This window comes from Bacillus sp. FSL M7-1020 (assembly GCF_038050415.1).
In the GTDB taxonomy this organism is placed as follows: domain Bacteria; phylum Bacillota; class Bacilli; order Bacillales; family Bacillaceae_G; genus Bacillus_A; species Bacillus_A toyonensis.
On sequence record NZ_JBBOTW010000001.1, the window covers coordinates 590001 to 646216 of the forward strand.

At 36.6% G+C, this 56216-nt stretch carries 61 protein-coding genes, 20 tRNA genes, 2 rRNA genes and 5 riboswitches (1 of these 88 only partly in view); of the genes, 62 read left to right on the forward strand and 21 right to left on the reverse strand.

The genetic code is table 11. The annotated features are described in order from the left end of the window. The 24 genes from MHB70_RS02815 to MHB70_RS02930 form a co-directional block, all read left to right on the forward strand. Positions 1-276, forward strand: a 23S ribosomal RNA gene (locus tag MHB70_RS02815) (it extends 2646 nt beyond the left edge of the window). A 101-nt stretch (positions 277-377) separates the two neighbouring features. Beyond that, a 5S ribosomal RNA gene (gene rrf / locus MHB70_RS02820) occupies positions 378-493 on the forward strand. A gap of 4 nt (positions 494-497) precedes the next feature. After that, positions 498-573, forward strand: a tRNA-Val gene (locus MHB70_RS02825). Between the two features lie 8 nt (positions 574-581). Next, a tRNA-Tyr gene (locus tag MHB70_RS02830) sits at positions 582-665 on the forward strand. 12 nt (positions 666-677) lie between these two features. Then, positions 678-752: transfer RNA gene (locus tag MHB70_RS02835), tRNA-Gln, on the forward strand. A 4-nt stretch (positions 753-756) separates the two neighbouring features. Continuing rightward, positions 757-832: transfer RNA gene (locus MHB70_RS02840), tRNA-Lys, on the forward strand. 15 nt (positions 833-847) lie between these two features. Beyond that, a tRNA-Leu gene (locus MHB70_RS02845) sits at positions 848-928 on the forward strand. Positions 929-958: 30 nt separating this feature from the next. Continuing rightward, positions 959-1033 (forward strand) — tRNA-Gly (locus MHB70_RS02850). A 16-nt stretch (positions 1034-1049) separates the two neighbouring features. Further along, positions 1050-1138 (forward strand) — tRNA-Leu (locus MHB70_RS02855). Between the two features lie 3 nt (positions 1139-1141). After that, positions 1142-1215, forward strand: a tRNA-Arg gene (locus tag MHB70_RS02860). Between the two features lie 10 nt (positions 1216-1225). Next, a tRNA-Pro gene (locus MHB70_RS02865) sits at positions 1226-1299 on the forward strand. 15 nt (positions 1300-1314) lie between these two features. Next, a tRNA-Ala gene (locus MHB70_RS02870) sits at positions 1315-1387 on the forward strand. Positions 1388-1407: 20 nt separating this feature from the next. Further along, positions 1408-1500: transfer RNA gene (locus MHB70_RS02875), tRNA-Ser, on the forward strand. Between the two features lie 56 nt (positions 1501-1556). After that, a tRNA-Ser gene (locus tag MHB70_RS02880) sits at positions 1557-1649 on the forward strand. A gap of 20 nt (positions 1650-1669) precedes the next feature. Continuing rightward, positions 1670-1746, forward strand: a tRNA-Met gene (locus MHB70_RS02885). Between the two features lie 3 nt (positions 1747-1749). After that, a tRNA-Asp gene (locus MHB70_RS02890) sits at positions 1750-1825 on the forward strand. A gap of 8 nt (positions 1826-1833) precedes the next feature. Continuing rightward, a tRNA-Phe gene (locus MHB70_RS02895) sits at positions 1834-1909 on the forward strand. 10 nt (positions 1910-1919) lie between these two features. Further along, a tRNA-Thr gene (locus tag MHB70_RS02900) sits at positions 1920-1992 on the forward strand. Between the two features lie 6 nt (positions 1993-1998). Further along, positions 1999-2069: transfer RNA gene (locus tag MHB70_RS02905), tRNA-Trp, on the forward strand. Between the two features lie 10 nt (positions 2070-2079). After that, positions 2080-2156 (forward strand) — tRNA-Ile (locus tag MHB70_RS02910). 9 nt (positions 2157-2165) lie between these two features. Continuing rightward, positions 2166-2240: transfer RNA gene (locus tag MHB70_RS02915), tRNA-Asn, on the forward strand. Position 2241: 1 nt separating this feature from the next. Beyond that, positions 2242-2313, forward strand: a tRNA-Glu gene (locus MHB70_RS02920). A gap of 132 nt (positions 2314-2445) precedes the next feature. Next, positions 2446-2865, forward strand: a complete 420-nt coding sequence (locus tag MHB70_RS02925) for a CBS domain-containing protein (protein WP_000195540.1) — start codon at positions 2446-2448, stop codon at positions 2863-2865. Between the two features lie 476 nt (positions 2866-3341). Beyond that, positions 3342-4493, forward strand: coding sequence for a DUF3965 domain-containing protein (locus tag MHB70_RS02930; RefSeq protein ID WP_061529757.1), 1152 nt, complete (start codon positions 3342-3344; stop codon positions 4491-4493). A gap of 240 nt (positions 4494-4733) precedes the next feature. Here MHB70_RS02930 and MHB70_RS02935 read toward each other — a convergent pair whose 3' ends face one another. Together MHB70_RS02935 and MHB70_RS02940 are read right to left on the reverse strand one after the other, a co-directional pair. Then, entirely contained in the window at positions 4734-5066 is a 333-nt protein-coding gene (locus MHB70_RS02935) for a hypothetical protein (RefSeq protein WP_001137815.1), read from the reverse strand. 5 nt (positions 5067-5071) lie between these two features. Next, positions 5072-6232, reverse strand: a complete 1161-nt coding sequence (locus MHB70_RS02940) for an SH3 domain-containing protein (RefSeq protein WP_001056043.1) — start codon at positions 6230-6232, stop codon at positions 5072-5074. 274 nt (positions 6233-6506) lie between these two features. Beyond that, a riboswitch (TPP riboswitch) is annotated at positions 6507-6619 on the forward strand. 60 nt (positions 6620-6679) lie between these two features. Continuing rightward, positions 6680-6783: riboswitch (TPP riboswitch) on the forward strand. Positions 6784-6866: 83 nt separating this feature from the next. On the opposite strand from MHB70_RS02940, the gene tenA reads away from it, so the two are divergent. From tenA to kdpDN, 18 genes are all read left to right on the forward strand, one after another. Continuing rightward, positions 6867-7562, forward strand: coding sequence for a thiaminase II (tenA, locus tag MHB70_RS02945; RefSeq protein WP_000666918.1), 696 nt, complete (start codon positions 6867-6869; stop codon positions 7560-7562). Continuing rightward, positions 7531-8280: an ABC transporter ATP-binding protein gene (locus MHB70_RS02950; RefSeq protein WP_001256787.1), complete on the forward strand. Its 750-nt coding sequence runs from the start codon at positions 7531-7533 to the stop codon at positions 8278-8280. Before tenA ends, MHB70_RS02950 begins: the two co-directional genes overlap by 32 nt. Next, positions 8280-9032 (forward strand): ABC transporter permease, encoded by a 753-nt coding sequence (locus MHB70_RS02955; protein WP_002038041.1) that lies wholly within the window; start codon positions 8280-8282, stop codon positions 9030-9032. The genes MHB70_RS02950 and MHB70_RS02955 overlap by 1 nt, the downstream gene beginning before the upstream one ends. Continuing rightward, the gene (locus MHB70_RS02960; RefSeq protein ID WP_000670425.1) at positions 9029-10030 is read left to right on the forward strand and encodes an ABC transporter substrate-binding protein; all 1002 of its coding nucleotides are present in this window, start codon (positions 9029-9031) and stop codon (positions 10028-10030) included. Before MHB70_RS02955 ends, MHB70_RS02960 begins: the two co-directional genes overlap by 4 nt. A gap of 10 nt (positions 10031-10040) precedes the next feature. Beyond that, on the forward strand, positions 10041-10661 hold the full coding sequence (gene tenI / locus MHB70_RS02965; RefSeq protein WP_000787173.1) for a thiazole tautomerase TenI: 621 nt from the start codon (positions 10041-10043) through the stop codon (positions 10659-10661). Continuing rightward, entirely contained in the window at positions 10654-11763 is a 1110-nt protein-coding gene (gene thiO, locus MHB70_RS02970; RefSeq protein WP_000333290.1) for a glycine oxidase ThiO, read from the forward strand. The genes tenI and thiO overlap by 8 nt, the downstream gene beginning before the upstream one ends. A 15-nt stretch (positions 11764-11778) precedes the next feature. Then, positions 11779-11982: a sulfur carrier protein ThiS gene (gene thiS, locus MHB70_RS02975; RefSeq protein ID WP_001049505.1), complete on the forward strand. Its 204-nt coding sequence runs from the start codon at positions 11779-11781 to the stop codon at positions 11980-11982. A 2-nt stretch (positions 11983-11984) separates the two neighbouring features. Next, positions 11985-12755: a thiazole synthase gene (gene thiG, locus MHB70_RS02980; RefSeq protein WP_000932007.1), complete on the forward strand. Its 771-nt coding sequence runs from the start codon at positions 11985-11987 to the stop codon at positions 12753-12755. Continuing rightward, entirely contained in the window at positions 12748-13767 is a 1020-nt protein-coding gene (gene thiF, locus MHB70_RS02985; protein WP_001065430.1) for a thiazole biosynthesis adenylyltransferase ThiF, read from the forward strand. The genes thiG and thiF overlap by 8 nt, the downstream gene beginning before the upstream one ends. 15 nt (positions 13768-13782) lie before the next feature. After that, positions 13783-14589: a bifunctional hydroxymethylpyrimidine kinase/phosphomethylpyrimidine kinase gene (gene thiD, locus MHB70_RS02990; RefSeq protein ID WP_061529758.1), complete on the forward strand. Its 807-nt coding sequence runs from the start codon at positions 13783-13785 to the stop codon at positions 14587-14589. Between the two features lie 89 nt (positions 14590-14678). After that, positions 14679-14827, forward strand: a riboswitch (cyclic di-AMP (ydaO/yuaA leader). 93 nt (positions 14828-14920) lie between these two features. Continuing rightward, entirely contained in the window at positions 14921-15307 is a 387-nt protein-coding gene (locus MHB70_RS02995; protein ID WP_000424094.1) for a hypothetical protein, read from the forward strand. Between the two features lie 13 nt (positions 15308-15320). Then, positions 15321-15554 (forward strand): hypothetical protein, encoded by a 234-nt coding sequence (locus tag MHB70_RS03000; RefSeq protein WP_015000156.1) that lies wholly within the window; start codon positions 15321-15323, stop codon positions 15552-15554. Positions 15555-15815: 261 nt separating this feature from the next. Then, a riboswitch (cyclic di-AMP (ydaO/yuaA leader) is annotated at positions 15816-15961 on the forward strand. 98 nt (positions 15962-16059) lie between these two features. Then, entirely contained in the window at positions 16060-16164 is a 105-nt protein-coding gene (locus tag MHB70_RS03005) for a SipW-dependent-type signal peptide-containing protein (RefSeq protein WP_000887889.1), read from the forward strand. Further along, entirely contained in the window at positions 16161-16241 is an 81-nt protein-coding gene (kdpF, locus tag MHB70_RS03010; protein WP_000972378.1) for a K(+)-transporting ATPase subunit F, read from the forward strand. The genes MHB70_RS03005 and kdpF overlap by 4 nt, the downstream gene beginning before the upstream one ends. A gap of 19 nt (positions 16242-16260) precedes the next feature. Beyond that, positions 16261-17928 (forward strand): potassium-transporting ATPase subunit KdpA, encoded by a 1668-nt coding sequence (kdpA, locus tag MHB70_RS03015; protein ID WP_000638325.1) that lies wholly within the window; start codon positions 16261-16263, stop codon positions 17926-17928. Between the two features lie 13 nt (positions 17929-17941). Continuing rightward, the gene (gene kdpB / locus MHB70_RS03020) at positions 17942-20032 is read left to right on the forward strand and encodes a potassium-transporting ATPase subunit KdpB (RefSeq protein ID WP_061529759.1); all 2091 of its coding nucleotides are present in this window, start codon (positions 17942-17944) and stop codon (positions 20030-20032) included. Positions 20033-20048: 16 nt separating this feature from the next. Then, positions 20049-20630 (forward strand): K(+)-transporting ATPase subunit C, encoded by a 582-nt coding sequence (gene kdpC / locus MHB70_RS03025; protein ID WP_001085547.1) that lies wholly within the window; start codon positions 20049-20051, stop codon positions 20628-20630. 56 nt (positions 20631-20686) lie between these two features. After that, positions 20687-21841, forward strand: coding sequence for a KdpD-like non-kinase potassium sensor (gene kdpDN / locus MHB70_RS03030; protein WP_002038036.1), 1155 nt, complete (start codon positions 20687-20689; stop codon positions 21839-21841). Positions 21842-21864: 23 nt separating this feature from the next. Here kdpDN and MHB70_RS03035 read toward each other — a convergent pair whose 3' ends face one another. Next, entirely contained in the window at positions 21865-23046 is a 1182-nt protein-coding gene (locus tag MHB70_RS03035; protein ID WP_016513808.1) for an MFS transporter, read from the reverse strand. 139 nt (positions 23047-23185) lie between these two features. On the opposite strand from MHB70_RS03035, the gene MHB70_RS03040 reads away from it, so the two are divergent. From MHB70_RS03040 to MHB70_RS03050, 3 genes are all read left to right on the forward strand, one after another. Beyond that, entirely contained in the window at positions 23186-23647 is a 462-nt protein-coding gene (locus MHB70_RS03040) for a MarR family transcriptional regulator (protein WP_000442447.1), read from the forward strand. Positions 23648-23775: 128 nt separating this feature from the next. Next, positions 23776-24630, forward strand: a complete 855-nt coding sequence (locus MHB70_RS03045; protein WP_000892698.1) for a patatin-like phospholipase family protein — start codon at positions 23776-23778, stop codon at positions 24628-24630. 127 nt (positions 24631-24757) lie between these two features. Then, positions 24758-24961 (forward strand): hypothetical protein, encoded by a 204-nt coding sequence (locus tag MHB70_RS03050; protein ID WP_000432816.1) that lies wholly within the window; start codon positions 24758-24760, stop codon positions 24959-24961. Positions 24962-25175: 214 nt separating this feature from the next. On the opposite strand, the gene MHB70_RS03055 is transcribed toward MHB70_RS03050, so the two are convergent. From MHB70_RS03055 to MHB70_RS03070, 4 genes are all read right to left on the reverse strand, one after another. Beyond that, the gene (locus MHB70_RS03055; RefSeq protein ID WP_001054978.1) at positions 25176-26171 is read right to left on the reverse strand and encodes an ABC transporter permease; all 996 of its coding nucleotides are present in this window, start codon (positions 26169-26171) and stop codon (positions 25176-25178) included. Then, complete coding sequence (locus MHB70_RS03060) at positions 26155-27642, reverse strand: sugar ABC transporter ATP-binding protein (protein ID WP_002105611.1); 1488 nt, start codon at positions 27640-27642, stop codon at positions 26155-26157. The genes MHB70_RS03055 and MHB70_RS03060 overlap by 17 nt, the downstream gene beginning before the upstream one ends. After that, positions 27639-28751, reverse strand: a complete 1113-nt coding sequence (locus tag MHB70_RS03065) for a sugar ABC transporter substrate-binding protein (protein WP_000732072.1) — start codon at positions 28749-28751, stop codon at positions 27639-27641. The genes MHB70_RS03060 and MHB70_RS03065 overlap by 4 nt, the downstream gene beginning before the upstream one ends. Positions 28752-28839: 88 nt before the next feature. Beyond that, positions 28840-28945, reverse strand: a riboswitch (SAM riboswitch). Positions 28946-29036: 91 nt separating this feature from the next. Next, positions 29037-30338: an NCS2 family permease gene (locus MHB70_RS03070; RefSeq protein WP_000482720.1), complete on the reverse strand. Its 1302-nt coding sequence runs from the start codon at positions 30336-30338 to the stop codon at positions 29037-29039. A gap of 202 nt (positions 30339-30540) precedes the next feature. On the opposite strand from MHB70_RS03070, the gene MHB70_RS03075 reads away from it, so the two are divergent. The 3 genes from MHB70_RS03075 to MHB70_RS03085 all read left to right on the forward strand — a co-directional run bounded on the left by MHB70_RS03075 (position 30541) and on the right by MHB70_RS03085 (position 32592). Beyond that, complete coding sequence (locus MHB70_RS03075) at positions 30541-31407, forward strand: SDR family oxidoreductase (RefSeq protein ID WP_001136297.1); 867 nt, start codon at positions 30541-30543, stop codon at positions 31405-31407. Positions 31408-31475: 68 nt separating this feature from the next. Then, the gene (locus MHB70_RS03080) at positions 31476-32237 is read left to right on the forward strand and encodes a L,D-transpeptidase (protein WP_000756371.1); all 762 of its coding nucleotides are present in this window, start codon (positions 31476-31478) and stop codon (positions 32235-32237) included. 103 nt (positions 32238-32340) lie between these two features. Continuing rightward, positions 32341-32592, forward strand: a complete 252-nt coding sequence (locus MHB70_RS03085; protein WP_000834196.1) for a hypothetical protein — start codon at positions 32341-32343, stop codon at positions 32590-32592. Positions 32593-32625: 33 nt separating this feature from the next. Here the strand turns inward: MHB70_RS03085 and MHB70_RS03090 are convergent, their stop codons facing one another. From MHB70_RS03090 to MHB70_RS03130, 9 genes are all read right to left on the reverse strand, one after another. Further along, a complete protein-coding gene (locus tag MHB70_RS03090; RefSeq protein ID WP_001115393.1) occupies positions 32626-32841 on the reverse strand; it encodes a DUF1540 domain-containing protein in 216 nt (71 codons plus the stop codon). Positions 32842-32913: 72 nt separating this feature from the next. Then, positions 32914-33369, reverse strand: coding sequence for a thioredoxin family protein (locus MHB70_RS03095; protein WP_000738448.1), 456 nt, complete (start codon positions 33367-33369; stop codon positions 32914-32916). A 12-nt stretch (positions 33370-33381) separates the two neighbouring features. After that, positions 33382-33801 carry a disulfide formation protein C gene (locus tag MHB70_RS03100; protein ID WP_000532269.1) on the reverse strand — a complete coding sequence of 140 codons (420 nt, stop codon included), beginning with the start codon at positions 33799-33801 and terminating at the stop codon, positions 33382-33384. Between the two features lie 164 nt (positions 33802-33965). Then, complete coding sequence (locus MHB70_RS03105) at positions 33966-34214, reverse strand: YhdB family protein (protein WP_001195459.1); 249 nt, start codon at positions 34212-34214, stop codon at positions 33966-33968. Positions 34215-34330: 116 nt separating this feature from the next. Next, complete coding sequence (locus MHB70_RS03110; RefSeq protein WP_000761011.1) at positions 34331-34840, reverse strand: PCYCGC domain-containing protein; 510 nt, start codon at positions 34838-34840, stop codon at positions 34331-34333. Between the two features lie 45 nt (positions 34841-34885). Further along, a complete protein-coding gene (locus tag MHB70_RS03115) occupies positions 34886-35995 on the reverse strand; it encodes a GerAB/ArcD/ProY family transporter (RefSeq protein ID WP_000840374.1) in 1110 nt (369 codons plus the stop codon). Positions 35996-36008: 13 nt separating this feature from the next. Next, positions 36009-37091, reverse strand: a complete 1083-nt coding sequence (gerYC, locus tag MHB70_RS03120; protein ID WP_000789834.1) for a spore germination protein GerYC — start codon at positions 37089-37091, stop codon at positions 36009-36011. Further along, the gene (locus MHB70_RS03125; protein WP_000489312.1) at positions 37088-38593 is read right to left on the reverse strand and encodes a spore germination protein; all 1506 of its coding nucleotides are present in this window, start codon (positions 38591-38593) and stop codon (positions 37088-37090) included. The genes gerYC and MHB70_RS03125 overlap by 4 nt, the downstream gene beginning before the upstream one ends. Positions 38594-38717: 124 nt before the next feature. Further along, positions 38718-39314 carry a hypothetical protein gene (locus tag MHB70_RS03130; protein WP_000276989.1) on the reverse strand — a complete coding sequence of 199 codons (597 nt, stop codon included), beginning with the start codon at positions 39312-39314 and terminating at the stop codon, positions 38718-38720. A 234-nt stretch (positions 39315-39548) separates the two neighbouring features. Between MHB70_RS03130 and MHB70_RS03135 the strand changes: the two genes are divergently transcribed. The 3 genes from MHB70_RS03135 (at position 39549) to MHB70_RS03145 (ending at position 43012) form a co-directional block, all read left to right on the forward strand. After that, positions 39549-40109 (forward strand): nitroreductase family protein, encoded by a 561-nt coding sequence (locus MHB70_RS03135; RefSeq protein WP_002093832.1) that lies wholly within the window; start codon positions 39549-39551, stop codon positions 40107-40109. A 114-nt stretch (positions 40110-40223) separates the two neighbouring features. Continuing rightward, entirely contained in the window at positions 40224-41642 is a 1419-nt protein-coding gene (spoVR, locus tag MHB70_RS03140; RefSeq protein WP_001202691.1) for a stage V sporulation protein SpoVR, read from the forward strand. Positions 41643-41749: 107 nt separating this feature from the next. Continuing rightward, positions 41750-43012, forward strand: a complete 1263-nt coding sequence (locus MHB70_RS03145; protein WP_002038026.1) for a neutral/alkaline non-lysosomal ceramidase N-terminal domain-containing protein — start codon at positions 41750-41752, stop codon at positions 43010-43012. Positions 43013-43121: 109 nt separating this feature from the next. Here MHB70_RS03145 and MHB70_RS03150 read toward each other — a convergent pair whose 3' ends face one another. Further along, positions 43122-43592, reverse strand: coding sequence for a MarR family winged helix-turn-helix transcriptional regulator (locus MHB70_RS03150; protein ID WP_000372894.1), 471 nt, complete (start codon positions 43590-43592; stop codon positions 43122-43124). 146 nt (positions 43593-43738) lie between these two features. Here MHB70_RS03150 and MHB70_RS03155 point away from each other — a divergent pair, with 146 nt between their 5' ends. The 10 genes from MHB70_RS03155 (at position 43739) to MHB70_RS03200 (ending at position 49581) form a co-directional block, all read left to right on the forward strand. Further along, complete coding sequence (locus MHB70_RS03155; RefSeq protein ID WP_000247271.1) at positions 43739-44323, forward strand: DUF3238 domain-containing protein; 585 nt, start codon at positions 43739-43741, stop codon at positions 44321-44323. 135 nt (positions 44324-44458) lie between these two features. After that, on the forward strand, positions 44459-45043 hold the full coding sequence (locus MHB70_RS03160) for a DUF3238 domain-containing protein (RefSeq protein ID WP_000182095.1): 585 nt from the start codon (positions 44459-44461) through the stop codon (positions 45041-45043). A gap of 144 nt (positions 45044-45187) precedes the next feature. Continuing rightward, entirely contained in the window at positions 45188-45451 is a 264-nt protein-coding gene (locus MHB70_RS03165) for a metal-sensitive transcriptional regulator (RefSeq protein WP_000456206.1), read from the forward strand. Positions 45452-45524: 73 nt separating this feature from the next. Continuing rightward, positions 45525-46100: a sulfurtransferase TusA family protein gene (locus MHB70_RS03170; RefSeq protein WP_154698697.1), complete on the forward strand. Its 576-nt coding sequence runs from the start codon at positions 45525-45527 to the stop codon at positions 46098-46100. A gap of 39 nt (positions 46101-46139) precedes the next feature. Continuing rightward, positions 46140-47270 carry an MBL fold metallo-hydrolase gene (locus MHB70_RS03175; RefSeq protein WP_001101336.1) on the forward strand — a complete coding sequence of 377 codons (1131 nt, stop codon included), beginning with the start codon at positions 46140-46142 and terminating at the stop codon, positions 47268-47270. A 19-nt stretch (positions 47271-47289) separates the two neighbouring features. Further along, positions 47290-47520, forward strand: coding sequence for a sulfurtransferase TusA family protein (locus MHB70_RS03180; protein ID WP_002038023.1), 231 nt, complete (start codon positions 47290-47292; stop codon positions 47518-47520). A gap of 37 nt (positions 47521-47557) precedes the next feature. After that, a complete protein-coding gene (locus MHB70_RS03185) occupies positions 47558-47917 on the forward strand; it encodes a rhodanese-like domain-containing protein (RefSeq protein ID WP_001092539.1) in 360 nt (119 codons plus the stop codon). A 16-nt stretch (positions 47918-47933) separates the two neighbouring features. Continuing rightward, complete coding sequence (locus MHB70_RS03190) at positions 47934-48230, forward strand: rhodanese-like domain-containing protein (RefSeq protein ID WP_000659152.1); 297 nt, start codon at positions 47934-47936, stop codon at positions 48228-48230. A 73-nt stretch (positions 48231-48303) separates the two neighbouring features. Further along, a complete protein-coding gene (locus MHB70_RS03195; RefSeq protein ID WP_000437728.1) occupies positions 48304-48783 on the forward strand; it encodes a DsrE/DsrF/DrsH-like family protein in 480 nt (159 codons plus the stop codon). 33 nt (positions 48784-48816) lie between these two features. Further along, entirely contained in the window at positions 48817-49581 is a 765-nt protein-coding gene (locus tag MHB70_RS03200; protein ID WP_000060711.1) for a sulfite exporter TauE/SafE family protein, read from the forward strand. Positions 49582-49652: 71 nt separating this feature from the next. Here MHB70_RS03200 and MHB70_RS03205 read toward each other — a convergent pair whose 3' ends face one another. Together MHB70_RS03205 and MHB70_RS03210 are read right to left on the reverse strand one after the other, a co-directional pair. After that, positions 49653-50093 carry a hypothetical protein gene (locus MHB70_RS03205; protein WP_000642358.1) on the reverse strand — a complete coding sequence of 147 codons (441 nt, stop codon included), beginning with the start codon at positions 50091-50093 and terminating at the stop codon, positions 49653-49655. 142 nt (positions 50094-50235) lie between these two features. After that, positions 50236-51477 carry an LCP family protein gene (locus MHB70_RS03210; RefSeq protein WP_061529761.1) on the reverse strand — a complete coding sequence of 414 codons (1242 nt, stop codon included), beginning with the start codon at positions 51475-51477 and terminating at the stop codon, positions 50236-50238. 248 nt (positions 51478-51725) lie between these two features. Between MHB70_RS03210 and MHB70_RS03215 the strand changes: the two genes are divergently transcribed. After that, complete coding sequence (locus MHB70_RS03215; protein WP_286675475.1) at positions 51726-52790, forward strand: YhdH/YhfP family quinone oxidoreductase; 1065 nt, start codon at positions 51726-51728, stop codon at positions 52788-52790. Between the two features lie 33 nt (positions 52791-52823). Here MHB70_RS03215 and MHB70_RS03220 read toward each other — a convergent pair whose 3' ends face one another. Beyond that, on the reverse strand, positions 52824-54479 hold the full coding sequence (locus MHB70_RS03220; protein ID WP_000456282.1) for a Na/Pi cotransporter family protein: 1656 nt from the start codon (positions 54477-54479) through the stop codon (positions 52824-52826). A 362-nt stretch (positions 54480-54841) separates the two neighbouring features. Continuing rightward, positions 54842-56044 carry an MFS transporter gene (locus MHB70_RS03225; protein WP_061529762.1) on the reverse strand — a complete coding sequence of 401 codons (1203 nt, stop codon included), beginning with the start codon at positions 56042-56044 and terminating at the stop codon, positions 54842-54844. Between the last annotated feature and the right edge of the window lie 172 nt (positions 56045-56216).

The window sequence follows — 56216 nt, forward strand, 5'->3', positions numbered from 1 at the left end:
GGCGTAGGAAATTTGAGAGGAGCTGTCCTTAGTACGAGAGGACCGGGATGGACGCACCGCTGGTGTACCAGTTGTTCTGCCAAGGGCATAGCTGGGTAGCTATGTGCGGAAGGGATAAGTGCTGAAAGCATCTAAGCATGAAGCCCCCCTCAAGATGAGATTTCCCATAGCGTAAGCTAGTAAGATCCCTGAAAGATGATCAGGTTGATAGGTTCGAGGTGGAAGCATGGTGACATGTGGAGCTGACGAATACTAATAGATCGAGGACTTAACCATATAATATGAAGCAATGTTATCTAGTTTTGAAAGAATATAAAAAACTTGTTGACTTTAAAAGTTAAATAAGTTACAATAATTCTTGTCTTAAATGAATACAGTCTGGTAATGATGGCAGAGAGGTCACACCCGTTCCCATACCGAACACGGAAGTTAAGCTCTCTAGCGCCGATGGTAGTTGGGACCTTGTCCCTGTGAGAGTAGGACGTTGCCAGGCAAATGGAGGATTAGCTCAGCTGGGAGAGCACCTGCCTTACAAGCAGGGGGTCGGCGGTTCGATCCCGTCATCCTCCACCATTTATGTCGGAGGGGTAGCGAAGTGGCTAAACGCGGCGGACTGTAAATCCGCTCCTTCGGGTTCGGCAGTTCGAATCTGCCCCCCTCCACCATTTCTTAATTATTGGGCTATAGCCAAGCGGTAAGGCAACGGACTTTGACTCCGTCATGCGCTGGTTCGAATCCAGCTAGCCCAGCCATTAAGAGCCATTAGCTCAGTTGGTAGAGCATCTGACTTTTAATCAGAGGGTCGAAGGTTCGAATCCTTCATGGCTCACCATTTTCAATAAAATATGCGGGTGTGGCGGAATTGGCAGACGCACTAGACTTAGGATCTAGCGCCTTTGGCGTGGGGGTTCGACTCCCTTCACCCGCACTTTTAATAAAATATCTCATAACATGTCTTGCGGAAGTAGTTCAGTGGTAGAATACAACCTTGCCAAGGTTGGGGTCGCGGGTTCGAATCCCGTCTTCCGCTCCAATTTTCAATATGACATGCCGGGGTGGCGGAACAGGCAGACGCACAGGACTTAAAATCCTGCGGTGGGTGACCACCGTGCGGGTTCGACCCCCGCCCTCGGCACCATATGCGCCCGTAGCTCAATTGGATAGAGCGTTTGACTACGGATCAAGAGGTTAGGGGTTCGACTCCTCTCGGGCGCGCTTTTATTAACGGGAAGTGGCTCAGCTTGGTAGAGCACCTGGTTTGGGACCAGGGGGTCGCAGGTTCAAATCCTGTCTTCCCGATTTTCCCAAAAACATGGGGCCTTAGCTCAGCTGGGAGAGCGCCTGCCTTGCACGCAGGAGGTCAGCGGTTCGATCCCGCTAGGCTCCACTTTATTTATTATATGTCTCGGAGGTATACCCAAGTTCGGCTGAAGGGATCGGTCTTGAAAACCGACAGGCGGTGAGAATCGCGCGGGGGTTCGAATCCCTCTACCTCCTCCATTTTCTTTTGAAATGGTTTAGCTACATATAATAATAAAATATTTATTTTCCTTCATGGAGGTATACCCAAGTTCGGCTGAAGGGATCGGTCTTGAAAACCGACAGGCGGCGAGAGTCGCGCGGGGGTTCGAATCCCTCTACCTCCTCCATTTTTAAAATATTATATTGTCGCGGGGTGGAGCAGTACGGTAGCTCGTCGGGCTCATAACCCGAAGGTCGCAGGTTCAAATCCTGTCCCCGCAACCAAATGGTCCCGTGGTGTAGTGGTTAACATGCCTGCCTGTCACGCAGGAGATCGCCGGTTCGACCCCGGTCGGGACCGCCATTTATGTTGGCTCGGTAGCTCAGTCGGTAGAGCAGAGGACTGAAAATCCTCGTGTCGGCGGTTCGATTCCGTCCCGAGCCACCATTTTTTTTATGCCGGCTTAGCTCAATTGGTAGAGCAACTGACTTGTAATCAGTAGGTTGGGGGTTCAAGTCCTCTAGCCGGCATCATTTAGGGGCATAGTTTAAAGGTAGAACTGAGGTCTCCAAAACCTCCAGTGTGGGTTCGATTCCTACTGCCCCTGTAAAGTATATGGGCCTATAGCTCAGCTGGTTAGAGCGCACGCCTGATAAGCGTGAGGTCGATGGTTCGAGTCCATTTAGGCCCACCATATATTTATTCCGCAGTAGCTCAGTGGTAGAGCTATCGGCTGTTAACCGATCGGTCGTAGGTTCGAGTCCTACCTGCGGAGCCATGGCCCGTTGGTCAAGTGGTTAAGACACCGCCCTTTCACGGCGGTAACACGGGTTCGAATCCCGTACGGGTCATAAAGAAAGAGTCAGCAATATGCTGGCTCTTTTTTATTGTGTATAATCCTCTTTTTTATCATCTTATTTTCCTCAAATAAATAAAGGGATTTAGGAAAAACTATGGTATGTATTAAAAGGAGGAGATAAAAAATGACGCAAGTTAGAGACTTTATGAGTACTCATATTGTACATTGTACACCGTTAGATAATGTATATGAGGCTGCTGTAAAAATGAAGGAAGAATCAGTTGGATTGATTCCTGTTCTTGAAAATGAACAAGTCGTTGGGCTTGTTACTGATCGAGATTTAGTTGTTCGAGGGATTGCTGAAAAACATCCTGGGTCTAATAAAATTACAAATGTAATGACGACAAACATTGTTTCGGTTTCTCCAGATGATTCTATTGAAAAAGCTACAGAATTAATGGCACAGTATCAAATTAGACGATTGCCAGTAGTTGAGGGCGGTCAACTTGTCGGGATGCTAGCATTAGGTGATTTAGCTATAAGAGAAGCGGCAGATGATCAAGCTGGGTTCGCTTTAAGTGAAATCTCGGAACGTACGGAATAAAGTTAAACTTTAATTAGTGAAAGTGTTATTGTCCGCAAATAGTGGGATAAATGATGGATAAAAATCAGATACATTATTCTAGTATATGTGGATTAAACTAATATATTAGCGTGATGTATCTGAGACATTATATAATAAGTACATAGTTAAGGTTTTCGACAGTTTATTTAAATTTTTCATTCCTAATTTTAAATAAGAGAAAAAGTGATATACTGATAGATATAAGTATTATGATAGGTTTTGAATATAACAATATTTATTTTTAGTGTTGTAATAATGAATTAATATTTCCTACGTAGATAAAGTGAAACTTTAATTATTGGGGGTTTTGTCCATCCGCCAATGATTATTCGTTGAACCAATCGGGCTTTTATCGGCAGTTTTATTTCCCACCTAACTTCCTCGCATTCACTGGATTTTGAGGTGGGCGTCTTACTGCCCGGCAAATAGCGGGATAAAAAGGGAAGGGGAATTATATGAGGGCTGTACAGGGCGATCCAAATTGGAATTTGGTTACAGATACATATATAGAACCAAATAATTTTGCTGAATTATTATCTTTACTTGTACCTTGTCACCCAAAAGGTGAAGGAAAAGAGCGAACTATATTAGCATGGAAAGAAAAAGAATTTTATAAAGAAGAAAATTTAGCAGCAGTTATCGTTTATGGAATGAATAGAGTAAAGAATTTACCACAGTTTCATAAAGATGAAATTCCAACCTTAGTACGTATTCTTCGTTTATGTCAAGAGATTGGTTGGTATGAAGAGGCAAATACTTTTATGGTAACACAAGGGCTAGCTGAATTTGTCCAAACTTCATTGGAATATGAAACATGGGATCTTTTGACACAAGCAGTTGCTTTAAACTATTTAGTTATTAAATATCGTGTCGGGGAATTAACAGATGGGGATGTAGAAATTTGGGATAGAGTTAAATTTAATGAGAAATGTATAACAAATTGTAAACATCTATTATCTCAAAAAGAAATATTAGAGTTTACATTCTTCTATATGTGTAAGAGGGCTAAAGGACAGTCAAAAGAGCAGCTGAATAGTGATATGATGAGTCTAGCGATGTATTGTAATACTTTTGTGTATGATTTATATAGACATGACTTGTTGCGAAAGTATCGTAAGTGTACAGATTTTCTATCATATTATGGACCTAGTCAAGTAGTTTTAGCTTGTCAAAGAGCTGTACTTTCTCAAATTTCAGATCGATTAGATCCACTAAAGACAACTCATGTAGATGATTATTTATATGTGATGAAAGAAATGATGGAACATATGACAATAGGTATAATGGATCGATATAACCATTTTATCGGAAAGTTATTATCATACGTGCCATTTTTCGAAATGATTCAAGTTCCACAGCATGCATATTATTGTGAAGAATTACTGTATATTTGTAAGGGCATTGAATATAAAGAGGAAATACTACGCAATTATATATTTATACAATTACATGATTGTTTACCATCATTCTTTAAACTATTTCTTAAAAATAAGCGTTATGCGACGATTCATGATATTCTTTTCTATTGGTGTGACGATGAACAAAGAATGGGTTTAGAGAAAAAATATAATCTTAGTTTTATTTATGAAAAATATGCTTGTGGCTAAACAGTATTTTACATATGAAAAATTAATATAAATTAAAAAGGATCTCAATGTTATGTGAGATCCTTTTTTGTTAGTAAAACAAGGAGAAAGTGATTAAGATGAGAAATAGCATTCCATATAGGAGAAGTTGTGCAGTATAACTTCCTTGTATACCAAAAAAAGTATTTAGTTTTCCGTATAAATTCAATATATATTTCATTGTGTTATCTTTGAAAGATTGGTACACAGTGTCTCCTCTTTCTAAGCTTCTTGTTCATGTTTTTTATTATTAGGGACATTAATGTATCTAGCTATGAATAATAAAACAGCCATAAAGAATACGGGAATTATAGTAGATAAATAAAAGCCATTACTAATAACATTTGTTATAAGGGCACTTAATAGAAAAATAGCATTATAAACATGGGCAACTTTTTGCTTTAGTCGCACTTGAAATGACTCCATCATAATTTCTAGAGCAACAAAAGCAATGATAATAGATAAAAATACAGTGTTTGTATTGTAAATTATTAAACAACAGATTAAACCTAAAAAGGCTAAGTATTCAATGAAGAGAGGTATATTGCGTGGCATACAATTTACCTAACTAAATACGGCAGTGGATTTACTGCATTTGTTTTTTCAAAATTCCATTCTCCATTATGTAATTCGAAATGGAGGTGTTGTCCGTATGAATGACCTGTGTTACCCATATGACCTAGTAATTGTCCAGTTTGTATTTGATCACCAGCTTGTACAGTGCGATCTTTCATATGAGCATAAACTGTTGTATATAATTTCCCGTTTATTTGATGGGCGATGAACACTACATTGCCATAACTAGCTGAATAATATGATTTAATAACTTTACCTGCAGCGGCAGCTTGAATGGAGACGTTACCTTGTGCTGCAATATCTATTCCATAATGCATTTGTTCCCAGCGTATATCAAAGGTTGAGCTGATTTTTCCTTGAGTAGGGAATTTGAAAACTGCTGGAATAGCTGAAGATTGAGCTGTTTGAGCTTGTGATTGCTGTTGATTTTGTACCACATAGTGTTTGGCCACATACCCGTATCCTGTGCCAAAACGAATTTTATACCAAGTTCCTACTGTTTCTACTACTTGTATCTGTGTACCGTTTTGTAAAGAACCAAGTAGAGTACCATTTGTGCTAGCATTGCTACGTACATTTAATTTAGGTGTTGCAACAGTATATTTCGTATCATTTTGAACTGTGATTCCTTTTACTAAGGGCTGCGAACCATTAGATACGAATGCTTTTTGTACATAACCTGTTTGACCGTTATGTGAAATTTTATACCATTCGCCTTGTTCTCCTTGAATAGTCACGAACTTACCATTTGGTAATACATCTAAAATGGAAGATTCTAAATTAGGTTCAGAGCGAACGTTCAATGCATTAGCATTGACGATGTATTGATTAGTAGATTGAAGTTTGTTTTTTTGCAGAATAGCATCTTTTTGTACATAGCCTACTTTATTATTAACAGATACTTTATACCAATCCTTCGTTGTTTTAAGTATGTTAACTTTCGTATTAAAGCGAATTGTATCAAGGGATGTGCTATTTGTATTATCTTCTTTATGTAAGGCTACTTGATCGACTTTGACATATCCAGTTTTGACATTAGATAATTGTTCAGCGTTTGCTTTTTGTACATTTGTTTCGCCCATAGAAGGAAGTAATGAGGCGATTGCGACAGTAGTTGCTGTTAGAGCTGTAGCTTTCATATTCATATAATAGAGACCTCCTCTAGTTGTATAGTTAGTTGTAATTTTATTATAGTATAAAGATATAATATAGTGGGTGTATTCACATAAATGTAATATGAAATCAATATAAAAATAAATTTTTTCAGGATAATGATTCCTTTTTGTGGAATTAATTGGGATTTTATTTTACGAAATAGAATAATAATTATTATATAACTCTGTAATTTCGTTGACAATTGAGAAAATTAAAACAGTTGATGATGTCTTATTAGGGTGTTATACTGACAGTGATAATTTTATAGTTTGCTAGGAGAGCTGGTGTTGCCAGCTGAGAGTAAGACCTTAAGTCTTTGATCCTTTTCATTACCTGATCTAGATTATGCTAGCGTAGGGAAGCAATTCGGACACTAATGATGAGTCCCCGTTTCTTTGCGTATAGAAACGGGGCTTTTTTATTTGAAAATTTTATATTGAAACCACTAGGGGTGCTTTTCGTGCTGAGAGAGGAATAATCCTTAACCCTTACAACACCTGATCTAGGTAATACTAGCGAAGGGAAGTGGAACAACGAATAAACTATAATTTTATTTGTTGTAACCACTTCTGATTATAGAAGTGGTTTTTTATTTAGATACATATATTGAAGGGGGAAATAGAAATGAAATTTTGTAATAGATTGTTAGAAACTGTACAACCAGTTTGGGAGATGAGTCATAATCATCCATTTGTAGTAGGGATGGGGGATGGCACGTTAGAAAAAGATAAGTTTCAGTATTACATTATTCAAGATTATTTATATTTGTTAGATTATGCAAAGCTATATGCCATCGGTGTTGTAAAGGCAACGAATCCACAAGTAATGGGAAAATTTGCTGAACAAATTGATGGAATATTAAATGGAGAAATGACGATCCATAAACAGTATGCAAAAAGGCTTGGAATTTCTATAGAGGAGATAGAATCAGCAAAACCATCTGCTAAAAATTTAGCTTATACAAATTACATGATGTCTGTATCTCAAAATGGCACACTTGCGGAATTAATAGCAGCACTTCTTCCATGTATGTGGAGTTATTGGGAAATTGGAAAGCGTTTAAATGATATTCCTGGAGCGAGAGATCATGAGTTCTTTGGTGAGTGGATTCAAGGATATAGTTCTGAAGAATACGGTAACCTTTGTATTTGGTTAATAGATTTATTAGATGAAATGGCAATTGGAAAGTCAGAGCGAGAGCTAGAAAGATTAGAGGAGATTTTCTTATATTCCAGTCGATTTGAATATTTATTCTGGGATATGTCCTATCGTAAGGAGATGTGGGGATTTGAGGAGCAAGAACATACTACAGTTTCATAATGTTTCTTTTCATTATGATGAGAAGCCAATCATCGATGAATTAAATACTTCTATACAAGAGAAAGAGTTTGTAAGCATTATTGGGCCAAGTGGCTGCGGGAAAAGTACTCTATTTCGCCTTATTACAGGCTTAGAAGAAGTTAGTACTGGACGGATAGAGCTGACAGAAACAAAAAGTCATCCTGTAGGGTATATGCCTCAAAAAGATATGCTCCTGCCGTGGAGAACAATTATTGAGAATGCTGCTTTGCCACTAGAATGTCAGGGTGTACAGAAGAAAGAAGCACAAGTAAAGGCAAAGGAACTGTTACATAAATTTGGTTTACAAGGATACGAGGGAAAATACCCGAAAGATTTATCTGGCGGTATGAGGCAGCGCGTATCTTTTATCCGAACATTATTAACAGGCGGAGAGATATTATTGCTAGATGAACCGTTTAGCGCATTGGACGCTTTAACGAAGGCATCTTTGCAAGAATGGTTGTTTGAACAATGGAAAGAGTGGGAAAAAACAATTTTATTTATCACTCATGATGTGGAAGAAGCGTTGTTTCTTTCGAATCGAATTTTAGTGGTGGAACAGCAGCCGATAACTACTTTGACTGAACGGATTGTGCCGCTTGATCATAACAGAACACGAAAAGATTTATATAAACCGGATGTGTTAGCGCTGAAAGATGAGCTTCTTAGTATGTTACAAAGGCAGGTACTCGTATGATGAACCGATTGAAAGAATTAGTTCCTGCCATTACACTTTCTAGCATTTTACTCGTTATGTGGGAAATAGGAGCAAGAATTGTAGATGAAATGTACATTTTACCGTCACCGTCAGCAATTGTAATGAAGATATGGGAACTAAAAGACATATTATTTACGGTTCATTTACCGGCAACGTTATACGTCGTTTTAATAGGTGTTGTTATTTCTATCGTATTAGGTGTAGGGCTAGCGATGTTAATGAATGCGAGTACATGGATGGAAAGGGCATTTTATCCATTATTAGTTGCCTCACAAACGATTCCTATTACAGCGCTTGCTCCGCTTTTCGTTTTATGGTTTGGATATACCCTCTGGAGTAAGGTTGTTGTTACAGTTTTAATTACGTTTTTCCCTATTGCGGTCAATACGTATGACGGACTGCGTAGTACGAAAAAAGAATGGGAGGAGCTCTTAGTTACATATGGAGCAACGAAGAAAGATGTTTTTCTTAAGTTAAAGTTACCGTCTGCTCTTCCTTATTTTTTTTCAGCTTTAAAAATTGCAGTTCCGCTTAGTGTAATTGGGGCAGCAATCGGTGAATGGCTCGGTGCACAAGCTGGGCTTGGTTATTTCAGTAAGAGAATGATGACACAGTTAGATGGAGCTGGTGTATTTGCACCCATTGTATTGTTATCATTATTAGCTATTTTCTTCGTCATACTTATTTCCATATTAGAAAAGAAATTCATTAGTTGGAGGAAGCATTCATGAAATTTTTAAAACGCATCTTTGTGTTTACATTATTAGTTGCAATGATTGCAGGATGTTCGAGTAATTCAGCATCAGATAAAAGTAAAAAAGAGAAAGAAATAACGGTTATGCTCGATTGGTACCCAAATGCGGTACATAGCTTTATTTATGCAGCAATTGAAAAAGGCTACTTTAAAGAAGAAGGAATAAAGGTAAATATAAAATTCCCTTCTAATCCAACTGATCCATTAACTTTAGCTGCAGCAGGGAAAGTGACAGTTGGTTTGTATTATCAGCCAGATGTTGTTATGGCCAGAGCAAATGAACAAATTCCAGTGAAATCAATTGGAGCTGTCGTACGTTCACCGTTAAATCATGTCGTATCGCTGAAATCAGCAGGTATTCAATCACCGAAAGATTTAGAAGGAAAAACAGTAGGATATTCTGGAACTCCTTTAAGTGAAGCATATTTAAAAACGATGATAAAAGAAGCTGGTGGTAATCCTGATACGGTGAAAGTAGTTGATGTTGGCTTTGATTTAGTACCAGCGTTAATTACGAAAAAAGTGGATGCTGTAACAGGAGCATACATTAACCATGAAGTACCTGTTATGCGTCATGAAGGCCATGAACCAGCGTACTTTAATCCAGCAGAATATGGTGTGCCGAATTATCATGAACTTGTTTTCGTAACAGGTGATAAAACGTTGAAAAAAGATAAAGAAGCATTGCAAGCCTTTTTACGTGGGGCAAAAAAAGGGTATGACTTTATGAAGAAAAGCCCTGATGAAGCATTAAATATTTTATTAGATCATCAAGAAAAAGAAAACTTCCCGCTTGTACCAGAAGTTGAAAAAGAAAGCATGAAAATTTTATTAGAGAAGATGGAAACGAAAGATGAGCCATTCTTATCAGATTCAAAAGAGTCATGGGAGAAACAAAACAAATGGTTGAAAGACAAAGGAATGACGAAAGAAATTGTTCCTGCCGATGAATTATTCGAAAACATTTTAAAGTAGGCGAATGAATATGAAAAATGAGCTCCATGTAATCTCAAATGGCCATATGCCATTCGAAGAGTTAGTGAATGTAGCGATGCAAATTGAGAGTGAGATTGATTATTTGCATATTCGTGAGCGTGAGAAAAGTACGAAGGAATTATATAAAGGGGTGGAAAGTCTTTTGAAAAAAGGCTTTCCAGCATCTAAGCTTGTTATAAATGATCGAATTGATATCGCCATTTTATTAAACATTCCGCGTGTTCAACTAGGATACCGAAGCGCAGATGTAAGGTTAGTGAAAGAAAAGTTTTCTTATTTGCATGTCGGTTATTCAGTACACTCGTTAGAGGAAGCGATAGTAGCATTTAAAAATGGAGCGGATTCACTCGTTTATGGTCATGTATTTCCGACAGATTGTAAAAAAGGTGTGCCAGCGAGAGGACTTGAAGAAATTTCAGACATTGCAAGCTGTTTATCTATACCGATTACAGCGATTGGAGGAATTACCCCAGAAAACACAGTAGATGTTCTTACTAACGGTGTAAGCGGTATAGCAGTTATGTCCGGAATTGTAAGTAGTAGTAACCCATATAGCAAAGCGAAATCTTATAAGGAATCAATAAGAAAGTGGGCGGAAAAACATGTGTGAGAAGTATGATGTAGCGATTATTGGCGGTGGTGTAATTGGTAGCTCAGTTGCACATTTTCTAGCAGAAAGAGGACATAAAGTAGCAATTATAGAGAAGCAAAAAATTGCATCAGAAGCTTCTAAAGCAGCTGCTGGCCTGCTTGGTGTTCAAGCAGAATGGGATGCGTATGACCCGCTATTTGAACTTGCTAGAGAAAGCCGAGCTATATTTCCACAACTTGCAACAGTTTTACGTGAAAAGACGGGTATTGATATTGGATATGAGGAGAAAGGGATATATCGTATTGCACAAAACGAAGATGAGAAGGAAAGAATTCTTCACATTATGGATTGGCAACAGAAAACAGGTGAAGATTCATATTTTCTAACGGGAGACCATTTACGGGAAAAAGAGCCATTTCTATCCGAATCCATTATAGGAGCGGTATATTATCCGAAAGATGGTCACGTTATTGCACCAGAGCTTACGAAAGCATTCGCGCATTCTGCATCAATTTCCGGTGCGGATATATATGAACAGACAGAAGTGTTTGATATTCGTATTGAAAATAATAAAGTGACTGGTATTGTTACGAGCGAAGGTATAATCACATGCGAAAAAGTGGTGATTGCCGGTGGCTCATGGAGCACGAAGTTACTAGGTCATTTTCACCGCGAATGGGGTACATATCCAGTTAAAGGAGAAGTAGTAGCGGTAAGAAGTAGAAAACCACTTTTAAAGGCACCTATTTTCCAAGAAAGATTTTATATTGCTCCAAAGCGCGGCGGACGTTACGTAATTGGAGCAACGATGAAGCCACATACGTTTAATAAAACTGTACAACCGGAAAGCATTACTTCTATATTAGAGCGTGCTTATACAATATTGCCAGCTTTAAAAGAAGCAGAGTGGGAAAGCGCATGGGCAGGATTAAGACCACAATCGAATCACGAAGCTCCTTATATGGGAGAACATGAAGAAATAAAAGGTTTATATGCTTGTACGGGCCATTATCGAAACGGCATTTTATTAAGCCCTGTTTCTGGTCAATATATGGCGGATTTAATAGAAGGAAAGCAGGAGAATCACTTGCTAGATTCATTGCTTTCTAAAACGGTTTAGAAAGGGGATGGAAGTTTGAATTTAAAAATTAATGGTAACCAAATTGAAGTACCAGAGAGTGTAAAAACAGTAGCTGAGTTACTTACACATTTAGAGTTAGATAACAGAATTGTTGTAGTAGAGCGTAATAAAGATATTTTACAAAAAGATGATCATACAGATACATCTGTTTTTGATGGAGACCAAATTGAGATTGTAACTTTCGTAGGAGGCGGTTGATTATGTTAAACATTGGACCATTGTCATTTCAGTCTAGACTTTTATTAGGAACAGGGAAATTCCCTGATTTTGACGTACAGCAAAAAGCAATTGACGCTTCTGAAGCTGAAATTTTAACGTTTGCAGTACGTCGTATGGATATATTTGATGCAAAGCAACCTAATTTATTAGAGAAGCTTGATGTGAAAAAATATACGTTATTACCAAATACAGCTGGAGCAAAAAATGCTGAAGAAGCTGTTCGTATTGCAAAATTAGCAAAAGCTTCAGGGCTTTGTGACATGATCAAAGTTGAAGTTATTGGTGATGATAGAACGTTGTTACCTGATCCAGTAGAAACGTTAAAGGCATCTGAAATGTTACTAGAAGAAGGGTTTATCGTACTTCCGTACACATCTGATGATGTTGTATTAGCACGTAAATTACAAGAACTAGGTGTGCATGCAATTATGCCAGGAGCATCACCAATCGGTTCAGGGCTTGGTATTGTAAATCCGTTAAATTTAAGCTTCATTATTGAACAAGCGACAGTACCGGTTATCGTTGATGCAGGTATTGGTAGCCCAGCTGATGCAGCGTTTGCGATGGAATTAGGAGCAGATGGTGTGTTATTAAATACGGCTGTATCAGGAGCAAAAGATCCTATTAAGATGGCATACGCAATGAAGTTAGGTATTGAGGCAGGTCGCATAGGCTTTGAAGCGGGGCGTATTGCACGTAAACGTTGTGCAACTGCAAGCAGTCCTTTAGAAGGAATGAGTGTAGTTGAATAATCGATATTCTCGCCAAGAACTATTTTCTCCAATTGGGGAAGAAGGACAGCAAAAGATAAGAGAAAAGCATGTGCTTATTATCGGCGCAGGCGCACTTGGTAGTGCAAATGCAGAAATGTTTGTAAGAGCTGGTGTTGGGAAGATAACAATTGTTGACCGTGATTATGTCGATTGGAGTAATTTACAAAGACAACAATTGTATGCAGAGAGCGACGTGAAAAATAATCTTCCGAAGGCTATAGCGGCTAAAAAGCGTTTAGAAGAGATTAATAGTGATGTAACAATAGAGGCCCTCGTTCAAGATGTAACAGCTGAGGAGCTAGAAGAACTTGTTACAAACGTTGATGTAATGATTGATGCGACTGATAATTTTGAAACACGTTTTATTGTGAATGATATAGCACAAAAATATTCTATTCCATGGATTTATGGTGCATGTGTAGGCAGTTACGGTCTTTCTTACACAATTCTTCCTAGTAAAACACCATGTTTATCATGTTTATTACAATCGATTCCGCTTGGCGGGGCGACATGTGATACAGCGGGTATTATATCACCTGCTGTATCTCTTGTCGTTTCTCATCAAGTAACAGAAGCTCTTAAACTGTTAGTAGAAGATTATAAATCACTTCGAGATGGACTTGTATCGTTTGATATGTGGAAGAATGAGTATTCCTGTATGAATGTGCAAAAACTTCGCAAACATAATTGTCCTTCGTGCGGAGAGAATGCATTATATCCGTATTTAAATAAAGAGAACACATCGAAAACAGCAGTTTTATGCGGGAGAAATACAGTTCAAATTAGACCACCTCATAAAGAAGAAATGGATTTTGAACAATATAAACAGCTACTAGAAGGCCGTGTGAATAATTTAAATGTAAATCCATATTTACTATCTTTCTCTGTTGAAGAAAAGAGGTTAGTTGCCTTCAAAGATGGCCGTGTACTTGTACATGGAACGAAAGATATAAGCGAAGCAAAGACGATTTATCATCGCTATTTTGGATAGAAAAGGATGAGTGAGATGGAAGTGAATCAAGCTTTAACAATTGCAGGATCTGATAGCGGCGGTGGTGCTGGTATTCAAGCGGATTTAAAAACATTCCAAGAGCTTAGTGTGTATGGGATGACGGTTATTACGGCAATTACTGCTCAAAATACGCTTGGCGTTCAAGGGGTATATCCTGTTCCGTTAGAAGGTATTACGGAACAGCTGAATTCAATTGGTACGGATTTAACACCAGATGCAGTGAAACTAGGAATGTTATTTAGTAGTGAAATTATTCAAATTGTGGCAGAACAGATTAAGAAATTTGGTTGGAATAATATTGTGCTAGATCCTGTTATGATTGCAAAGGGCGGAGCATCATTATTACAGCAAGAAGCAGTTCAAGCATTAAAGGAATATTTATTACCAGTAGCAACAGTTATTACACCGAATGTTCCAGAAGCTGAAGTGTTAACTGGGATGGAGATTCATAATATAGAAGATAGTAAGAAAGCTGCGAAAGTATTGCACGAATTAGGTGCTAAATATGTGCTTATGAAGGGCGGACATGCGGAATATCAAGGTAATGAAGTAATTGATTTACTCTTTGATGGAGAAGAGTTTATTGAATTTAGAAGTGAACGAATTCCTTCGAAACAAACGCACGGAAGTGGCTGTACATTTGCTTCAGCGGTTACAGCTGGACTTGCGAAAGGATACTCAATGGACGAAGCAGTTCAAGAGGCAAAACGATTTATTAGTATAGCAATTGAAGAGCCATTGAATATTGGTAGTGGTCATGGACCGACGAATCATTTTGCGTATAAATTGAATAAAGCATAAGCATGAAGAATGAAAAGGCCAGTTTTACAACTGGCTTTTTTTGTTTACTTTTTCCAAATACAAGAGTAATATATCAGCCAGAATACATTTTTTGTAATACGCTGAGTCCAAATATATGGAGCGGAGGAACTAATTTTGTGCATCGTCACTTGGGGTGAATCTTTCAGTTTTGAAAGTAGGGCTACTCTCAAAGCCCGAATCCGACAGCTAACTTCGTAAGCGTTTTGAGAGAGGACGGTGCCATGATGGATACATCACTTCATCGATCCGATTAGTATAGGGGAATATCAATCTACGCTTGAATTCTTTTATGCTAAGGAGGATGAGGTACATGGAACTAACACTTATTTGTGTTGGAGAAAAAAACAAGGTAAAGAGTTTAAGAGAGCTAGTAGCATTTCAGCATGAGTTAATTATTTTTACAGCCAATGAAGAGATAGCGGCTGAAGTTAGAGATTATGGGTTTGAATCAGCTTATAGCTGTAATAAGGAGAAAGATTTTACTAGTATTTGCACACGAATTAAGAAGGTGATTTTACTAGGGGATGAGCTTCCAACAGTTAGTTTCTTCACAGAACACATTCGTTTTTCTTTTCAAGCACCTATTACTGTTGTTACAAGGAATAAACGATATCCAGCGAGGCTCTATGAAACAATTGGAGCTAAGTTTGTCGTGTTTACAAATTGTGATAATATTTCTTTTTTATTTTTTGAATAGGGCAGGGGAAGAAATGATGAAGGTACTATTACTTGGAGATATAGCAAATCGTTGGGCAGTATCGGTAGAGCGAGTTCAAGAATTGGTTCAGATTGATCCCCTTTTTCCAGGGCCATATATTATATTACCATCAAAAGATGCTTTGTATTTAGAGATGGATATTACCGAGTATGAGCAGCTACATGCAGAATTGACACAAGTTTATATTCGCGGGAGAAATTTACGTGCATTTTTACGTGGTAAATAAATTCTGAATGAAAACGAGAGCGAATGTTAAGTGTGCCTAAGTGGGGTGCTTATATACATTCGCTCTTTTTTTATATATAAAAGGTCATTTCTATGAAAAAGAAAGAAAAGACAAGAAAACAGATGAAAGAATATTAATAATACGTAATGTAAGCGTTTAAATAGCGTAATATTTTCTTATTTTAAGTAATTTACCTCTTTACAAGTGAAATATAGAGGAGTATATTTACTCTCATAAATCATTTATCAAATTTCCAAAAAAAACCTAAAATCGCTGAGTTCCAGAAATGGAGCGGGGGAACCAATTTTGTGCATCGTCACTTGGGGTGAATCTTTCAGTTTTGAAAGTAGGGCTACTCTTTAGGCCCGAATCCGACAGCTAACCTCGTAAGCGTTTAGAGAGGAGGTTTACTTTTTGTTGTTCATTTTTTGAACACTGAGTAGAGCTCAGTGTTCTTTTTTAATATTTTAATGGTAAATTTTAACATTTAAAGTGAGGGATTGTTATGTTAGATGTTGTGATGATCGGAATTTTTGTTGTATTAGTAGCATCGATGGCAAGTCTTGCAAGTTGGTCAGATAAAGTTGTGAAAGAAGGGAAGCAATCATGATGATTGCCTTATCGGTTATTGTTGCAGCGATTACGGTGTACTTAGTATACGCATTATTAAATCCAGAAAAGTTTTAATTAGGGGGAATCATTCATTATGATTTGGGTTGCAGTCATTATTACAATGCTCTTGTTTATTTTAGTAGCAAAGCCAACGGGGATTTATTTAGAGAAAGCCTTTCAAGGTAGCAAAATGCTAGATAAAGTATTCGGGCCTTTTGAGAAACTTATTTTTAAAATTACAGGTGTAAAAGGATACAATCAAACGTGGAAACAGTATGCATTATCATTAGTTCTACTCAACGGATTTATGATTGTCGTTGTATATTTCATTTTTAGATTACAAGGTGTATTGCCATTAAATCCAGCGCATATTGAAGGGATGGAGCCTACGCTCGCTTTTAATACAGCGATTAGTTTTATGGCTGATACAAACTTACAACATTACAGCGGTGAAAATGGTTTATCTTATTTATCACAATTAATCGGGATTACATTTTTAATGTTTGCGGCACCAGCAACGACGTTAGCGATTGTTATGGCTTTTATAAGAGGACTTGCTGGAAAAGAACTTGGCAACTTTTTCGTTGATTTTACGAGGGCGTTAACGAGAGTGTTTCTTCCTATCGCATTTATTGCAGCGTTAGTCTTTGTCGCACTTGGTGTACCACAAACGTTAGATGGGGCGGTTACAGCACAAACGATTGATGGAGCAAAACAAAGTATTTTACGAGGGCCTGTTGCATCATTCGTTTCTATTAAGGAACTTGGGAATAACGGCGGTGGATTTTTCGGGGCAAACTCTACACATCCTTTTGAAAATCCAGGACAAATGAGTAATATTTTGCAAATGATGCTTATGATGTTATTACCAACAGCACTTCCATTTACGTACGGACGAATGGTAGGAAATAAAAAACAAGGGCGTATCCTTTTCGTTTCACTATTCATGGTGTTTTTACTAGGATTTATAACGATTACGACATCTGAACTAAACGGGAATCCGGCATTAAATGGAATGGGTATCGAACATGTACAAGGAAGTACAGAAGGGAAAGAAGTACGATTTGGAACAGTATTCTCTTCACTATACGCAACAGTAACGACAGCTGCTGAAACAGGGGCCGTTAATACGATGCATGATACGTTAACGCCAATTGGCGGTTTAGTTCCACTCGTAAATATGATGTTGAATACAGTATACGGCGGTGTTGGAGCGGGCTTTATTAATATTATTATGTATGCAATTATTGCAGTCTTTATATCTGGATTAATGGTCGGAAGAACACCAGAGTTTTTAGGTAAAAAGATTGAAGGTAAGGAAATGAAATTAATTGCAGTAACGATTCTATTTCATCCATTACTTATCTTAGGATTTTCTGCATTAGCTCTTTCAACAAGTTTAGGAACGGATGCGATTTCTCATTCCGGTTTTCACGGTTTAACGCAAGTTGTATATGAATACACATCGTCAGCTGCGAATAATGGATCTGGATTTGAAGGATTAGCAGATAATACACCGTTTTGGAATATTACGACTGGTTTAGTTATGTTTTTAGGACGCTATTTCAGTTTAATTACGATGCTAGCTGTAGCAGCTTCATTGAAAGAGAAGACGGTAGTACCAGAAACAGTCGGAACGTTCCGTACGGATAATGGTTTATTTGGAGGAATCTTTATTGGAACGATTGTAATTGTTGGTGCATTAACATTTTTCCCGATGTTAGTACTTGGCCCAATTGCAGAATTTCTTACATTGAAGTAATGGAGGGTAAATAATGAGACCGGTAGTAGTAAAAGAAAAACAATTGAACGATTCACAAATACATGCTGTAGAAGATGAAGTTAGACAAGCGAAAACGTTGGATCGTGATATCGTGACGCATGCGATGAAACAATCCTTTGTGAAATTGAATCCGAAAGTAATGATAAAGAATCCGATTATGTTCATTGTGGAAATTGGGTTTATCATTACGTTCATTTTATCTTTTCTCCCAAGCAGTTCTAGTAGTGTACCAGGATGGTTTAATATAACAGTTTCTCTCATTCTATTATTTACAGTTTTATTTGCTAACTTTGCAGAAGCGTTAGCTGAAGGCCGTGGTAAAGCGCAAGCCGATTCTTTAAAACAATCGAAGAAAGATGTGTTTGCAAATGTCGTAAAAGAAAATGGAGACATTGTTCAAGTTTCAGCAACTGATCTGAGAAAAGGTGACGTTGTTATCGTAAAACAAGGGGAAATGATTCCAAATGATGGTGAAGTAATAAAAGGGTTAGCGTCTGTCGATGAATCTGCAATAACAGGAGAATCAGCCCCTGTTATAAAGGAAGCGGGTGGCGATTTTTGTTCCGTAACAGGCGGAACGATGGTCGTAAGTGATGAGATTACAATTGTTATTACAAGTAATCCTGGAGAATCATTTATTGATAAAATGATTTCATTAGTAGAAGGGGCTGCTCGTCAAAAAACGCCGAATGAGATTGCTTTAAATACAGTATTAACGAGTTTAACGCTTATTTTCTTAATCGTTGTTGTGACGTTGCCAATTTTCACGAATTATTTAGGGTTTCAAATTGATACAGCTGTACTTGTAGCATTGTTAGTTTGTTTAATTCCAACGACAATTGGTGGGTTATTATCGGCAATTGGTATAGCTGGGATGGACCGGGTGACAAAATTTAACGTGTTAGCGATGTCAGGGAAAGCAGTAGAAGCTGCGGGCGATATTAATACAATTATTTTAGATAAAACAGGTACGATTACTTTCGGGAACCGAATGGCACATACACTGCTTCCAGTAGGAAATGAAACGATTGAGCAAGTTGGAAAGTGGGCTGCTATTAGTTCTGTTTTAGATGAAACACCAGAAGGCCGATCTGTTATAGAATATGTGCAAACGAAATCTATATCATATAATCGAGAACTTGCAGAACAAGGGGAGTTCGTTCCGTTTAAAGCAGAAACAAGAATGAGTGGTGTCGATTTACAGGACGGAACGAAAGTGAGAAAAGGTGCTGTAGGTAGCGTGATTGAATGGGTTCGATCACAAGGTGGAAAGATTCCAAAAGATGTGAATCAAAAAGCAGATTTCATTTCAAAAGAGGGTGGAACACCACTTGTAGTGGCAGTAGATGATCGTATTTACGGTTTAATTTATTTAAAGGATACGGTAAAACCTGGTATGCGTGAGCGTTTTGAACAATTACGTCAGATGGGGATTAAAACGGTTATGTGTACAGGGGATAACCCATTAACAGCAGCAACAATTGCAAAAGAAGCAGGTGTAGATGAATTCGTTGCCGAGTGTAAACCAGAAGATAAAATTGCAGTTATTAAAGCAGAGCAAGATAAAGGGAAGCTTGTAGCGATGACAGGTGATGGTACAAATGATGCGCCGGCGTTAGCGCAAGCCGACGTTGGATTAGCGATGAATAGTGGTACGACAGCAGCGAAAGAAGCGGCGAACATGATTGATCTAGACTCGAATCCAACGAAAATTATTGAGGTTGTAGGAATTGGTAAGCAATTGTTAATGACGCGCGGGGCGTTAACAACGTTTAGTATTGCGAATGATATAGCAAAATATTTTGCAATTATTCCAGCGATGTTCACACTTGCGATTCCGCAAATGGAAGCATTGAACATTATGAAATTAACGTCACCACTGTCAGCAATTTTATCAGCATTAATATTTAACGCTGTTATTATTCCATTACTTATTCCATTAGCGATGAAAGGAATCGCATATAAACCGATGAGCTCTAATGCATTGCTTAGCAGAAACTTACTCATTTACGGGCTTGGCGGGGTTATCGTTCCGTTCATTGGAATTAAGGTAATTGATATGATTGTCGGCTTGTTCATATAAGGAAGAGGGGAAAAAGATGGCGAAGAAACAAAGTATACTATCACCAATTATTCGTATTACTTTTACATTTTTAGTTTTGTGCGGCCTCGTATACCCGCTTATTGTAACTGGTATTGCACAAGCGGTAATGAAGGATAATGCGGATGGAAGTCTTATATATAATGATAAGGATGAAATAGTTGGTTCGAAGTTAATCGGTCAAAATTTCACAGATCCACGTTATTTTCATGGACGTGTCTCTAGTATAGAATATAAAGCAGAAGCATCTGGTTCAAATAACTATGCACCGTCTAATCCAGATTTAGAGAAACGAGTAGAGAAAAGTATGGAAGACTGGAAGAAACAAAATCCAACCGTTCCAGTTACAGAAGTACCGATAGACTTAGTGACGAATTCAGGTTCAGGGCTTGATCCTGACATTAGTCCAAAGGCAGCGTCTGTGCAGGTAGATCGCATCTCTAAATTAACGAATATTCCGAAAGAAAAGTTAAATCAATTGATTAAGGAACAAACAGAAGGTGCTGCCCTCGGTTTATTTGGAGAAGATCGCGTAAACGTCTTAAAGTTAAACTTAGAATTACAGAAATTAATGAAATAGTAACAGTACTACCTCAATCTAACGGATTGAGGTAGTGTTGTTTCGCAAGAAGGGTTGTGAGTGTTTTGTATGCGGATGATTATAAACCGACGTTTCAAAGGCGAACGCCAGAGGAATATTTAGAATACATTCGTCAACAAAATCGTGGAAAATTAAAGCTATACGTAGGGGCTGCCCCAGGCGTAGGGAAAAGTTATAAAATGCTTTTTGATGCACGAGAGATGAAAAAAGACGGCATTGATATTGTAATTGGTTTAATTGAAACACATGGTAGAAAAGAGACGGAAGAAGCAATTGCTGATTTAGAAAAAGTTCCTTTAAAAGAAATAGAGTATAAAGGAAAAGTATTTTATGAACTTGATGTAGAAGGAATTATAAAGCGTGGCCCGCAAGTAGTTGTAGTGGATGAACTTGCACATAGTAACATTCCTGGGTCTAAAAATAAGAAGCGTTACATGGATGTGCAAGAATTGTTAGATGCCGGTATATCTGTATTATCTGCGTTTAATATTCAACATTTAGAAAGCGTTCATGACATTGTAGCTCAAATTACGAATGTAAAAGTACGGGAACGTATTCCAGATTTTATTTTACAAAAAGCAAATGAAATTCAGCTCGTTGATGCAACGCCTGAGGTATTAAGGAAGAGATTAATAGATGGAAAGATATATAAGGAAGAAAAAATTCAGCAGAGCTTACAAAATTTCTTTACGCTTAATAATCTAGGGGCACTTAGGGAATTATCACTTCGAGAAGTTGCTGATGATATGGACGAGAAAATTAGCCAAACAGTAATAGAACCAATTGGCGTAAAGGAAAAAATTCTCGTTTGTGTACAATACAGTTCAACAGCGGAGAAATTAATAAGACGGGGATGGCGCATGGCTGATCGGTTAAATGCTGAATTGTACGTATTAAACGTTGAGAGGGAAAATATAGATTCTATTTCAGCTGGAAAAAAGCAGACGATTGAAGAGTGGAAATCGTTAACCAATCAATTTGATGCGAGTTTTGTATTAGAAGAAGCAAAAGGAAGAAAACCAGCTGATGTTATTATCGAAGTTGCCCAGAGACTACAAGTAACACAAGTTTTACTCGGACAATCAGCGAGAACAAGATGGGAAGAAATACGAAAAGGTTCTATTGTAAATGAAATTATGAGACAAACAAAGTATATTGATATTCATATTGTTGCGGATCAAAGAGCTTAAATAGAGCCCACCTTTCGGGGGCTCTATTTTGCCTTTTGTGCGGTAGAGAAACGTAACATTTTTATTGCGTATAAAACTATAAGTAGAAATGTAACTGCTCCTATAAAGAAAATCCAAAAGTAATTTTGATTAAATAAAAGAAACCCACCTACAATAGGTCCTGTACCCATGCCAAAATAGCGAATGAAGTTGTACATACCGATAGCTGTTGCGCGTTCTTGTACGAATTCTTTCGTTAATAAAGTAGTGTGAGTTGGCATAGAAAGTCCCATGCTAAAACCGTATAAAGAGGTAACGATAATGACGGTTGGGATATTGTTGCTATATGCTAAAGAGAATAAAGTGATACATATAATATTGAAGAAACTAGTGATGAATAAAGCTTGCTTTGTTGTGAACTGTTTTTGCAAAAATTTGTAGCAATAACTTCCTAACATAATAGAAAGGGACATTGGTACAAACATAAGACCGATTTCACTTGCGTGTAGATGATATATATTTGTTAATATGCTAGGCAAAAAAACCAGGAAACAGAAATACATACAAAATTGAATAAAGCCAATAAGTGTAATAGAAAATCCAGTTTTATTTTTTAAGATAAGCCAGTAATTCTTTTTTACTTTAGGTTGTTTAATTACATTTGGTTTTGTTTCTGGAAGTAGTGAAATGTTTATAATTAATAAGATGATGCCAATTGTAGATAAAAACAGAAATACAGATAAGTGGCCGTGTATACTGCCGAGATAACCACCTATAAGAGGGCCGATCGCAGGTGCGAGAGCAAGTAACATTTGATAAAGGCTCATCGCTTCTCCGCGTTCTTTTCCTTCAAATAAATCACCGACAATCGTTGCTGCAACTACAGGTATAGCCGCTATTCCTATAGCTTGAACAGCTCTAAAAAATAGAAATAAGTAAATGTTTGGTGAGAAAGCACAACCAATTGAGCCGATTGTACTAATAATTAAACTAGGGATAAGGACAGATTTTCTTCCTTTTGTATCAATTAAAGGTCCGTATATGAGCTGCATAATCGCAAGAATGAATGTGAAAAGTGAAACGGTTAAACTTACAAGATAAAGAGAAGTATGAAACGAATTTTGAATCATCGGTAAGATCGGTGTGTAAATATTTTGAGCGAAGGAACTGAGTAAGGCACTCATACAGACAACATATAAAATGAAATTCAGTTTGGTTTTTTCCATAATGCTAACCTCCTTATTTTTAGTTTCCTAGGAAACTAAATTTATTTTAACATGATTTTCTCACTTGTAAAGATGGAGAAATGATTTTAAAATGGTATATAGTTAAATTGTTTCTTTGGAAACTTAGGAGGCGAATGGATTGGAACGTACAGCGAAACAAATGGAAATAATTTCGGATATTCGTACACTTTTTCATAAAAAAGAAGAGCATTTGAAAGAAAATAATGAGAAGTTTCTTCGTGAAACAGGTGTAAGTGGTATGTCTTTATCTGAGTTACATGTTATCGAGTGTATCGGACAAAATGGTCTCATGAATGTAACGGCTATTACGACAGAAATGGGAATGACGAAGGGCGCGATCTCTAAAATTTGTACAAAGTTATTTCAAAAGCAGTTCGTTGAGAAGATGCAAATGTTAGATAATCAAAAAGAAATTTTCTTCCGCTTAACGGAAAGAGGAAATGAAATATATAAAGCTCATGAAAAGTTGCATAAACAAGCGGAAGAAAAGTGGCTGTTACTTTTAGATGGATATACGAAAGAAGAGCAAGATTTTATTCAAAGGTTTATAAAGGATGTCTCTGATCATTTGGAAATATAATTGGAAGAAAAAATACTTTTTTCTCAAGCCTTTTGAATATAATTTCTGAAAGAACTCATATATAATAGAAAAAGATACTTAACATAGTGAATAATTAAAGAGTCAATATATATAGAGGAGAGAGTAACATGCTTGAAAATACGGGGTTAGTATTAGAAGGCGGCGGTATGCGTGGTGTATATACGGGCGGGATATTAGAATATTTTATGGAACAAGATTTATATTTTCCATATGTGATTGGTGTCTCGGCTGGTGCTTGTCATGCAGCGTCGTATCTTTCCAGACAAAGAAATAGAAATAAAACAGTCAATATTGATTATGCATCACATCCACAATATTTATCGTATAAAAACTTGTGGAAAAAACGTCAACTATTCGATATGGATTTCATTTTTCATGAAATTCCAGAAAAGCATGTGCCGTTTGATTTTGAAACATACTTCAATAGTCCAGAGCGTTTCCTTGTAGGGACAACAGATTGTGAAACAGGACAATCTATTTACTTTGAAAAAGAGGGAACGAATGATGATGCGCTAAATTTATTACAAGCATCTAGTTCATTACCTTTCATTGCACCAGTAGTAAATTACCGCGGTAAGCAATTGTTAGATGGCGGGATTTCTGATCCGATTCCAGTTCGTAAAGCGCAAGAAGACGGATTTAAAAAATCAGTCGTTATTTTAACGAGAAATCATGGTTACGCAAAGAAAAAATCAAAGTTTGGATGGGTTGCTGCGAAAGCTTATAAAAAATATCCGAACCTTGTTAACACGATGCTGAATCGTTATGAGGTGTATAACGAAACGCTGCACTACATTGAAAAAGAAGAGCAAGCGGGTAATTTATTTGTGATCCGCCCAGAAGTGCCACTTCAAGTAGATCGTATGGAAAAAGATACAGCAAAATTACAAAGTTTATATGAGCAAGGCTATGAGGATGCAAAGAGACAATTTGCAGATTTACAGGCGTTTTTGCAAAAATAAATATTAGGCTGCGGAGAAGAATTTCTCTGCAGTCTTTTTTATTAGTGGTTTCAATACCGAATGTTGGTTATACAAATTTTCGTAATATGGTATAATATGGATAAAGGTATGTAGAGAGGTGATACATATGGAAAATGTATATAAAGGACTTAGACATACTGGATTTACTATGTTGCTTATTTTTGGTGGTGTATTTTTATTTCGTTTGCTCATGCATGATGAAATGTTATTAGATCAGCTTATTGGTTTTAGTATAGGAATGGTAATGATTATTTCATCAGTGTTCATTCAAAAGTATAGTAAAGAATTACAGGTAAATGAGAAATATTAAAGGTTTCTAACCTCTTTTAATTAGTTTGGTCGTAGAGGAGGTTTTCATTTCTTCTATTATTTATGTATTTAATAATGGAATGGGAGAGCTGATGATAGCAATTTTCTTAGGTGTTATAGCAATAGCGAACGGTCTTCTGCTCCTTGCGTTGAAAGTAGTTCGTGTGATTGTTGCAAAAGGAAAGTAGCGCTATTTGCCCGTAAAAGCCTTCACTTTATTTACGCTTCTTTTTAATAAATGAAAAGGCTAAAGCAGCAATTAAAATACTGCCTTTAATGATATCTTGTGCATAATAAGGAACGTTCATCATTGTAAGGCCGTTTAATATGATCCCGATTAATACGGAACCAAGAAATGTTCCGATGACATTTGGTTTCTTAGCACCGAACATTGCATAACCGATATAGGCAGCGGCAACTGCATCCATTAATAATGGGGCGCCAGCTGAAACTTGTCCTGTGCCAACGCGGCTACATAGAATAATTCCGCCAATAGAGGCAAGTAAACCGCTAATCATATAGGCATATACACGGTAACGATCAGTAGGAATACCAGCTAGTCTAGCAGCTTCTCGATTCCCACCTGTCATATAAAAGAAACGACCGTACGTTGTTTTTTCTAAAAATACATATGCAATCAAAACGACAATAAGCATGATAATGACAGGGACTGGAATTCCTAAGACAGAACCTTGACCGATAAATAAAAAGGATGGAATAAAATGTCCTTTGGCACCAGACATTCCTTCATAAATAGAAGATCCTTTTGAAAATGTTAAGTGTAGTCCATTCACGATATACATAATACTTAATGTAGCTAGTAAATCTGGTAGTTTAATTCGGATAACGAGTAGTGCATTTAATAATCCAACTAATAGCCCACAAAGAATAGGAACAAGGAGTGTGACTAATAGTTCTTGTCGATATAAAACGAGACAGGAAGCGGCTGCAATGGTTGCTAAACTAGCGGTAGAGCCGACTGATAAATCAAACCCATCTACAATTAATGTAAAGGTAACACCAATTGCAAGTAACGTTACGATAGAAATGGAGCGTAAAATATCACTAATATTGTTGTACGTTAAAAAAGAATCGTTGACGATAGAGAAGAAAATTGTAACACCTATAATGATAGCAATCGTACTAAATTGATAAAAAAGATGAGTAGGTAAATATAGTTTCTTAGTTTTTGTTTTATGAACGAGATTCAATGGAATAACTCCCTTCAGATAAATGTAAAAGCTGTTCAGGAGATAGTTCGTTTGGTAAGTATTCACCTACAAATTCTCCGTTTGCCAGTATAAGAATGCGATCAGCGATATGTAGTGCTTCATCTTGTTCTCCTGTGAAGTAAATTACGGAACTCCCGTTTTCAGTAATGTTACGAATGAATTGAAAAATGTCTTGTTTTGCAGCTATGTCTACACCTTTAGTTGGCTCGTCTAAAAGAAAGAGATTCGGTTTGAATCCATGCCACTTTGCAATCGAGACTTTTTGTTGATTTCCACCGCTAAGTGAATGAATAAAGGCTTTTGGGTCATTCGGTGAAATGCTGAAAGAAGAAATTGCCGCAGTAGCATTATTTAATTCGGTTTGTTTTCGTCTCCAACCTGATTGGTGTAAATTCGTGTGGCTTATAATATCTTCCGAAAGAAATACGCCTTGTTTTCTTCTTTCTTCTGGTACAAGTGCGATTTTCGCTTTAATCGCATCTCGCGGTGTTTTAATCGTTATATTTTGACCGTTTATTTCTGCGTGATAAGTATGATGAGCACCAAATAACGTTTCAGCAAGTGTTGTTTTGCCACTGCCAATTAATCCGTATATCACAACAGTTTCACCTTTCCGTACGGTGAGAGAAAGGGGAGAATGGTTTTTGTGTAATGGAAGTTCTTGTACTTTAAAGAATTCTTCGTTCCCTCGTTTTGGTGCTGCATTAATAGGAAGTGTAAGTTGTTTTCCAGTCATCGATTCTACAATTTGTTGATCTGTAACCTTTGTAATCGCATCAGAAAGTGCGACTTTACCATTATGTAATACAGTTACATCATCCGCGAAATTTCGAATCTCTGATAAACGATGAGAAATTAAGATGATGCCAATTCCTTTTGATGTTAAATCTTTTAATAGTTGCCCGAAGGTTTCAATTTCTTTCGGTCCAAGAGAAGAAGTAGGCTCATCTAATAAAAGATAATTTGTATTGTTGGATAAAGCTCTTGCGATAAGAAGTAATTGTTTTTCATGTAATGAGCAGTTTGAAACATCTTCAAAAATATTTAAATCAGCCTGTACAGTTTGCAAATGTTGTTTAGCGAGTGCGACTAATTTTGACTTTGAAAATAGTACTTTATTTTGCATTGCTAAATGATCGATAAGTACATTTTCTAATACAGATAATCCCGGAATAAGTCCGTGGTCTACTTCTTGTGTTACGAAAGAAATACCGTGCTTTTTTGCATCGCGTGGCGAAGGAAAGGAAACAGACTGATTATCAATTTTTATATCGCCAGCAACTGGTTGAATTTCACCAGTTGCTATTTTCAGTAGAGTACTTTTCCCAGCACCGTTCATTCCTAGTAGGGCATGAACTTTTCCTTTTTGAATATGGATAGAAACATCTTCTAGAACAGGTGTAGCGGCATGATAAGAATGTGTAATGTTTTGAAGAGAGAATGTCATCATTTTTTCTCCTTCTCTAATTTTTTCATCCAAGGAGAATACGCATCTTTCGAGTCTCCCCAACCGTTTATATGTTTTGATAATTGATCCATTGTTATATTTTCTTTTGGTAAACTATTTTTCTTTACTAAATAAGGTTCTAGTGAATAAATATCTGGCGTTTGTTCACCGGCAATTTTTTTGTATAAGAATCGTACTTGAACTTTCCCTACTTCAGCTGGATCCGTTGCAGCCGTAGCAGACCAAGGTGAGTTTTCTTTTTGCATAAGTTGTAAATCTTCATTACTTAAGTCAATGCTGTATACTTTTATATCTGTACGACCAGCTTGTTCAAGTGCTTTAACAGCTCCTTTAGCAAACTCATCCCACGAAGCGAAAATGGCTTGTAAATCTCCTTCTTTCGGATATTTTTTTAGTAAAGCTTCTACTTGTGTTTGTGTATCAAGTGGTGTGTTATTACTAGCAGTACCGAATCGCGCAACTTCTTTTATATTTGGATACCGTTTATAAAAAGCATCAATGATAACGTTACGACGTTCCATTGGAGCAAATCCGCCAACCCATACGACTGCGATATTTCCTTGTCCATTCAAATCTTCTGCTAACGTTTTTAATGATTTCCATGCAAGACTATAGTCATCTTGATCAATAATCGTTACACCTGGTAAGCGTAGATCGTTATCAAACGCGACTACGGGAATGTTCGCCTGTAACGCTTTTTCTACCCCAGGTTTTAATGCTTCAGATCGGCCATGATCAATTAAAATACCATCCACTTTTGAATTAATAGCAGTATCTAAATTTGCAGCCATTTTTGCTAAATCGTTATCAGAATTGTAGACTTGTACACTACCGCCAAATAGCTCGACTTGTTTTTTGACGCCCTCAATATATTGAGAGGAAAAAGTTCCGATAGACATTTGCATAATTAATGCGATTTTTAATGGCTTTTTTATTTGCTTTGGAATTTCTGTTTGTAAATGATTTTCAACTGTTGTAGTTACTTTTTTCACCGTTTGTTGCTTTTGTGAAGAGATAGCATCTTGTTCATTTGTACAAGCCGTCAATGTAAGTAATAGAAAAATAAGTACGATGGAACACAATTTTTTCATAAAAAAATCCCTCCTAAACTAAGAAGAGAGGGGAGGGAGTGAAAATAAAAAACGCCTTTTCATATAGAAAAGACGTCTTATCATATTACTCTTATCTTTCAACACAACGTGTTGTAAGAATTAGCACCGTGCCCATAAATGGGTCGGTTGCCGGGCTTCGTAGGGCTCATCCCTCCACCTGCTCTTGATAAGACATCGAATATTTAACTATTTTGAATTATTCCATGATTCTGTACAGTTGTCAAATGTTTTTTGAAAATAAAAAATCCCTCAGAAAGAGGGATTTTAATGTGGTAAGAATATCAATTGATAAGCGAACAAGATTCCGAATACATACACAAGTGGGTGAACAGAACGGAATTTACCTTTTGCCACTTTCATAAGTGGGTATGAAATAAATCCAAGTGCGATACCTGTTGCGATACTTGATGTAAGTGGCATGCTTAAGATTACTAAGAATGCTGGGAATGCTTCATCAAATGAATCCCAATCGATGTGGCGAACTGAACCCATCATAAGACTACCAACGATAATTAGTGATGGTGCAGTAATAGCTGATACACCAGATACAGCGCTCACTAATGGTCCAAAGAAAGCTGCTAATGCGAATAGAACAGCTACTGTAACTGTTGTTAAACCAGTACGGCCACCAGCTGCAACACCAGCAGAAGATTCAATGTAAGCTGTTGATGGTGTTGTTCCGAACATAGAACCGATTGTTGCTGAGAATGAGTCAGATAGAAGAGCTCGTCCTGCTTTTGGAAGCTTTCCGTCTTTCATAAATCCACCTTGTTGCGCAACGCCAAGTAGTGTACCTGTTGTATCGAATAGTGTAACAAGGAAGAATGAGAATACAACGCCGTATAATCCGTAGTTAATTACATCAGATACAGCAGTAATTGGATTTGATACGATAATTCCTTCTGGTAATCCAGGCATTGATGTAACACCGTTTGAGAACGTTAATTGTCCTGTGAAGAAAGCGATAAGACCAGTTAATAGCATGCCGATAAATAGCGCACCATTTACATTTAAAGACATAAGGACAATTGTAATTCCAAGTCCAGCTAATGCTAGTAGAACTGGAGCAGAGTGAAGATCACCAAGTCCAACTAAGTTTGCATCGTTTTTTGTAACGATACCTGTTAAACGTAAACCGATAAAGGCGATAAATAGTCCGATACCAGCAGTAATTGCGTGTTTTAAGTTTTCAGGAATGGCTTCCATTAATTTTGTACGGAAAGATGTGAATGATAACAAAATTAAAATCATACCTGCTACGAATACAGCAGAGAATGCAATTGCGAAAGTCATGCCTTCATGAGCTTTTACAACAGAGTAAGAGAAGTAAGCATTTAATCCCATACCTGGTGCAATTGCGATTGGTAAGTTTGTAAAGATCGCCATAAATAATGTTCCGACAACAGCAGCGATAATTGTTGCTGTAAATGCTTGTTCAAATGGAACACCTGCATCCCCAAGGATGACAGGGTTTACGACAATGATATATGCCATTGTTAAGAAGGTAATAATACCTGCCATAATTTCAGTTTTAATAGAAGTTTTATGTTTTGAAAGGTTAAACATATAAACATCCTTTCTGTTTACGAATAATTTTCACAACAGTTATATATAATATTCGTTTTTTAACTATTTTGCAATAGTTTTGTATAAAAAGTTTACAACAATTCATATTTTGTGTCTTAAATTCGAATATTAATCGTAAAACTATGTGTGAATTGTAGTTTTTTATTGTGCACATGATAAGGAAAAGGAGCTGAAGGAAGTTATGCCACAGCAAAAAAGCTTTTTAACAATGCCAGCCCAACATCAAAATAAACAGCCTGGTATTGAATCATTAATGAATCCACTTCCGCAGTTTGAAGATCCCAATTATAAGGGAAGTGAAAAGTTAAAGGGGAAGAATGTGTTAATTACAGGGGGAGATAGCGGGATTGGACGAGCTGTTTCCATCGCTTTTGCAAAAGAGGGTGCAAATATTGCAATTGCTTATTTAGATGAGGAGGAGGATGCGAATGAGACGAAACAACGTGTTGAAAAAGAAGGTGTAAAGTGTGTATTACTACCGGGAGATTTAAGTAATGAACAACATTGTAAAGATATTGTGGAAGAGACTGTTTCGCAGTTAGGTGGTTTAAATATTGTTGTGAATAACGTCGCACAGCAATATCCGCAGCAAGGACTAGAATATATTACAGCAGAACAGCTAGAAAAAACATTCCGTATTAATATTTTTTCTTATTTTCACGTTACGAAAGCAGCACTTTCTCACTTCAAACAAGGGGATGTCATTATAAATACGGCGTCTATCGTTGCATATGAAGGAAATGAAACTTTAATTGATTATTCTGCAACGAAAGGAGCTATCGTTGCTTTTACAAGATCTCTCTCTCAATCGTTAGTGCAAAAAGGAATTCGTGTAAATGGTGTTGCGCCAGGCCCGATTTGGACACCTCTTATTCCATCGAGCTTTGGTGAGAAGAAAGTGTCACAGTTTGGAAGCAATGTTCCGATGCAAAGACCTGGTCAGCCATATGAATTAGCACCAGCATACGTATACTTAGCATCGGACGATTCATCTTATGTTACGGGGCAAATGATACATGTAAACGGAGGCGTTATCGTAAATGGATAGTTTTCATTTATAAGAGCAAAGTAAAGCTAATTGCATTTATTATGATGTTAGTGCTAGGGAGGATTTAGATGAAAAAAGTATTGTTTATCGTAATCCTATTTTTCTGCCTACCAGCTAGCGTTTTTGCTAATACAGATCATTTAATATTAGTTAATCTTACGACGAATCAGCTGTCTTTCTTTGAAGAAGGAAACTATACGAGAACGTTTCCGATAACGACTGGAAGAGATCGTACACCTACGCCAGAAGGTAATTTTTGTATTATAACTAAATATAAAAATAAAGAATACCATCGAAAAAAGATACGTGGTGGTGCACCAAACAACCCTCTCGGTACGAGGTGGCTTGGACTAGATAAAAAGGAATATGCGATTCACGGGACAAATCGGGAATGGACGATTGGAAGTAGGGAATCAAATGGTTGTATTCGCATGCATGACAAGGATATACAATGGTTATATGACCGAGTACAATTACAAACAAAAGTAATCATTTCTCGTTTTCATATGAGTCCGGAATATGAGGCAAATACACTTGGTTATCGTGTTGTGAGTTGGAATGGTCGTAAAGTAGAAGAAGAGCAAATAGGAATACTTACGTTAGTAGATCGCGCGGATATATATTGGCAAGAACCGAATGGGCAGTTAACAAAAGTGAAAACGGTATTGCCGAATGAAAGATATACGGTGTACTCAAAACGAAAAAATGGAATATATTATATAGGAAACAATTTGTATATTGTAGATGAAACAGGAGAAAAAATTCGTTACGAGCAAATTCCTACTTCGACTTTAAGTAATATATATAAACGGAAATACAATGTTCCGTAATAGCTACCGTTTTATAGGCGGTAGCTTATTTCTACTTGGAGTTTAACTGCAACTATTGTATTTTGCTGAATATAATACAATACAGATAGGGGGCGGTTACATTATGAAAAGCGAATTTGCATTTAAAGTTTTCTTAGTAACGACCTGTTTATTCATTGTGTATTTGTATGCGTTTCTCGTCTTTTCCTTTTATGTTCCATATGTTGATTTAATATTGTTCTTCGGATTTATTTGGGCTTTTGTAAAAGCAAGGGAAGGAGAAAAGAGTATATATAGGCGCATTACCCTATGTGGGACGGTTGTCCTCGTTATTTTGTACTTTTTTATCATGCATGATTTTTGGAGGGGAATGTAAAAAAGCATACGATTCATCGTATGCTTTTTATGTTTAATATTTTGGTTTAAATGTATGGCAACAAGTTTCTACACTCGTTGCTACAGAGCTTTCTAACGTCTCGTTTGTTAAAACCGCGCTTGTATACGAATCATTTTCAGTTTGACCAGCTTCATCTGCATCAGGCTGAACGATGATAGCACTTGCTTGACAAAAGTTACCTTGTCCCCAAAATGAGCAATTGGAAACAGAGCATTTTACTTCTGGCATAAAACCCCCTCCTTATACATTAGTGTGAGGTTTTACGCCCATTTCATGTGTAGAAGGAGTTTCCTTTTCTCGTTATTTCTTCGTTTGCTCAAGCCATTCTTTTAATTTGTCTTTCGATTGTTCGCCGCTAATACGGCTCACTTCTTTACCATCTTTAAAATGAATGATTGTTGGTGTACCTTGAATTTTATATTCATCCCAAGGAGCATCTAATTTTTCAATATCCATAACTTTCATATCAACATTCAAGTCTTTAGCCATCGGTACTACGACAGGAGATAATTTTTGGCAATGAACGCAAGATGTTTGATAAAAGTATACTGTTTCTTCTTTTTTCTCTTTTAAATTCTTTTGGAGATCTGAAAGAGAGATTTTATTTGTGTAGTAGTCAGCACCATCTGTTTGACTACCAGTAGCATTATCAATTTTTTGGCTAGTTGAAGCATTTTTTTCTTCCATTTGTGTGACAGCGAAAATTGCTACAAACAAGGCAATAATAATACCGCCAAATATAAGCATTTTTTTCATTCTTTCATCTCCTTATTTGTTTTTGATTACGATAAAGCTACAAACAGCGATTGTGATAAAGCCGATAAGTGCTAAAAACGGGATGGTCACAAAGCCGAACCAGTTTATGTATTCTCCCGTACAAGGTACGCGGCCGCAAGCTGCCCCAGCAGCTGAAAATGCTGCGATTTTTTGAATTGCATAGTGATATAAAGAAATACAAGCACCAATACTTGCGATTGGTAAAGAATAACTTGCAATGCGATAGTCTTTCTTTACTACAGCGATACCAAGCCATAAAACAAATGGATACATAAAAATACGCTGATACCAACAAAGGACACAAGGCTCAAATTTCATGATTTCGGAAAAGTATAGACTTCCTAATGTAGCAATAAATGAAGCTCCCCATGCAGTAAGTAAAGCATATTCTTGCTTTTTTTCTCGTCCCATATTTTATACCTCACTTATAATAGTTACATACTAAATTATAGTATGAAGTAGTAGGGAAAAGAAAGAAAAAATATGTTTATCAATAAAAGTTTTATAAGGAGAAACATTTATTGATATCAACATTTTAAAAAGCGCCATTCTCATAAAGAGAATAGCGCTATATTTTACATTTGAATTTGCTCTACTTCTTCTACATGTGACTTTTGAGATGCGTGGTCAATATATTGAAATAGGAGCTGCAATTGTTTATCAACTTCTGGTAGCTCTTTACTGTATTGATAAGCATGTAAAAAATGCTCAATACGCTTAGAAAATAATTGATCGTTCGTCTGAACCATGAGAACGAGTAATTTATCCCAATTACAGCAATACGTGTAATAGAGAGCTTTATCATAGTCGTTATATGTTTGCACTGTGTACCCTCCTTACCGAGAGTTATATATAGTGTGTGATAAGTAAGGAGAAATACACTTGAAAGAATTTGTTAAGAAAAAAAGTGAATGAAAAAAACGAGGTATTTCCTCGTTTTTTAAGCTTTTGGCATTGGCGTAGGTGTTGGTTTGCCATAGCCTTCTTTGTATTTATTGTCAATATAGTTACGAATTTCAAGCGTTGATTTTCCTTTTTGTTTCATCGTAGCTGATTTAACTGCGATTTCTAGGCAATTGACGCAAGTCGTTGCATGGGAATCCCAAACAACTTCACCATTCTTCTTAATTTCACGAATAAAGCAATTTTTATTGTTTTTATGTCCTACACTTTCACCGCAACCGCAGTAACATGGAATCCAATCTAATAGCTCTGCATTTTGTCCAGCGACAGTGTAAATGTCTTTCATTTGTGGATCAAGCTTGTCTAGGAAGGCAGGAAGTGTGTCGACTCCCTTTGTTTTTTCTTGAATGTCAGCTTGCTGCGTGTGCGATGCATGGTCATGCTCTTCTTTTGATTCAGATGATTTTTTTTCATTTGTATTAGTAGCTCCACATCCAGCAAGAATTAAACTCAGTACTGCAAGTAAAGAAAATACATATTTCTTCATACGCTTGTCCCCTTTACACATGTATTAATCAAATTGTATCAAATATCATGGTGTGTCGGGTGAAGATTCTTTCGACTTATTTTTGAAGCGCCACCGCAATGAATGGAATAGAAATAAGACTGGGATATAAGCGTATACAATATATAAACCAGCTTGAGACAGTACTGTATTCAATGTATTGATACTTTCGCGGTTTGTGAAATACAAGGATGAAATAAATATAGTTGCGATAAAAAATGGCAGTGTAATGTTAAATGGTATGCGAAAAGATTTCTTAGTAATGCAACAAGAAGACCAAATCGTTAAACAAAGGTTAGGTAAAATAATTAGATACCATAAGAAAATAATAATGTACTCAAACCTTTGGATAAAAGGAACCTTAATTATTTTTAGCATCGTTAATGTTGGCCAAATTGTATGATGTAGTTGCCCTTGGCTATAGTACATAAGGGACACAATCGCTAATATCACGTATAGAATGGTTGTAAAAGCAATACCGCTATGTGCCCATTTATTTAACGATTTTCCTTTTTTAATAAATGGATAAAAGATAAGGATTGCTTCAAATCCAAGAAATTCTAATGCAGATGCTTTCGCTGAAGTTAAAATGTCTAAAGGTGAATGAGCGAGAATTGGGAAAATGTTACGGACATGTGCGTATTTCATTGGGAAAACTAAGAAAAGTAGTACGAAAATCGGTATTATGACACCCCAAAAACATATTCCTGTTACAGAACGAAAGCCGCCTCTAATTATGTAATAAGTTACAAGTAAAAATAGTAAAGTTAATTTCCACGGTTTAATTGTAGGAAAGACCCAAACTTGAATGACTTCAATATATGTACGAAGAACAGTAAGACAAAATAATAGAAGGTATGCGGCAAAACATACGGAAAAAAATGTCCCAATCCACTTTCCAAAACATGTCGTATGAATATTCATTAAATCATTATCTTTTTCTAACATTTTAAGCATACAAAATAAAACGATATGAGTTGCAATACCAGCGATAATAAGAGAAATCCAAGCATCATAACCGGCATATTGCGCAATAATTCTTTGGTACCCTAACACACCTACTCCAATTTGAAGGGAGTGTAATAGAAGGAATGTGAAATAAGGGGAAACAGTATGTGTTTTATCTTGTTCAGCCATTATAGCACCTCCACTATTCTCCGATACCAGATTGCACGACATTGATTTGCACATGAACAGCAACGTCTACATTAGGGTACATTTCTTGAATTTGTTTTATAGTCCATTTTCTTGAATGACTACGAATTTCTTCTCGTATACCTATTGGATCAATTTTTTTTTCTTGGAATTGTTTTATTAATTCGTTTAAATGTTTCTCAAGCGTTTTTTCTACATGTTTTTTTACGTAAGTTACATTTTCGTTCTTAGATAAATCAAGCCAGTCGGGAGCATTTTTTATGAGTCCATTTAATTTTAAGTGAATGTTAACTTTCGGAATATCACCGTTTTGCGAAAGAGAACAAACACTTTTTCCAGATAAGTTTTGAGTAGCGATCAATCCTTTATGCTTACCTTGACGTATTGGAACTTCGTAGCGACCATTTTTCGTTGGATTAATAAGTAATTTTAATAAAAAAGATTTTTTTTTATCGGTGTACATAACCACTTTATCCTTTTTTAAAAAAGCGAGTCCTTTAATGGAAGCGGACTTGTCTTCATCAACTTTAATATAAGGAAGAAATGGATCGCATCCTGATGAATAAAAGTTATATAAAAAAATATTTAAAGCTGTCCGCGGGATTGTCTCGTTTTTTATATTTTGCTCCAGTAAATCAGATAGATAAAGTGATCCATTTGTTTTAACATGTTTAAGTAATTCTTCTGCTGAACCATCTACCAGTGCTAGCTGTACATCGCGGCCAATGTTAGGGTCACGTTGTAAGTTGTTAATAACATCTCCAATTCCACGTTCACCAAATGCTTTCCCAAATAGGACAACACGCATTTGACCTATAGCGATCGTATGTGGCGATTTTGCGTTTAGAAGGGACGATATTGTTTCAATTGTACCTGCATGAGTTGATTGAGTTTCTGGTTTCGATTGTACTCCTTTTGTGTAATCGGGATATAAAATTGTCCCGCGAAATTTTTTATCTTTCATTATATCGAATCCACCTACGTGAATCATTCGCTGTGTATCAACTATATTTGTTTCTGTACAACCAGATTGAAAAATTAAAATGATAATGGAAAAGCATAATAAAATATTTTTCATTTCTCTTCACCGTCACGTTTTTCTTTCGCTTTGTTTGGGTCATAGCGCCATTTCTTTTTTGGTCTTAGAAAAGAGGCACGCCCAGCAGTTTGACTAAACGGCAAACGAAGGAGTCCTTCTGCTGTCCCTAAACCGCGGAATGGATATAAAGGTAATAAATAAGGTGATCCGAGTGATTTAAGGCGAATTAAATGAGCTAATATGAATACAAATCCGACGATGAGACCAACGCCACCAAACGCTCCAGCTAAAATGATAAGAGGAAATCGTAATATCCGGATTGTAGAAGACATTTTTACTGTCGGTGTTGTAAAAGAAGCAAGCGCAGATAATGCAACCGCAATTAATAAAATCGTACTCGTTAAAGCAGCTTCAACAGATGCTTGCCCAATTACAATTCCTCCAACAATACCAATTGTTTGGCCGACTTTAGTCGGTAAGCGTGCTCCAGCTTCACGCAGTAATTCAATTGTAATTTCTAAAAAAAGAGCTTCCAAAACAGGTGGAAATGGTACATTGGCTCTAGAATAAATAATAGGGCCAAGTAAATCTGCAGGAATCATTTGATAATGATATGTTAATACAGCTGTGTAAATAGCTGAAGAAAATAGAGAGAAAGCTGCTCCAAAAAAACGAACTAATCTAAGAAATGAGCCTGCAATCCATGGTAAATAATAATCTTCTGGCGAGACGAAGAAATCAAGTAACGTCGCTGGTCCAGCTAATGCGTAAGGTGAACCGTCTGTTAAAATAACAACGCCTCCATTCAGTAATGCGTACACAGAGCGGTCTAGCCGCTCTGTAGGTAGTAAAACAGGGAAGGGTGAGTTACTATTATCGCTAATAAACTGTTCAATCATAGTTGCATCAAAAGGAACATCAAAGTCAACGTCTTGTAAGCGCTGCATTGCAGTATTGATGTGTTGTTCATTTGTAATGCCTTCGATGTAAGCAACTATAACCTTTGTTTTTGATATAGAGCCAACTATAACTTCTTTGAAAACTAATTGCTCTGTTACTATATTTCGGCGAAGTAAGTGTGTATTTGTATCAATATTTTCAACAAATCCGACTTTTGGACCGATTACACTATATTCATTTTCGGTATCGTTATATAATCGTGTACCTAAAACTGAACTTTCAGCACGAATAAGTGCATATTCTGCTGCTTGGGAATCGTTTGTTATCTGTATGAGTACATACCCAACTAATAATTTTTCACGAATATCATCAATAGAAGGACTGGTGATGATCCCTTCGAGTGTAACGATATTTGCTATGTCACTTATATTTTCAATGCGATCTAATTCTCTTTTTATAGGTGTTAAAATGAATCGATTAATGAGGAGTGATTCAGCTGTAGATTTATAATAAAACAAACATAGTGCCCCATCTTCTACGATGTTATAAGAAACGAAATCACTAGATTCTTTCATAGTGAGGATAAACTCTGGAATGGAACAGATTGTTTTTTTCTTCTTTTTAGACGATAAACGAAACAATTTCTCACCCCTTACTACATCATTTGTTTATGTTAGTTTTTGGGAAAGACGGGAATTTATACTTCAAAGTTGAAAGTTCATAAAGAAAAGGAAGAGCAGTGAATACCTCTTCCTTTTTTGCGTGTTAATTTGTTTGCTTCTCTTTAATAGACTTCACTAATTTAATCATCTCTGCTCGTATATCTTCTCTTTTAACATTTAATTTTTCCGTGATTTGTTTAATATCCATACCGTCTTTTTTCATTTTTAGTACATCATCAAGAGGGGTATTACTTTTTTGAGAGATGATTGTTAATACCGTGAGCTGACGTAAGCCGATATTATATTCTTTCATTTTTTGTTTTAGTCCATCTGGTGTGGATTTTTGCATCGTTGCTAATTGTTGCAGTAATGCTTTTTTTGTTTCCTTATTCATATGATGCTTTTTAAGCTTACTTGGATCTACACCGAAATGTTGTGCGGTTTTCTGCCAAGATTTATTTTGCTTATAGTAAGCTAAAACGTCCTTAGTTTCTTTTTTGCTGATTCTTGCAATGTGGGCAGCTTTCCAAATTTCATGTTTATTATAGCCGAGTTTTTCGAGCGACTGCATTTCTTCTTCTGAAATAGGTTTATGATGATGCATTGCAACTTCCTTTGGCGTGGTAGCAGAAGCAGGGAAGGTAGATACCCCGCATAATAATGCGGCCATAGTCATACTTACTGCGATTTTTTTGTACATGTAAACTCCTCCTAGATGGATAATGTGGAAAACTTTACACATATCATTTCCATAAAATGTGAAAAACTTGTGAACAAGCTAAGTTTTTTTATTCACAGTAGAAAAAGAAGTTTTTTATATGTTTTCCAACATAAAACATTGATTAATAGTGAAAAACTAGGTTATAATCGAAATTGAAAATCAATATCAATAACAAACTTATACATATAGATGAAAAATAAGGGAGAGAAAAATATGACTACATATACTTCCATCGCAAATGTTATTAAAGAAAGACGATCTGTTCGTACATTTACAGATAAAGCAGTAGACAAAGAATTATTAATTGAACTATTAAACGATGCAACGTGGGCACCAAATCATAAACACCGTGAGCCATGGAATTGTAAATTATACATTGGGGACGGCCGTAAGAAATTAGTAGATGCGGTATTAAACTCTTTCACAGAAGAAGAAAGAGCGAAACGCGGTAAAATTTTATCTGATCGTTTCTTAAGCACACCTGCACAAATCGTTGTATATATGAATGAAGATCCGCGTCAAATTCAGCGTGACGAAGATTACGCTGCAACATGCGCATTTATGCAAAACTTCCAATTGCTTGCTTGGGAACGCGGCTTAGGCTGTGTTTGGAAATCAGGTGGATTAAACTATAATCCATTATTTATAGAAGGAATCGGTTTAACAAGAGGCCAACGTATCGTTGGAATTCTTCATATTGGTTATTTCGAAAAAGCGCCAGAAGGAAAAGCTCGTACACCGATTACGGAGAAGATGGAGATTATTGAAGATTAATAGATGAGACATTCTCGTTTTTACGAGGGTGTCTTTTTATTATGCAATCAATCCTCATGAAAGCTTGTTCCCCATCATACACTTTCTTAAGGGAAAGTGTAAGGAGGGAAAATAATGAGAGCAAGTGACGATAAAGCACTGCAATATGCGATTGCGGAAATTACGGAAATTGCGACTGGATTTGGGCTTGATTTTTATCCGATGCGTTATGAAATATGTCCAGCGGAAATTATTTATACATTTGGTGCATATGGGATGCCGACAAGGTTTTCACATTGGAGTTTTGGAAAACAATTTTTCAGAATGAAATTACAATACGATTTAGGACTTAGTAAAATATACGAACTCGTTATTAACTCTGATCCATGTTACGCATTTTTATTGGATACGAACTCTTTAATCCAAAACAAATTAATTGTAGCACACGTTTTAGCACACTGTGACTTCTTCAAAAATAATATTCGTTTTTCAAATACGAAGCGGGATATGGTAGAGAGTATGGCCGCAACAGCGGACCGTGTGAAAGCGTATGAGCATAAGTACGGAAAGGCAGAGGTAGAAACATTTTTAGATGCCGTACTTGCCATTCAAGAGCATATTGATCCGTCGCTTATGCGTCCGAAACTTGCATGGGGTATTGATGATTTAGAAGAGGAAGAAGTGGAAAAGAAAAAAGCATCACAATACGATGATTTATGGAATTTAGATGATCGAAATAAAAAGAGGGAACGATCGAATATACGCAAAAAGAAGAAGATTCCACCGCAACCAGAGAAAGATTTACTACTCTTTATTGAAGAATATAGCCGTGAGCTTGAAGATTGGCAGCGAGACATATTAACGATGATGCGTGAGGAAATGTTATATTTCTGGCCACAGCTTGAAACAAAGATCATGAACGAAGGCTGGGCTTCCTACTGGCATCAACGTATACTGCGTGAAATGGACTTAACATCTGATGAAGCAATCGAATTCGCAAAATTAAATGCAGGTGTCGTTCAGCCATCAAAAACAAGCATTAACCCATACTACCTCGGTATTAAAATGTTTGAAGATATTGAAGAACGCTACAACAACCCGACAGAAGAAATGAAAAGGCGTGGTGTGAAGCCTGGTTCTGGTCGAGAGAAAATGTTTGAAGTACGCGAAATTGAATGGGACGTATCATTCCTAAGAAACTACTTAAATAAAGAACTCGTAATGAGAGAAGATATGTACTTATTCCAGCGCCAAGGAAAAGAATATAAAGTAATTGATAAAGAATGGGAACATGTACGTGATCAGCTCGTAAATATGCGGACAAATGGTGGATTCCCGTACTTAGTAGTAGAAGATGGAGACTACTTAAAGAACGGAGAATTATACATTAAACATAGTTACGAAGGAATCGAGCTCGATTTAAAATACTTAGAAAAAGTATTGCCATATCTTCATCAGTTGTGGGGAAGAACGGTGCATATGGAGTCCATTGTGGAGAGTAAGGGCGTTGTGTTTTCTTATGATGGGAAGATGGTGCATCGGAAATATGTGTGATGGAAAGAACGGACATAGCATGCTATGTCCGTTCTTTTTATTTGGAGCAAAGTTAAATATGCTATTCTTGAAGAAAGGGAGTTACATAGAGAAATGGAGCGATTCAAATGAGCAAAGTAGGGGTATGTAAGGTGGATATTACGCCACCTGTAGGTATTGATTTTGTCGGATATCATAGAGAGACAGGAATAAATAATATTGAAGAGCGTATTTACGGGACAATCTTTGTATTTGAAAAAGATGAAATGAAAACTGTGTTTATAAGTATTGATAATATTGGAATGTTAGTAGAGGCTACGAATTTTATTCGTGAGCAAGTAGCAAGTAGGCTTCATGTGCCATTTGAGCGAATAACGGTTGTTTATACTCATACGCATTCCGGTCCAGAAACGGTCGGTGATGATCCGCTAGTACAGTCGTATAAAACGCTTTTAGTAAATAATGTAGTACACGGTGCTGTTACTGCGAATAACAATTTGAAGCTATGTGAAGTTGGATGGAGTGTTACGACAGGTAATATTGGAGTAAACCGAAGAGAGAGAACATCTGATGGAAAAGCGAAGATGGGAACGAATATAGAGGGTGTTGTAGATAAGCGAATTGGGATGTTAGCAATAAGAGATGTTGAAACGAAGGAGTTATCTGGAGTTGTAATATTTTGTACTGCCCATCCGAACGTTTTAAAAGGTGATAGTGATGTATTGTCAGCAGATTATCCGGGGATGACGAGAGAGCTTCTTGAGAAAATAGTAAACTGCCCAGTTATTATTGTTCAAGGTGCTGCTGGAAATGTGAATGCGAAGTATCGCGGTTCAAGGGAAGCATTAAACCAAATGGCTTACATGCTTAGTGGACATGTATTAACGATGTTGCCAACAGTTACATATAGCCCAATTGTAAATGTAAGGACAGTTTCAAGTACTATGCAAATGAAGTTGAAGGATATTCCTGAAATTGATGAGATACAAAAAATGGCCCAACTAGCTGAGAAGCAGTGGGGTGTGAATGCGGATGAATGGCTTGCTATCGTTTTAGAGAAATATGAGCAAGGTATGCGGCGGTTAAGTATTGATTTAGAAGTGCAACTGTTTCAAGTTAATGATGGGATTTTCTCTGGCATACCGATGGAACCTTTTTCAGAAACTGCCCTAGAAATGAAAGAGATTCTTCAAAATGAATTAGCTTTCTTTGGTGGATATATGAATGGATATATTGGTTATTTACCAACGAAGGAAGAATTCTCATATGGTGGGTATGAAGTGGAATTAAGCCCTGTTGTGTATGGACCGGTTACGAATTTATTGATGCCACCGGAGGAGAATACTGCGGAGTTGGTTGTGAAGAGAGTTATGGAATTATATAACGCGTAAAAAATATATTCAGTAGAATAAAATTTAAAGAAATTCATGATTTTTAATACAGCTATAGAAAAACGAATCCATTTTGAAGAAGATGAATCAAAATGGATTCGTTTTTTGTTTACCAGACAGGTCGTATATTTGATGATAATTTCTCTGTATTTTCTTTAGTAACGAATGTTGTCAAATCTTCTTTTAGCATTTGCATTCGTTCTGTACCTATGTTTTCAATCCATCGCTGCTCTATTTCAGCTACTATTTCTTCTTTTGCCTTCATTACTGCTAAACCACGTTCGGTTAAAACAATGATTTTACCCCTTTTATCAGTAGGGTGTGTTTTACGTGTAACGTAGCCACTATTCTCAAGAGAATCCACCATTTTACTTACAGCTTGTTTGGAAACCCCTAAATATTCAGCTAGTTCTATACCAGTTGCCCCATTAGGGAGGATGCGTTTGAACATAAAACCATGTGCTGGCCTAATATCTTCAAATCCTAATTCACTTAATTTGTCATGTAGCTCAGTAATTAATGTGCTAAATGATAATGATAAAAGCGATGTAAGATCTAACTCGTTAAATGTTTGATCCATATATATAACCTCCGCACTTGTAGTCAATTAAGTTGACTATATGTAATGCTTATTGTACTATACATAATAAAGTCAATCAAATTGACTATATTATGTTGGTAGAACAAATAATGATTTATATAATATAGAATCGATGGAGGTTTCACATGGTTAATATCGTTAAAATTAGAGGGAGTGTATTTGCACCGTATGTTTCGCTGAAACCTATTCAGGATCCTGCAACGGGAAGAGTTTTTGAATATGCTGGAGATGCACGTGAGTTTACACCATACGCTGTGAATACAAAGCGTTCAAGATTAGAACAAGAAGTGAATATTGATTTTTATAAAAGAGAAATTTTCACATATGCAGATGCTTGTATCGTCACTGTGAAAATTACAAATCCAGATGGCTCAATTGAGTATCAAAAAGGAGAAACAAGTACAGAAAACATTGTATGTACAAATATTGTATGGAGTGAAGATGAAGTTTCGTTTGAAATGAGAGCAAGTGCAAGCAATCCGTTAAATGCGGCAGCACCTGCAGCTGATTATTTTTTGACTATACGAGTTAATGAACGTGGCGCTGTGCACGTTGAAGGTTTACATGATGGTTTCCCTTGCTATGAATTTTATAAACAAGTAGATTTTGGTTCGTTTGAATTGATATACACACATGATTTCAGAAAAACGGATGATACCCCAGCAGCACTAGCTGGAGAGATGGAATATAGCTTTAAAACGATAATCTAGCTGTAAATATAGCGCTATTTTTCAGAAGGAAGTAGTAAGCGTAAAAGAGAAAGCTATTGATTATGGGAGCGATATTGTGATCTGTTTTACTCAATATTATGCAGTATCTAAAATAAAATTATAGAGGTGTATCTTATGACTAATATCGTAAAAATTAGAGCGAGTGTATTTATTCCAATGCCTTGGACGGAAGCTAAGAAGGATATGGAAACAGGAAAAGCAATCCAATTCGAAGGTGATTCACGTGAATTTACACCACATACGGTAAATACTATGCGCTCTAGAGTTGAGCAAGAGGTTGTAGTGGATTTTTATAAAGAAGAAGTGTTTTCATATGCAAATACGGGTATTACGACAGAGAAGGTTACAAATCCAGATGGTTCTGTGAGTAAAAGAACAGGGAAAGCAAGTACAGAAAATATTGTGTGCACTGATATCACATGGAATTCTGAAGGTGTGCAATTCAAAATGAGTGCGAGTGCAAGTAATCCATTAAATGTATATGCACCTCCTGTGGATTATGTATTAAATGTATGTGTGAAACAGGATGGTAGTATTGATATTCAAGGAGAGCATGATGGATTCCCTTGTTTTGAATTTTATAAGCAAGTAGATTTCGGTTCATTTGAAAAAATATATACACATGATTTTAGAGAAACTGGTGATACAGCTGCAGCGTTAGGTGGCGATATGGATTATCTTTTTACAAAGAGTTTATAAGGAATAAGGTAGAGTAGACCACTTAACCGCTAGAAGGCTGAGAAACAAACATCCCCCTTTACAATATACCCTAAAGGGTATATGATGTTATACAAGGTTATAAAGTAATATATAATATAGCTATAATTACGGAGGTGGTCTACAGTGGAATACAATCAAGATATGAAAAATAGATTAAAACGTATTGAAGGCCAAGTGCGCGGTGTGCTTCGTATGATGGAAGAAGGAAAAGATTGCCGAGAGGTTATTACACAGTTAACGGCATCTCGTTCTGCATTAGATCGTACAATTGGATTAGTTGTTGGAACAAATTTAGAGCAATGTTTGCGTGAACAGTTTGAAAGTGGCAATGGTTCAAATGAAGAGTTAATTAAAGAAGCCGTTCAATTACTTGTAAAAAGCCGATAATCTGTCAAACATAAGTGTTGACAGATTTTCAAAAACGTTTTAATATACCCCTACAGGTATAAGTGTGTGAAATATGGAGGAATCGATAATGAGTATAAAAGTGGATATGAGTTTAGATTGTAAAGGTTTGGCTTGTCCGATGCCTATTGTAAAGACGAAGAAGGCGATGGAAGGATTGGCATCAGGGCAAGTGATTGAAATTGAGGCAACAGATAAAGGATCTACGGTAGATATACAAAGTTGGGCGAATAAAATAGGGCATCAATATATCGGGACGAAACACGAGGGTGCTATATTGATGCATTATGTGAGGAAAGCGCATGAACATGAAGTGAATGAAGTTGTGAAATATCCTCATACAATTACGAATGCGGAATTACAGGATATATTATCTCACGGAGAAGAGTGCATTGTATTAGATGTTCGCGAAGCAGCAGAATTTGCTTTTGGTCATATTCCATCTGCTATTTCGGTGCCACTAGGTGAACTAGACAGTACATCGTTAGATCAGACGAAGCAAATTTATGTTGTTTGCCGAACTGGTAACCGCAGTGATGTAGCTTGCCAAATGTTGAAAGAGAAAGGTTTTTCAAATGTGAAAAATGTCATTCCTGGTATGTTAGGGTGGAAAGGGAATATAGAGAAGTAAATTTTTTTTGAACGAAAATATACCTATGGGGGTAATAAAATGAATGTTAAACCGTTACAAGCAAAAGATGTCGCAGAGAAAGTTTTATTCGGAGAGTTATTCATTTTAGATGTTCGTAATGAGACGGATTATGAAGATTGGAAAATTGAAGGGAAACAAGTTTCTTCTATTAATAAACCTTATTTTGACTTGTTAGATGGTGTAGACCATATTGTAGATGAATTACCGAGAGAGAAAGAGATTTTAGTCGTATGTGCAAAAGAAGGTTCTTCGCAGTTTGTCGCGGAGCAATTGTTGGATGCTGGCTTCAACGATGTTTCCTATTTAGCTGGTGGGATGAAAGCTTGGAGTGAATATGTAAAGCCGCTCAAAGTAGGAGATGTACAGGGCGGAGGGAGTATATATCAATTTAATCGTCTTGGAAAAGGCTGTTTATCTTATATGGTCGTTTCTAACGGTGAAGCAGCAGTTATTGATGCAGTAAGAACGATTGAATCATATGAGGAGTTTGCGGAAGAGCATGGAGTTACTATTACGAATGTAATGGATACACATTTACATGCAGACCATATTTCTGGCGGTCGTAAGTTAGCTGAAAAAGTAGGTGGTACGTATTGGTTACCTCCAAAAGATGCGGAGGAAGTCGTTTTCTTATACGAACCACTTGTAGAAGGATCTGTTATTACGGTAGGGGGTACCAAAATCGAAATTGATGCGCTATACTCACCAGGGCATACGATTGGGAGTACATCATTTATTGTAGATAATTCCTATTTATTATCGGGCGATATTTTATTTGTAGATTCAATCGGGCGTCCAGATCTTGCTGGTAAGGCTGAAGATTGGGTGAGCGATTTACGAAATACATTATATAAGCGCTATAAGGAATTATCTCAAGAGTTAATTGTTTTACCAGCTCATTATTCAAAAATAAGTGAAATGGATGAAAATGGGGTTGTGAGTGCTAATTTAAAACAATTGTTTGAAGTGAATGCAGGGTTAAATATGAAAGATGAGAATGAGTTTCGCAAAATTGTAACGGAGAATCTACCACCTCAGCCGAATGCTTATCAAGAAATTCGTCAAACGAATATGGGGAAAATTCATCCGAGTGTGGAAGAAGAACGTGAAATGGAGATTGGTCCAAACCGCTGTGCAGTTCATAATTAATAACAAATTGGAGGAATAGATGATGAATATAAAACAAGTTTTAGATGCGAAAGATTTAGCATGTCCAATGCCAATTGTAAGAACGAAAAGAGCGATGGATACTTTACAATCGGGCGAAGTGTTAGAAGTACATGTAACGGATAAAGGGTCAATTAAGGATATTCCAGCGTGGGCAAACAAAACTGGTCATGACATCGTAAAGCATGCAGAAGAAAGCGATGTACTAAAGTTTTGGATTAAGAAGGCGTAGTAAAGAAATAATTTTATAAATGTAGAGGGGGAGTTATATGAACACAATAGTAAGTACGCTTTTCGTTGTATTGGCTGCATGGTTTGTTATTTTACGGTTCTTACCGGTGAAAGGTGTTCAAAATATAAATGGAAAAGAATTAAAAAGTATAGTGGGAAAACAGGGGAAGTACTTTATCGATGTTCGTACAGTAGGCGAATATAGAGGGAACCATATGAAGGGCTTTCAGAATATCCCGCTAAATGAGTTAGTTAGTAAGGCAAATCAATTAAATAAGAATAAGGAAGTAATCGTTATTTGTCAGAGTGGGATGAGAAGTAAGCAAGCAGCAAAAGTATTAAAGAAATTAGGATTTCAGCGCATTATAAATGTTTCAGGTGGTATGAACGCTTTGTAAGGAAAGGAATATTAAGATGAAAGAAATTACAGCGAGAGAAGTAGAGGAAAGATTGTTACGAAATGAAGAGATACATGTAATTGATGTTCGTGAAGTGGAAGAAGTGAGGGAAGGGAAAATTCCAGGCGTGCTTCATATTAGGTTAGGCTTACTAGAGTTTCGAATGCATGAGCTTGATAAAAATAATGAATACATTATCGTTTGTCGCTCGGGAGGAAGAAGTGCAAGAGCAGTTCAATTTTTAGAAGGTTACGGTTTTCAAGTGATTAATATGGTAGGTGGTATGTTAGCTTGGGAAGGTAAAGTCATATAGCATAGAGATAAAAGATTTGAGCCTTTTTATAAACAATTAAATACCCCTATAGGTAATTTAGAGGAGGAACAAAATGGAACAACAGAAGAAAACGACAATCGTGTTATTTAGCGGAGATTATGATAAAGCGATGGCTGCCTATATTATTGCAAATGGTGCAGCGGCTTATGATCAAGAAGTGACTATATTTCATACTTTTTGGGGGTTGAATGCTCTTAGAAAAGATGAGCATGTGAAAGTAAAGAAGACTTTTATAGAGAAAGTATTTGGGAAGATGATGCCGCGCGGTGCCGATAAGATGGGATTATCCAAAATGAATTTTGCTGGCATGGGGCCGAAGATGATTAAAGGCATTATGAAAAAACATAACGCAATGCCTTTGCCGGATTTAATTGATTTGGCGAAAGAACAAGGAATTAAACTTGTAGCTTGTCAAATGACAGTAGATTTATTAGGGTTAAAAGAGGAAGAGATTATGGAAGGGGTAGAGTTTGCTGGGGTAGGAGCATATTTAGCAGATGCTTCGGATGGGAATGTAAACTTATTCATTTAAATCACCTTCTTTTAAGAAGGCGGGGGATGTAAGGTGAGCTTAGTCGTATTACTTTTTATAATTGGGTTTATAGGATCGTTTATATCAGGAATGGTTGGGATTGGCGGCGCGATTATTAATTATCCGATGATCTTTTACATTCCAGTATTGCTAGGGTTTACTGGTTATACTGCACATGAGGTGAGCGGTATTACAGCGGTACAAGTATTCTTTGCAACTTTTGCAGGTGCGTGGGCATACCGAAAAAGTAATGACATGAATAAAACGTTAGTTATGTATATGGGAGCTAGTATATTAATAGGAAGCTTCATAGGGAGTTTCGGTGCTAACATATTAGAGGAACATACAGTGAATGTTGTTTATGCAGCATTAGCTACAATTGCAGCTATTATGATGTTTGTACCGAAACAAAATAATAGTGGAGACGTGAAGTATAATAAATGGTTAGCGAGCTTGTTAGCGTTCGTTGTAGGGGGAGCTTCAGGCATTATAGGAGCTGGAGGTTCGTTCCTTTTAGTTCCCATTATGCTAGTTATTTTAAAATTACCACTGCGCATGACGATCGCAACATCTATCGCTATTACGTTTATTTCCTCAATAGGGATTACTACAGGAAAAGTGATTACTGGGCAAGTAGTTATCATTCCAGCTCTAATTATTGCGGTTGCAAGTATATTTGCTGCGCCACTTGGAGCACGAGTCGGGAAGAGGCTAAATCAAAAAGTACTGCAATATGTATTGTCCACTTTAATTGTAGGAACTGCTGTTAAAATGTGGGTTGATATGATATCGAAGTAAAAGGATGGTGCTGCTTGCAGCCCATCCTTTTGTTTTGTGGGTAGTAAAACGTCACTGATTATAGTTTTACTTTATGCCCAAATAACTTTCATTAAGTTTTTATATTCGTCGTTCGCTAATTTATACAGCATTCTCGTATGCTCAAAAACAAGTGCTGGATTAAAGTTTGGTTCTGAGAATGCAAGAGATGTTGAAATATCAATTGCATTTTGCTTATTTAGTGTGAATTTTGCAAATCGGTAAGATGTGTTTAATTCATTGATGACATGTAAAATGTCATTTGTTGATGTTTCGTCAGGTACGTGAGCAACATTGAAGCAGTATATATCCACAGTCGGATTTTCATTTTCGAAAGCAGCGATAAGTTGAATTTTTGCGCCAGCTTCTGTTTCTAATCCTACTGAAAAATGCACCGAACCATCATTTTCATCTATATTTTCTTCCATGTATATATCGTTGGATTTTAAGTAGTCTTTAAAATCTGAAATGTTATGTTTTACTGCAGCTTTCATATGTATGAGCCCCCTGGTAATTGGAATAGATTACTATTATTTATTATAATTTAAAAATATTAAAAAAGATAGTTGGAAAGTTCTGATTTTTCATGTTTGAAAAAAGAAGCCGCACTCTACCTCCATAGAGTACGGTTTCTTTTTATTCATTGTTATTATCATTATGGTTGTTGTTACTTGACTCACGTTTGTTTGTATTTTCAGAGTCAGTGTCTTTTATTCTCTCAGAGTTAGTGTCTTTTGTTCTCTCAGAGTCAGTGTCTTTTGTTCTCTCAGAGTTAGTGTCTTTCGTTTTCTCTGAATCTGTTTTTTTCGAATCAAAGTCAGTTTTTGTATAGGCAGGTAGTCCAAGGTGAGTACGAAGTTCGTTCGTAACATTTGCTAGTGCTTTTTTATCTGGATTGTAGTAATATGTTCGACCGCCACCAGCAGATTTGCTACATGTATCATCACCTTTTTCCATATAGCAGTCATCACCTTGAATTTGTAACTTTTCAACTGAAGAATCTGCGCCATATTTATAGAATGAAAGCATATCATCGAATGTTAAGTTTGTAACGAATTGTCCGTTAATATCATCAATGATGTTGCCAACTTTTGTTACAGATCCAACGTTTGTTATTTTCTTTAAAATAGCTTCAATAACGAGTTGTTGACGTTGCCCACGCATTGCATCACTATCGATGTGTCGCGTTCTAGCAAGAGCAAGAGCCTCTTCGCCATTTAACTTTTGGACACCTTTTTTCAGGTGAATTGCATCGGCATTATCATTACTATCTTGTTCTGAAAATTCAACAGGTACATCGACTTCAATGCCGCCTAAATCATCGACAATTTTTATAAATGATTTAAAGTTAAATTTTACAAAGTAATCGACAGGAACATTCATTAATTTTTCAACTGCATCGATACTTGCTTGTGGTCCACCCTTTTTACCGTTTTTAGCAGAACCGAATGCATGAGCGTGTGTAATTTTATCTTTTTTCTTTTCTACTGGAATGTAAGTATATGTGTCACGTGGAATACTTAATAGTTTAACAGTTTTGCTGTCTTTATTAAAAGTTGCAAGCAACAGCGCATCTGTTCTTATAGCTTCACCATATTCTTTTCCTCGGACATCGCTTTCATCAACACCCATTATTAAGACAGAGACATTGTTCGTAATAGGTTTTACAGCTTTATCACGTAAATCAGATTTATCACCGCGTGCTAAATCGTGTGCGGCATTTCGAACAGCAGAAGATGCTTTATTTACTAAAAACCACGTATAACCGCCTCCTACTATTAAAAAGAATAGAATGACGCTTATAATAATTTTTGTTTTTTTCTTACTTTTTTTCGGTTTATTGCGTGTATTTTCTTGCAAAGATGGGTTTTGCTCCATTTCTTGTACTCCTTCATTTGGATTGAAATACGACACTCACATCCACTTATTATAATGAAATTTGACGAAAAAAAACATTACAAATCATTTACATTTCGTAAAAATTCAATTTATTTATAAAAAGTCAGATTTTCTATATGTTATTTTTCAGATGTAGGATAAGTATATGTTTTTTTAGTAGAAATGAAAATATATATTGTGAGAAAGTGAGAGAGAAGTAAGATTTGTTGAAATATAGCCAATAAGAAATTGGTAGTACTACTTATTTCTTCTATATAATAAAGAAGAATTTTACGGATGAAGGAGAGAGCATAATGGGTCATACATCATTCCGAGCAATCGTCGTGAAAGAAAAAGAAAATAATCAATTTGAAAGAAAGCTTGTCGAGAGAGAAATCAATCTTTTACCTGAAGGAGATGTGCTAATACGAGTTCATTACTCTTCATTAAATTATAAAGATGCGCTTTCAGCTACTGGTAATAAAGGTGTAACGAGAACATATCCTCATACGCCAGGAATCGATGCTGCAGGAGAAGTTGTGAGTAGTGAAGATGGTTCCTTTAAGGTAGGGGATCAAGTTATTGTAACGGGGTATGATTTAGGTATGAATACGTCTGGTGGATTCGGAGAATATATTCGCGTGCCATCATCTTGGATTGTTTCTTTACCAGAAGGAATGTCTTTGAAGGAAAGTATGATGTATGGGACAGCTGGTTTTACAGCTGCACTATCGGTATATAAGCTCATTGGAGCAGGAATTATGCCTAATATGGGAGATGTTTTAGTAACTGGTGCTACGGGCGGTGTAGGTAGTGTAGCGGTTAGTATTTTAAGTAAGTTAGGATATAACGTAGTCGGAGCAACAGGGAAATTGGAAGAAGAAGAGATGTTACTACGTTTAGGAGCAAAGAAGGTAATTCAGCGTGTAGAGTTGAGTGATGAATCAGGAAGGCCAATGCTTAAAGGAATATACGCCGGGGTTATCGATACTGTGGGCGGAAAGATGTTAGAAACAGCATTGAAATTGGTACGATATGCCGGTTGTGTAACGACATGTGGTAATGTGGCAGGGCATGAATTACACACAACAGTATATCCGTTTATTTTGCGAGGTATTAGCCTTGTAGGAATAGATTCCGTACAATGTCCAGTAGATATGAGAAGAGAAGTGTGGGCATTGTTAGCGACAGAGTGGAAAAACTTAGAACTATTATCATATACAGAAGAATGTACATTAGAAAAATTAGATGAGAAGTTTTCGCTCATATTGCAAGGAAAGTTAAAAGGAAGAACAGTTGTAAATATGAAATAAAAAAGAGACGCTAACTTGAGCGTCTCTTTCCTATTATAATGATTGTTTTAAATTGATTTTTCCTTGTTCACCTAAAACACCGTCAGCGATATTTACAGCGTGATCACCGATACGCTCTAAGTTACTTACCATGTCAACGAAGATGATGCTTGCATCGCCTGAACAGCTGCGTTCGTTTAGACGTATTACGTGACGTTTGCGAAGAACACGTTCCATTTGGTCGATTTTACGTTCTTTTGCAATAACAGTTTGAGCTAGTTCAGTGTCAAAGTTTGTTAAAGCATTGATTGCATCTTGTAATGTTGAAATTGTTAATTCAAGCATTTCATTTAATTCAGTTAGTGCGTCGTCTGATAGTGAAACGCGGTTTGAAATTTGGAAATCTACAAGTTCTACAAGGTTTTCTACATGATCACCGACACGTTCAATATCTCCAACAACACCAGCTAAAACAGAATGCTTCTCAGAATCTGCTGATGAAAGTGGTTTTTCTGATAGTAAAACTAAATACTCGGTAATTTTTTTATCTAAATTGTTAATAGCTCCTTCTAATTGAGTAGCCATATTAGCGTGTTTTTTGTCTTGTGTATTTAAAAACTGGTTTGCTTCTTTTAATCCATCTAATGAAAACTCCGCCATACGGATAATCTCTTTTTGAGCTTCTGTTAAAGCAATAGCTGGAGATTGTTCAATAAAGATTGGATTTAAATGTTGTGGTTTGAAGTTAATAGATGCATCTTCACCACGAATAATTTTTGTTACAATCCAGGCTAATACTGCAATGAATGGGAACTGAATGATTGTATTCGTTACGTTAAATGTTCCATGTGCAAATGCAATTGTCATTTCTGGATTCAAGTTTAATGACGTTTGGAAATATTGAATTAAATTTGTAAATGGTATCAATATAATCGTAAAAATAATGGTACCGATAATATTAAAGATAACGTGAACTAATGCTGCACGTCTTGCTGCAATTGAAGTACCGATTGCTGCTAATACTGCTGTAATTGTCGTACCGATGTTATCACCGAATAATACAGGAAGGGCAGCTTGTAAATCGATTGCACCTTGACCGAATAATTCTTGTAAAATACCGATTGTTGCGCTTGAGCTTTGTACAATTAAAGTGAAGACTGTACCGACAATAATTCCTAAAATTGGATTATCACTCATGCTAATCATTAAATCTTGGAATGCCTCTAATGAACGAAGAGGTTTCATACCTGCGCTCATTAATTCTAAACCGAAGAATAACATACCAAAACCGAATACAACTTGACCTACAGAATGTACTTTTTTATTTTTAAAGAAGAATAGTAAAATCGCTCCAACTGCCATAACTGGGAGAGCGTATTCTCCGATTTTAATCCCGATAATAAATGCAGTAACTGTCGTACCGATGTTCGCACCCATAATAACACCAATTGCTTGTCTTAATGTCATAAATCCGGCACTTACAAGTCCAACTGTTAAAGCGGTTGTTCCTGAACTTGATTGAATTAATACAGTAACTAACATACCTGCTAGTACACCCATAAGTGGGTTCGTTGTAAAACGATCTAAAATATCGCGAAGACGATCTCCAGCTGCTTGTTGCAGTCCATCGCCCATGTATTTAATCCCGAATAAGAAAATACCTAATCCACCAATGAATTGGAAGATCATTTCTTGAACATTATATTCCACGCATTCCACTCCTTAAATTTCATGTACGATGTAATTATTAACTAAACCTTGAGGCACTGTAAACGGTTTGCTAGTAAAATTTACACTAAATTTACAAAGAGGTGAAAAGTTTACAATTCTTTAAAGAAACAGCTGTATTTTAATGGTTTTCGTCTTTTGTAAATAGTGTTTTTGTAAAGAAATCACACTTTTTAGAATAGTATTATTCAATTGTATATCAAAGAAATCTTCTACAAGTTCATTGTATATTTTTTGATGATAGTTAAAAAAATATGTAGGGAAATGCATGTAGTTTTATAAAGCCAACATGGGGTTTAATATTTATTAAGTAGTCTTTTTTTGCAAGAAAAAAAGCCGCTAAATTATCCAGCAGCTTTTTCTGTATTTTTATCTCCGTGCTTTTGTTTTCTTATACTTGTAATGTAAATGAACAGAAAAGCAATAAGTAATAGGGAAGAATAACGATATACAGTCGCATAGTTTGTAAAATGTGCAATGAATCCGAAAATAATCGCTCCCGCACCAATTCCAAGGTCAAATGCTGAGAAGAATGTAGCTGTTGCGACTCCTCGGCGGTGCGGTGCTACTCGGTCGATCATCCATGCTTGTAGCGCAGGCTGAATCGCTCCGAAGCCACTTCCGTAACAGGCTGCCGCAATAACTAAGCTCGGAATTGTCGTTGTATACGACAATAAAATAATACCTGCGAACGTTATAATACCCCCTGGAATGATGACGAATGTATGGCCTTTCGCATCATATAACTTTCCGGAAAATGGACGAGTTACAGCGATTGCTAGCGCGTTACATAAAAAGAAGAGACTAATATCAGCAATGCCAACTTCGGTAGCAAATAGTGTGATAAAGCTGCCGATTCCTCCGTACATTAATGTAATACATAATATTAATAATGAAGGAAGTAAAGCTTTGCGCTCAATAAATCCATCGAGAAAAGTACCCGATGATTGTTTTGGTGGTTGTTTCGTTTTTTGGATTTGAAGTAGTTTCGTTAAAATTAATGAAACGATTGTGCATGAAAGTGCACATAAAAAAAGAACGTTGAAATTATATGCTTGCATAAGCCATAGTCCGATTAGTGGGCCGAGAGCCATTGCAATGGTTCCAGAAAGTCCGAAATATCCCATGCCTTCTCCGCGGCGAGCTGCTGGAATTAAATCAGAAACGACAGTTCCATATGTAGTCGTTGTAATACCGAAGCCAGCTCCGTGTAAAATACGAACGGCAAGCAAGAGAAAAATGGTAGAGGCGAAAAGGTAACTGCCCATAGCGAGTAAACAAATAGCAGTACCGATCATTAAAATGATTTTTTTATTAAATTTCTGTAAGGCGTTTCCAGTTAGCGGTCTAACAAAAAGTGCCGCAACGGTAAACATACCGACGACCAATCCGATATTTGAACTTGTGCCACCGATTTCTTTCACATAAACAGGTAAAGTTGGAATTAACATTTGAAACCCTAAAAACATACATAAGTTTGCAAAAATTAAAGCAACAAACTCTTTTGTCCATAACGGTTCTCGTTTTACGAGTATTGCCTCTCCCATATATTCATCCCCTATATACATTTTTTCCGCTATTTGCGGACAGTAAAATTCCCACCTCAAAATCTGGCTGGAGCAAAGAAGTTAGGTGGAAGCCCTGCTGCCAGCAAACGCCCGATTGGTGAAGGCTAATAATCGGTGGGGGATGAACAAAACCCCCACTGATTAAAGTTTC

What these genes read in the sequence shown, in the direction of transcription:
- MHB70_RS03085 (WP_000834196.1), top strand. Translation starts at nt 32,341, where the DNA reads ATGAAAAGCGAATTTGCATTTAAAGTTTTCTTAGTAACGACCTGTTTA.
- MHB70_RS03145 (WP_002038026.1), top strand. Translation starts at nt 41,750, where the DNA reads ATGAGCAAAGTAGGGGTATGTAAGGTGGATATTACGCCACCTGTAGGT.
- MHB70_RS03080 (WP_000756371.1), top strand. Translation starts at nt 31,476, where the DNA reads ATGAAAAAAGTATTGTTTATCGTAATCCTATTTTTCTGCCTACCAGCT.
- MHB70_RS03135 (WP_002093832.1), top strand. Translation starts at nt 39,549, where the DNA reads ATGACTACATATACTTCCATCGCAAATGTTATTAAAGAAAGACGATCT.
- MHB70_RS03035 (WP_016513808.1), bottom strand. Translation starts at nt 23,046, where the DNA reads ATGGAAAAAACCAAACTGAATTTCATTTTATATGTTGTCTGTATGAGT.
- MHB70_RS03005 (WP_000887889.1), top strand. Translation starts at nt 16,060, where the DNA reads ATGTTAGATGTTGTGATGATCGGAATTTTTGTTGTATTAGTAGCATCG.
- MHB70_RS03090 (WP_001115393.1), bottom strand. Translation starts at nt 32,841, where the DNA reads ATGCCAGAAGTAAAATGCTCTGTTTCCAATTGCTCATTTTGGGGACAA.
- thiG (WP_000932007.1), top strand. Translation starts at nt 11,985, where the DNA reads ATGTTAAACATTGGACCATTGTCATTTCAGTCTAGACTTTTATTAGGA.
- MHB70_RS03095 (WP_000738448.1), bottom strand. Translation starts at nt 33,369, where the DNA reads ATGAAAAAAATGCTTATATTTGGCGGTATTATTATTGCCTTGTTTGTA.
- MHB70_RS03225 (WP_061529762.1), bottom strand. Translation starts at nt 56,044, where the DNA reads ATGGGAGAGGCAATACTCGTAAAACGAGAACCGTTATGGACAAAAGAG.
- MHB70_RS02930 (WP_061529757.1), top strand. Translation starts at nt 3,342, where the DNA reads ATGAGGGCTGTACAGGGCGATCCAAATTGGAATTTGGTTACAGATACA.
- thiO (WP_000333290.1), top strand. Translation starts at nt 10,654, where the DNA reads ATGTGTGAGAAGTATGATGTAGCGATTATTGGCGGTGGTGTAATTGGT.
- MHB70_RS03160 (WP_000182095.1), top strand. Translation starts at nt 44,459, where the DNA reads ATGACTAATATCGTAAAAATTAGAGCGAGTGTATTTATTCCAATGCCT.
- MHB70_RS03115 (WP_000840374.1), bottom strand. Translation starts at nt 35,995, where the DNA reads ATGGCTGAACAAGATAAAACACATACTGTTTCCCCTTATTTCACATTC.
- MHB70_RS03045 (WP_000892698.1), top strand. Translation starts at nt 23,776, where the DNA reads ATGCTTGAAAATACGGGGTTAGTATTAGAAGGCGGCGGTATGCGTGGT.
- MHB70_RS03175 (WP_001101336.1), top strand. Translation starts at nt 46,140, where the DNA reads ATGAATGTTAAACCGTTACAAGCAAAAGATGTCGCAGAGAAAGTTTTA.
- MHB70_RS03205 (WP_000642358.1), bottom strand. Translation starts at nt 50,093, where the DNA reads ATGAAAGCTGCAGTAAAACATAACATTTCAGATTTTAAAGACTACTTA.
- MHB70_RS02995 (WP_000424094.1), top strand. Translation starts at nt 14,921, where the DNA reads ATGGAACTAACACTTATTTGTGTTGGAGAAAAAAACAAGGTAAAGAGT.
- MHB70_RS03070 (WP_000482720.1), bottom strand. Translation starts at nt 30,338, where the DNA reads ATGTTTAACCTTTCAAAACATAAAACTTCTATTAAAACTGAAATTATG.
- MHB70_RS03210 (WP_061529761.1), bottom strand. Translation starts at nt 51,477, where the DNA reads ATGGAGCAAAACCCATCTTTGCAAGAAAATACACGCAATAAACCGAAA.
- thiD (WP_061529758.1), top strand. Translation starts at nt 13,783, where the DNA reads ATGGAAGTGAATCAAGCTTTAACAATTGCAGGATCTGATAGCGGCGGT.
- MHB70_RS03130 (WP_000276989.1), bottom strand. Translation starts at nt 39,314, where the DNA reads ATGTACAAAAAAATCGCAGTAAGTATGACTATGGCCGCATTATTATGC.
- MHB70_RS03065 (WP_000732072.1), bottom strand. Translation starts at nt 28,751, where the DNA reads ATGAAAAAATTGTGTTCCATCGTACTTATTTTTCTATTACTTACATTG.
- MHB70_RS02940 (WP_001056043.1), bottom strand. Translation starts at nt 6,232, where the DNA reads ATGAATATGAAAGCTACAGCTCTAACAGCAACTACTGTCGCAATCGCC.
- MHB70_RS03195 (WP_000437728.1), top strand. Translation starts at nt 48,304, where the DNA reads ATGGAACAACAGAAGAAAACGACAATCGTGTTATTTAGCGGAGATTAT.
- MHB70_RS03170 (WP_154698697.1), top strand. Translation starts at nt 45,525, where the DNA reads ATGGAGGAATCGATAATGAGTATAAAAGTGGATATGAGTTTAGATTGT.
- kdpB (WP_061529759.1), top strand. Translation starts at nt 17,942, where the DNA reads ATGAGACCGGTAGTAGTAAAAGAAAAACAATTGAACGATTCACAAATA.
- MHB70_RS02935 (WP_001137815.1), bottom strand. Translation starts at nt 5,066, where the DNA reads ATGCCACGCAATATACCTCTCTTCATTGAATACTTAGCCTTTTTAGGT.
- kdpC (WP_001085547.1), top strand. Translation starts at nt 20,049, where the DNA reads ATGGCGAAGAAACAAAGTATACTATCACCAATTATTCGTATTACTTTT.
- MHB70_RS03050 (WP_000432816.1), top strand. Translation starts at nt 24,758, where the DNA reads ATGGAAAATGTATATAAAGGACTTAGACATACTGGATTTACTATGTTG.
- tenI (WP_000787173.1), top strand. Translation starts at nt 10,041, where the DNA reads ATGAAAAATGAGCTCCATGTAATCTCAAATGGCCATATGCCATTCGAA.
- MHB70_RS02955 (WP_002038041.1), top strand. Translation starts at nt 8,280, where the DNA reads ATGAACCGATTGAAAGAATTAGTTCCTGCCATTACACTTTCTAGCATT.
- MHB70_RS03150 (WP_000372894.1), bottom strand. Translation starts at nt 43,592, where the DNA reads ATGGATCAAACATTTAACGAGTTAGATCTTACATCGCTTTTATCATTA.
- MHB70_RS03185 (WP_001092539.1), top strand. Translation starts at nt 47,558, where the DNA reads ATGAACACAATAGTAAGTACGCTTTTCGTTGTATTGGCTGCATGGTTT.
- MHB70_RS03110 (WP_000761011.1), bottom strand. Translation starts at nt 34,840, where the DNA reads ATGAAGAAATATGTATTTTCTTTACTTGCAGTACTGAGTTTAATTCTT.
- MHB70_RS03180 (WP_002038023.1), top strand. Translation starts at nt 47,290, where the DNA reads ATGATGAATATAAAACAAGTTTTAGATGCGAAAGATTTAGCATGTCCA.
- MHB70_RS03100 (WP_000532269.1), bottom strand. Translation starts at nt 33,801, where the DNA reads ATGGGACGAGAAAAAAAGCAAGAATATGCTTTACTTACTGCATGGGGA.
- MHB70_RS03075 (WP_001136297.1), top strand. Translation starts at nt 30,541, where the DNA reads ATGCCACAGCAAAAAAGCTTTTTAACAATGCCAGCCCAACATCAAAAT.
- spoVR (WP_001202691.1), top strand. Translation starts at nt 40,224, where the DNA reads ATGAGAGCAAGTGACGATAAAGCACTGCAATATGCGATTGCGGAAATT.
- tenA (WP_000666918.1), top strand. Translation starts at nt 6,867, where the DNA reads ATGAAATTTTGTAATAGATTGTTAGAAACTGTACAACCAGTTTGGGAG.
- kdpA (WP_000638325.1), top strand. Translation starts at nt 16,261, where the DNA reads ATGATTTGGGTTGCAGTCATTATTACAATGCTCTTGTTTATTTTAGTA.
- MHB70_RS02925 (WP_000195540.1), top strand. Translation starts at nt 2,446, where the DNA reads ATGACGCAAGTTAGAGACTTTATGAGTACTCATATTGTACATTGTACA.
- MHB70_RS03000 (WP_015000156.1), top strand. Translation starts at nt 15,321, where the DNA reads ATGATGAAGGTACTATTACTTGGAGATATAGCAAATCGTTGGGCAGTA.
- MHB70_RS03190 (WP_000659152.1), top strand. Translation starts at nt 47,934, where the DNA reads ATGAAAGAAATTACAGCGAGAGAAGTAGAGGAAAGATTGTTACGAAAT.
- gerYC (WP_000789834.1), bottom strand. Translation starts at nt 37,091, where the DNA reads ATGAAAAATATTTTATTATGCTTTTCCATTATCATTTTAATTTTTCAA.
- kdpF (WP_000972378.1), top strand. Translation starts at nt 16,161, where the DNA reads ATGATGATTGCCTTATCGGTTATTGTTGCAGCGATTACGGTGTACTTA.
- MHB70_RS02960 (WP_000670425.1), top strand. Translation starts at nt 9,029, where the DNA reads ATGAAATTTTTAAAACGCATCTTTGTGTTTACATTATTAGTTGCAATG.
- MHB70_RS03155 (WP_000247271.1), top strand. Translation starts at nt 43,739, where the DNA reads ATGGTTAATATCGTTAAAATTAGAGGGAGTGTATTTGCACCGTATGTT.
- MHB70_RS03060 (WP_002105611.1), bottom strand. Translation starts at nt 27,642, where the DNA reads ATGATGACATTCTCTCTTCAAAACATTACACATTCTTATCATGCCGCT.